This window comes from Pseudomonas sp. OE 28.3, from assembly GCF_014268205.2.
GTDB classification, from domain to species: Bacteria; Pseudomonadota; Gammaproteobacteria; order Pseudomonadales; family Pseudomonadaceae; genus Aquipseudomonas; species Aquipseudomonas edaphica.
Genome location: NZ_CP077082.1, coordinates 572594 through 629063 on the forward strand (window position 1 = coordinate 572594; position 56470 = coordinate 629063).

General features: G+C 60.6%; 49 protein-coding genes and 1 tRNA gene (2 of these 50 cut by a window edge). 32 read left to right on the plus strand and 18 right to left on the minus strand.

The genetic code is table 11. The features are described from left to right. Nucleotides 1–416, minus strand: partial view of an alpha/beta fold hydrolase gene (locus tag HU759_RS02510; protein ID WP_186617976.1) — the 5' end (the start) only. The gene continues 493 nt to the left of window position 1, outside the view; 416 of the gene's 909 nt are visible here — the first part of the coding sequence; its start codon is at nt 414–416; its stop codon lies off the left edge, out of view. 169 nt (nt 417–585) lie between these two features. Between HU759_RS02510 and HU759_RS02515 the strand changes: the two genes are divergently transcribed. Together HU759_RS02515 and HU759_RS02520 are read left to right on the plus strand one after the other, a co-directional pair. Beyond that, complete coding sequence (locus HU759_RS02515; RefSeq protein ID WP_186617975.1) at nt 586–1551, plus strand: arsenic resistance protein; 966 nt, start codon at nt 586–588, stop codon at nt 1549–1551. Nucleotides 1552–1639: 88 nt separating this feature from the next. Then, a complete protein-coding gene (locus tag HU759_RS02520) occupies nt 1640–3247 on the plus strand; it encodes a glycosyltransferase family 39 protein (RefSeq protein WP_186617974.1) in 1608 nt (535 codons plus the stop codon). 8 nt (nt 3248–3255) lie between these two features. Here the strand turns inward: HU759_RS02520 and HU759_RS02525 are convergent, their stop codons facing one another. From HU759_RS02525 to HU759_RS02545, 5 genes are all read right to left on the minus strand, one after another. Beyond that, nucleotides 3256–3930 carry a hypothetical protein gene (locus HU759_RS02525; protein ID WP_176991709.1) on the minus strand — a complete coding sequence of 225 codons (675 nt, stop codon included), beginning with the start codon at nt 3928–3930 and terminating at the stop codon, nt 3256–3258. A gap of 166 nt (nt 3931–4096) precedes the next feature. Next, nucleotides 4097–4172 (minus strand) — tRNA-Phe (locus HU759_RS02530). Nucleotides 4173–4275: 103 nt separating this feature from the next. Then, nucleotides 4276–4548, minus strand: coding sequence for an oxidative damage protection protein (locus tag HU759_RS02535; protein ID WP_017138649.1), 273 nt, complete (start codon nt 4546–4548; stop codon nt 4276–4278). Then, nucleotides 4545–5612 (minus strand): A/G-specific adenine glycosylase, encoded by a 1068-nt coding sequence (mutY, locus tag HU759_RS02540; RefSeq protein ID WP_138449385.1) that lies wholly within the window; start codon nt 5610–5612, stop codon nt 4545–4547. Before mutY ends, HU759_RS02535 begins: the two co-directional genes overlap by 4 nt. Continuing rightward, a complete protein-coding gene (locus tag HU759_RS02545) occupies nt 5609–7825 on the minus strand; it encodes an AsmA family protein (protein ID WP_170039573.1) in 2217 nt (738 codons plus the stop codon). Before HU759_RS02545 ends, mutY begins: the two co-directional genes overlap by 4 nt. Before the next feature lie 326 nt (nt 7826–8151). Here HU759_RS02545 and HU759_RS02550 point away from each other — a divergent pair, with 326 nt between their 5' ends. The 7 genes from HU759_RS02550 to HU759_RS02580 all read left to right on the plus strand — a co-directional run bounded on the left by HU759_RS02550 (nt 8152) and on the right by HU759_RS02580 (nt 14005). Continuing rightward, nucleotides 8152–9813, plus strand: coding sequence for an OFA family MFS transporter (locus tag HU759_RS02550; RefSeq protein WP_099549501.1), 1662 nt, complete (start codon nt 8152–8154; stop codon nt 9811–9813). Between the two features lie 324 nt (nt 9814–10137). Continuing rightward, nucleotides 10138–10731, plus strand: a complete 594-nt coding sequence (hisB, locus tag HU759_RS02555; protein WP_017138645.1) for an imidazoleglycerol-phosphate dehydratase HisB — start codon at nt 10138–10140, stop codon at nt 10729–10731. Next, nucleotides 10731–11369 (plus strand): imidazole glycerol phosphate synthase subunit HisH, encoded by a 639-nt coding sequence (gene hisH / locus HU759_RS02560; protein ID WP_017138644.1) that lies wholly within the window; start codon nt 10731–10733, stop codon nt 11367–11369. Before hisB ends, hisH begins: the two co-directional genes overlap by 1 nt. After that, nucleotides 11369–11626 (plus strand): DUF2164 domain-containing protein, encoded by a 258-nt coding sequence (locus tag HU759_RS02565; RefSeq protein ID WP_005783916.1) that lies wholly within the window; start codon nt 11369–11371, stop codon nt 11624–11626. Before hisH ends, HU759_RS02565 begins: the two co-directional genes overlap by 1 nt. Nucleotides 11627–11665: 39 nt before the next feature. Next, entirely contained in the window at nt 11666–12403 is a 738-nt protein-coding gene (gene hisA / locus HU759_RS02570; protein ID WP_170039033.1) for a 1-(5-phosphoribosyl)-5-[(5-phosphoribosylamino)methylideneamino]imidazole-4-carboxamide isomerase, read from the plus strand. A gap of 9 nt (nt 12404–12412) precedes the next feature. Further along, the gene (gene hisF, locus HU759_RS02575; protein ID WP_017138643.1) at nt 12413–13183 is read left to right on the plus strand and encodes an imidazole glycerol phosphate synthase subunit HisF; all 771 of its coding nucleotides are present in this window, start codon (nt 12413–12415) and stop codon (nt 13181–13183) included. A gap of 66 nt (nt 13184–13249) precedes the next feature. Then, nucleotides 13250–14005 (plus strand): ABC transporter substrate-binding protein, encoded by a 756-nt coding sequence (locus tag HU759_RS02580; protein WP_186617973.1) that lies wholly within the window; start codon nt 13250–13252, stop codon nt 14003–14005. On the opposite strand, the gene HU759_RS02585 is transcribed toward HU759_RS02580, so the two are convergent. From HU759_RS02585 to HU759_RS02600, 4 genes are all read right to left on the minus strand, one after another. Continuing rightward, complete coding sequence (locus tag HU759_RS02585) at nt 13958–15232, minus strand: Vps62-related protein (RefSeq protein WP_186617972.1); 1275 nt, start codon at nt 15230–15232, stop codon at nt 13958–13960. The genes HU759_RS02580 and HU759_RS02585 overlap by 48 nt on opposite strands. Nucleotides 15233–15295: 63 nt before the next feature. Further along, the gene (locus HU759_RS02590; RefSeq protein ID WP_186617971.1) at nt 15296–16081 is read right to left on the minus strand and encodes a divergent polysaccharide deacetylase family protein; all 786 of its coding nucleotides are present in this window, start codon (nt 16079–16081) and stop codon (nt 15296–15298) included. Nucleotide 16082: 1 nt separating this feature from the next. Continuing rightward, entirely contained in the window at nt 16083–17396 is a 1314-nt protein-coding gene (locus HU759_RS02595; protein WP_170039035.1) for a S41 family peptidase, read from the minus strand. Nucleotides 17397–17426: 30 nt separating this feature from the next. Then, complete coding sequence (locus tag HU759_RS02600) at nt 17427–18722, minus strand: murein hydrolase activator EnvC (protein WP_017138638.1); 1296 nt, start codon at nt 18720–18722, stop codon at nt 17427–17429. Between the two features lie 242 nt (nt 18723–18964). Here HU759_RS02600 and HU759_RS02605 point away from each other — a divergent pair, with 242 nt between their 5' ends. After that, a complete protein-coding gene (locus tag HU759_RS02605; protein ID WP_186617969.1) occupies nt 18965–19477 on the plus strand; it encodes a PBECR2 nuclease fold domain-containing protein in 513 nt (170 codons plus the stop codon). A gap of 216 nt (nt 19478–19693) precedes the next feature. Here the strand turns inward: HU759_RS02605 and gpmI are convergent, their stop codons facing one another. Then, entirely contained in the window at nt 19694–21220 is a 1527-nt protein-coding gene (gpmI, locus tag HU759_RS02610; protein ID WP_186617967.1) for a 2,3-bisphosphoglycerate-independent phosphoglycerate mutase, read from the minus strand. A 151-nt stretch (nt 21221–21371) separates the two neighbouring features. On the opposite strand from gpmI, the gene HU759_RS02615 reads away from it, so the two are divergent. The 3 genes from HU759_RS02615 to secB are packed head-to-tail and all read left to right on the plus strand — an operon-like array spanning nt 21372 to nt 22563. Next, entirely contained in the window at nt 21372–21785 is a 414-nt protein-coding gene (locus HU759_RS02615) for a rhodanese-like domain-containing protein (protein WP_017138635.1), read from the plus strand. Nucleotide 21786: 1 nt separating this feature from the next. Next, complete coding sequence (grxC, locus tag HU759_RS02620) at nt 21787–22041, plus strand: glutaredoxin 3 (protein ID WP_017138634.1); 255 nt, start codon at nt 21787–21789, stop codon at nt 22039–22041. Nucleotides 22042–22083: 42 nt separating this feature from the next. Then, nucleotides 22084–22563 carry a protein-export chaperone SecB gene (gene secB / locus HU759_RS02625; RefSeq protein WP_012721755.1) on the plus strand — a complete coding sequence of 160 codons (480 nt, stop codon included), beginning with the start codon at nt 22084–22086 and terminating at the stop codon, nt 22561–22563. Between the two features lie 149 nt (nt 22564–22712). Here the strand turns inward: secB and HU759_RS02630 are convergent, their stop codons facing one another. After that, nucleotides 22713–23168, minus strand: coding sequence for a tRNA (cytidine(34)-2'-O)-methyltransferase (locus HU759_RS02630; RefSeq protein WP_065930799.1), 456 nt, complete (start codon nt 23166–23168; stop codon nt 22713–22715). Between HU759_RS02630 and HU759_RS02635 the strand changes: the two genes are divergently transcribed. Next, entirely contained in the window at nt 23167–23607 is a 441-nt protein-coding gene (locus HU759_RS02635; RefSeq protein WP_017138633.1) for a hypothetical protein, read from the plus strand. The two genes, HU759_RS02630 and HU759_RS02635, sit on opposite strands and share 2 nt — an antisense overlap. Nucleotides 23608–24146: 539 nt before the next feature. Here the strand turns inward: HU759_RS02635 and ntrC are convergent. The 3 genes from ntrC to HU759_RS02650 form a co-directional block, all read right to left on the minus strand. Continuing rightward, nucleotides 24147–25583, minus strand: a complete 1437-nt coding sequence (gene ntrC, locus HU759_RS02640; protein WP_017138632.1) for a nitrogen regulation protein NR(I) — start codon at nt 25581–25583, stop codon at nt 24147–24149. After that, the gene (gene glnL / locus HU759_RS02645; RefSeq protein WP_017138631.1) at nt 25580–26665 is read right to left on the minus strand and encodes a nitrogen regulation protein NR(II); all 1086 of its coding nucleotides are present in this window, start codon (nt 26663–26665) and stop codon (nt 25580–25582) included. Before glnL ends, ntrC begins: the two co-directional genes overlap by 4 nt. Nucleotides 26666–27053: 388 nt before the next feature. Then, nucleotides 27054–27590: a chorismate mutase gene (locus HU759_RS02650; protein WP_186617965.1), complete on the minus strand. Its 537-nt coding sequence runs from the start codon at nt 27588–27590 to the stop codon at nt 27054–27056. A 450-nt stretch (nt 27591–28040) separates the two neighbouring features. On the opposite strand from HU759_RS02650, the gene HU759_RS02655 reads away from it, so the two are divergent. Beyond that, nucleotides 28041–28280: a DUF6124 family protein gene (locus HU759_RS02655; RefSeq protein WP_186617963.1), complete on the plus strand. Its 240-nt coding sequence runs from the start codon at nt 28041–28043 to the stop codon at nt 28278–28280. A gap of 70 nt (nt 28281–28350) precedes the next feature. Here the strand turns inward: HU759_RS02655 and glnA are convergent, their stop codons facing one another. Further along, nucleotides 28351–29757, minus strand: coding sequence for a glutamate--ammonia ligase (glnA, locus tag HU759_RS02660; protein ID WP_017138628.1), 1407 nt, complete (start codon nt 29755–29757; stop codon nt 28351–28353). Between the two features lie 334 nt (nt 29758–30091). Here glnA and thiI point away from each other — a divergent pair, with 334 nt between their 5' ends. Continuing rightward, complete coding sequence (gene thiI / locus HU759_RS02665) at nt 30092–31546, plus strand: tRNA uracil 4-sulfurtransferase ThiI (protein ID WP_065930794.1); 1455 nt, start codon at nt 30092–30094, stop codon at nt 31544–31546. 139 nt (nt 31547–31685) lie between these two features. Then, nucleotides 31686–33506 carry a translational GTPase TypA gene (typA, locus tag HU759_RS02670; RefSeq protein WP_003217997.1) on the plus strand — a complete coding sequence of 607 codons (1821 nt, stop codon included), beginning with the start codon at nt 31686–31688 and terminating at the stop codon, nt 33504–33506. Between the two features lie 185 nt (nt 33507–33691). On the opposite strand, the gene HU759_RS02675 is transcribed toward typA, so the two are convergent. Next, nucleotides 33692–34126 (minus strand): YkgJ family cysteine cluster protein, encoded by a 435-nt coding sequence (locus HU759_RS02675; protein WP_053253906.1) that lies wholly within the window; start codon nt 34124–34126, stop codon nt 33692–33694. 236 nt (nt 34127–34362) lie between these two features. On the opposite strand from HU759_RS02675, the gene HU759_RS02680 reads away from it, so the two are divergent. From HU759_RS02680 to HU759_RS02705, 6 genes are all read left to right on the plus strand, one after another. Continuing rightward, nucleotides 34363–36813, plus strand: coding sequence for a glycogen/starch/alpha-glucan phosphorylase (locus HU759_RS02680; protein WP_017138624.1), 2451 nt, complete (start codon nt 34363–34365; stop codon nt 36811–36813). 205 nt (nt 36814–37018) lie between these two features. Then, complete coding sequence (locus HU759_RS02685) at nt 37019–40525, plus strand: DUF2339 domain-containing protein (protein WP_186617961.1); 3507 nt, start codon at nt 37019–37021, stop codon at nt 40523–40525. Next, nucleotides 40525–41868 carry a DUF3999 domain-containing protein gene (locus HU759_RS02690; RefSeq protein ID WP_186617984.1) on the plus strand — a complete coding sequence of 448 codons (1344 nt, stop codon included), beginning with the start codon at nt 40525–40527 and terminating at the stop codon, nt 41866–41868. The genes HU759_RS02685 and HU759_RS02690 overlap by 1 nt, the downstream gene beginning before the upstream one ends. A gap of 96 nt (nt 41869–41964) precedes the next feature. Then, entirely contained in the window at nt 41965–42975 is a 1011-nt protein-coding gene (locus HU759_RS02695; RefSeq protein WP_003237460.1) for a class 1 fructose-bisphosphatase, read from the plus strand. 260 nt (nt 42976–43235) lie between these two features. After that, entirely contained in the window at nt 43236–43490 is a 255-nt protein-coding gene (locus tag HU759_RS02700) for a hypothetical protein (RefSeq protein ID WP_017138621.1), read from the plus strand. Nucleotides 43491–43520: 30 nt separating this feature from the next. Then, nucleotides 43521–44090 (plus strand): lipocalin family protein, encoded by a 570-nt coding sequence (locus HU759_RS02705; protein WP_017138620.1) that lies wholly within the window; start codon nt 43521–43523, stop codon nt 44088–44090. A gap of 143 nt (nt 44091–44233) precedes the next feature. On the opposite strand, the gene HU759_RS02710 is transcribed toward HU759_RS02705, so the two are convergent. Further along, on the minus strand, nt 44234–45598 hold the full coding sequence (locus HU759_RS02710) for a formimidoylglutamate deiminase (RefSeq protein WP_186617960.1): 1365 nt from the start codon (nt 45596–45598) through the stop codon (nt 44234–44236). A gap of 78 nt (nt 45599–45676) precedes the next feature. On the opposite strand from HU759_RS02710, the gene hutC reads away from it, so the two are divergent. From hutC to hutH (HU759_RS02755), 9 genes are all read left to right on the plus strand, one after another. Further along, nucleotides 45677–46456: a histidine utilization repressor gene (hutC, locus tag HU759_RS02715; protein ID WP_169986618.1), complete on the plus strand. Its 780-nt coding sequence runs from the start codon at nt 45677–45679 to the stop codon at nt 46454–46456. Continuing rightward, nucleotides 46453–47013 (plus strand): HutD family protein, encoded by a 561-nt coding sequence (locus HU759_RS02720; RefSeq protein ID WP_176991717.1) that lies wholly within the window; start codon nt 46453–46455, stop codon nt 47011–47013. The genes hutC and HU759_RS02720 overlap by 4 nt, the downstream gene beginning before the upstream one ends. Nucleotides 47014–47336: 323 nt before the next feature. Next, a complete protein-coding gene (gene hutU, locus HU759_RS02725) occupies nt 47337–49040 on the plus strand; it encodes a urocanate hydratase (protein WP_176991718.1) in 1704 nt (567 codons plus the stop codon). 170 nt (nt 49041–49210) lie between these two features. Continuing rightward, the gene (locus HU759_RS02730) at nt 49211–50656 is read left to right on the plus strand and encodes a cytosine permease (RefSeq protein WP_099549490.1); all 1446 of its coding nucleotides are present in this window, start codon (nt 49211–49213) and stop codon (nt 50654–50656) included. A gap of 69 nt (nt 50657–50725) precedes the next feature. After that, nucleotides 50726–51691, plus strand: coding sequence for an ABC transporter substrate-binding protein (locus HU759_RS02735; RefSeq protein ID WP_186617959.1), 966 nt, complete (start codon nt 50726–50728; stop codon nt 51689–51691). Nucleotides 51692–51763: 72 nt separating this feature from the next. Then, nucleotides 51764–52615 (plus strand): proline/glycine betaine ABC transporter permease, encoded by an 852-nt coding sequence (locus HU759_RS02740; protein WP_017138613.1) that lies wholly within the window; start codon nt 51764–51766, stop codon nt 52613–52615. After that, nucleotides 52612–53436, plus strand: coding sequence for a glycine betaine/L-proline ABC transporter ATP-binding protein (locus tag HU759_RS02745; protein WP_017138612.1), 825 nt, complete (start codon nt 52612–52614; stop codon nt 53434–53436). The genes HU759_RS02740 and HU759_RS02745 overlap by 4 nt, the downstream gene beginning before the upstream one ends. A 136-nt stretch (nt 53437–53572) precedes the next feature. Beyond that, on the plus strand, nt 53573–55096 hold the full coding sequence (gene hutH, locus HU759_RS02750; protein WP_186617958.1) for a histidine ammonia-lyase: 1524 nt from the start codon (nt 53573–53575) through the stop codon (nt 55094–55096). Between the two features lie 31 nt (nt 55097–55127). Further along, nucleotides 55128–56470: the 5' portion of a histidine ammonia-lyase gene (hutH, locus tag HU759_RS02755; protein ID WP_017138610.1), read on the plus strand. 196 nt of this gene lie beyond the right edge of the window; the window shows 1343 of its 1539 coding nt (coding positions 1–1343); its start codon is at nt 55128–55130; its stop codon lies beyond the right edge, outside the window.

Genomic DNA, 56470 nt, shown 5'->3' on the forward strand with positions numbered 1-56470 from the left:
GTGACGATGCGCCGAATCACTGCGCCGCAAGCACCGAGCCCTGCCGCGCACCCTCCAAAACTGTGGCCGACCACATCAATCGGCTGCCCCGGAAACTCCCGCTGTGCGCGCTGCAGCATCGCCTCGAAATCCAGCACGCCCCAATCTGACCACGACGCCTTGAAGCCTCGCAACGCGCCGCTGCGGGATTCGCCGATGCCACGGTAGTCGTAGGTGATCACGTCGAAGCCGTTGGCAAACAGGTAGTCGGCGAAGCGTGAATAGTGGCGGCAGCGGACCGAGGTGGCGGCGTTGATGATGACGACCGGGCGTTCGAAGTCGGTGCGCGGGTGGCGCCAGGTGAAGCCGCCGATTGGGTAGCCGTCGGCAGCGGGCTCGCAGAATGTTTGTGGGGCAGGGCGGGTGGGCAGGTTCATGAGTCGGCTCGATACTTGCGCTTTTTGGTACGGGCTTGATCCGCGCGCTTTTATAAGAAGCCGAAACTAACAAATTTAGCGCGTGATGGGCGCAGGAAATGTCGCGATGCTCGACCTCGGCGCTCCCGGTGCTTAGGCTTGCGATCAATTGATCAACCAGAGTCAGCCCATGACCCGTGACACCCTCGAACACAACCAAATCCCGATCTACTTCGTCGCCGTGCTCCTGGCGGTCGCATTTGGCGTGTTCGCCCCTTTGTCAGCCCAAGGTCTTGGCGTGCTGGTCACGCCTGCCATCGCAGTGCTGATGTACGCCATGTTCCTGCAAATCCCGTTTCTGGACTTGCGCCAGGGTTTAGGCAATAAGCGCTTCATCGGCGCATTGCTGCTGGCCAATTTCATTCTGGTGCCCTTGCTGGTGTGGGTGTTGACCCGAGGCCTGGTGGAGCGCCCGGCGTTGTTGGTGGGCGCGTTGCTGGTGTTGCTTACGCCGTGTATCGACTATGTGGTGGTGTTTACCCATATCGGTAAGGGTGACTCGCGGCTGATGCTGGCGGCGACGCCGGTGTTGTTGTTGCTGCAATTGGTGCTGCTGCCGGTGTACCTGAGCTTCATGCTGGGCGCCCAGTCCGCCGTGGTGGTGGCGGTGGGGCCGTTTGTCGAGGCGTTCCTGTTGCTGATTGTGCTGCCGATGATCCTGGCGGTGCTGACCACCTGCCTGGCGCGGCGCTCAAGCGCTATCAATGTTTGGAACAACGCCTGGGCCTGGCTGCCGGTGCCGGCGATGGCGTTGGTGCTGTTTGTGGTGATCGGCTCGCAGATCACTTCGGTGGTGCGCGATATTGCGTTGTTGTTGCCGGTGATCCCGGTGTACCTCGGCTTCCTGTTGCTGGCGCCGCTGATAGGCGCGCTGGCTGCGCGGTTGTTTGCGTTGCCTGCTGTTACCGCGCGGGCGGTGACCTTCAGTGCTTCGACGCGCAACTCATTGGTGGTGCTGCCACTGGCGTTGGCCCTGCCTGAAGACGTGCGCGGGCTGGCCGCAACGGCGGTGATCCTCCAAACCCTGCTTGAGCTGGTGGGCGAGCTACTCTACATCCGGCTGATTCCCGCGCTGGTGTGGCGCGCCGGTCGATAAGTCCATAAATACTCGGATTTGTTCAGGCGTTATTCAGGGGTGGAGTCGGCACCATGGAGTCGGCGTACCCCACCTGAAAGGACATTCGATGGATCACCGCAGCCGTTATCGCCTGGAGTCTCTGGGCCTGTTTCTGATCGCTTTATTGCTGTTTACCTTGGGTATCTGGGACGAGCAACCCCAAGGCTTTGACGGGCGCTGGGCGTTGTTCATGCAGGAAATGTTTCGCCATGGCGCGAGTCTTTTTCCTACCACCTACGGCCAGCCGTACCCGGACTATCCCGGCACTGCGACTTTCTTCAGCTTTGTGTTTGCCCGCCTGTTCGGCGCGCCGAACCACCTGGCCAACGTACTGCCGACGGCCCTTGCTGCGGCGGGTGTGATCGCCCTGATCTATCGCCTGCTGGTACCGTTCAGTCGGCCTTGGGCATTGCTGACGGTGCTGCTGACGCTGCTTACCACCCAATTGCTCGATAAGTCGCGCTCGGTCTGCCTGGACCTGATGGTCGCGCTCTTATGCGTAGGCAGCTTCTACCTGCTGCACACGGGCGAGCGTCTCGGGTCACGGCTTCGACAGTTGGCGGTGTTCCCGTTGTTTGTGCTGGCCTTCGCGATTCGTGGGCCTTTGGGGCTTATCGAAGTCTGCGGCGTGGTGTGCGTTTACTGGGCGTTGGGCAAGCCGGGCGAGCGGGTCAAGCAGGTGTTGATCCATGGTTTTGTCGGGCTGCTGTTGCTCGGGGCCTGCTGGTGGGCGCTGATGAAGCTGGCGCGTTTCAGCGGTGGCGAGGCCTTTGCCGACGATGTGTTCAGGATGCAGGTCAGTGGGCGCCTCGACGAGTCCGGCGAGCCGTTCTACTTCTACTTCAAGCTGAGTTTGTATCGCTATTTCCCGGTGGTGCCGTTGGCGTTGGCGGCGATGATCGCGCTGCGGCATCGCTGGTCTGAGCGCTGGGTCAACGAAGACGTGCAAATGGTGGTGCGGCTGGCGGCCTGTGGCCTGATGATCCTGCTCGGGCTGTCGGTGCCGCACTTCAAGCGCGCTTACTACATTCTGCCGATGGTGCCGATGTTTGCCGCTGTCGCTGCCTATGGGCTGCTCCAGGCGCAAAACTGGTTCGTCGGCGTGCGCCGCTGCTACGAATGGCTTGTCGTGGCGCTACCGGCGTTGTGCGTGGTGGTGTTGTTTATCTGCCGGCACACCTGGCAGAAGCACGGTTACTGGCCCGACGTGTCGCTGCCGCCGTTGATTGGCGTGTGGGTGGTGCTGCAAGTGGCGGCGCTGATTGCCTGGCGTCGCCCGTTGCGCCTGGTGTGGCTCAGTGTGATCGCCTTGGCGGCGCAATGGTTGCTGCTGGTGGTGGTGATCGACCCGGCCAAGGACCTGCAATACGACACCCGCAAGTTTGTCAGCCAGGTAGAGGCATTACGTGCGGCGCAGCCGGGGCCATTGGTGTTTGTCGACCTTGGCCGCGACACCTGGGCTATCCGCTACATGATGAACCTGACGTACGATGAGCAACCGCTGTTCGTCGCCGGTAACGAGCCTGAGAAGCTCGCCACCCTGCCGCGTCCATCCTGGGTGCTGGTGCCGCGCAAAGAAGCGGCGCTGCTCAAGGGCACGCCGATGCAGCAGCAGGCGCCGAACTTCGAAGGGCGGCTTAACGACAACCCGCTGATGGTGTTTCTACTGAAGTAGCCAGGCGCCTACTTGCACTGGTAGCCCTCGGGCATCGTCACGGTGTAGTTGCGCTGCACGCGGTCCTGGAAGTTGAGGTTCTGCAGGCCCTGTTCGACCAGGAACGCTTCGATCTTGGTGGCCTGGCAGTCTTCGTTGTAGGACATCACCCGCAACACGTACACCGCGCGCCGGCTTGCTTCGTCACGCGCGGTGGCGGTGAAGGTAGTGAGCGTGGTGTAGCCGGTGCGCTCCGAGGTGCCCACCGGGCCGTAGGTGGTGTTCGGCTTGCTGGTGCAGGTCAGCTGGTCGGCTTTCTTTTTGTTCTTCTTGCACTCGGTGGTGGTGCTGGTGGGCACCTGGCCGTAATCGGTGGCGGTATAGCGGTAAGTGACCTGCTTGCTGTCGACGTCCAGGATGATGGTCATTTTGATTGGCCCATGGTTCTTGGGCAGGCTGGCATCGGTGTACACCTCGCGAAAGCCCTGGTCCTTCATGGCGCTGACCATGTCCCGCAGGTAATAGCGGGCATTGAGCGTGTTTTGCGCGCTGCCGCCCACGGACGTGGTCACCAGCACCAGTGCCTGTCGATCAAAGTGATAGTCCGGATCGGGGGTTGCGTTGATCGAGACATCCATTTGTGTGGCGCAGCCACTGAGCAACGCCGTCAGCAGCAACAGCGCGCAGATCAAGTACCGGTTCATCAAATAACTACCTTGCAACAGAAAATTCAGTAACAGCTAAACGATCGAGCAGCGGGATAAATAACCCTCGGGTGTGAATCGGGCGGGGCATTGGCCCGCGGCCACTAAATCGCAGGCAATAAAAAACCCCAAGGAATCATCTTCGCTTGGGGTTTTTCGGTATTAGTGGTGCCCAGAGACGGAATCGAACCGCCGACACGGGGATTTTCAATCCCCTGCTCTACCGACTGAGCTATCTGGGCAACGGGGCGCATTAAACGGGTTTTTCAGGGGGTCGTCAAGCAAGTTTTCAAAAAATATTTAATTATTACCGTCGCTTACGTGCCGACCCCGGTTTTTGATCAATTATTGAGCAGGCGGCACGTAACCGTCGGCCTTGGCGTAATCCTCGCCGGAAAAGAACTTGTCCATTTCGCCCGCCAGGTATTTGCGATCTTCGCCGTTCATCATGTTCAGGCGTTTTTCGTTGATCAGCAGGGTCTGGTGTTTCAGCCAGTCACCCCAGGCTTGGGCAGAGATATGCTCGAAAATGTCCTGGCCCTTGGCACCTGGGTACGGAGGGCGTTCCAGGCCTGGCAGTTCTTCTTTGTACTTGCGGCACATTACGGTGCGGGTCATGACGAAACTCCTGCGTTCAATACGTCGGCCGCGCGCTTCAGCAGTTTTTTCACCGGGGCGGCAAGGCCCAGGCGCGGCGGGGTGGCGAGGTTATACCAGAGCCAGTCGGCCTCGGCCACGTGATGGGCGGATTCCTCGACCTGCACCAGCCAGGGCTCGATGGCCAGCTGGAAGTGGCTGAAGGTGTGGATCAGCCCTGGCAGCGCCTGTTGCTCGCCCAGTGCCAGCGCGTGCTGGTTGGCGAGGTGTTCCAGGTCTTGCAGGTCATCGAGTTCCGGCAAGCTCCACAAGCCGCCCCACAGGCCCGTGGACGGGCGACGGTAAAGCAGGATCGCGCCCTCGGCGTTGGCCAGCAGTGGCATCAGCGTGCGCTTTTGCGGGATGGTCTTGCGTGGCTTGGGGATCGGGTAGCGTGTTTCCAGGCCGAGCATGTGGGCTTCGCAGCCTTTTTCCAGCGGGCACAGCAGGCAGCTTGGCTTGCTGCGCGTGCAGAGGGTGGCGCCCATGTCCATCATTGCCTGGGTGTAGGCGTTGACGCGGTCGTGGGGCGTAAAGCGCTCAGCGGTGGCCCAGAGCTGTTTCGCGACCTTGGGTTCGCCGGGGTAGCCCTCTTGCGCAGTAAAGCGCGCCAGCACGCGTTTGACGTTGCCGTCCAGGATCGGCGCGCGCAGGCCCATGCTCAAACTGGCGATGGCGCCGGCAGTGGACAGGCCAATGCCAGGCAGCTCAGTGAGTTTTTCCACATCCTTGGGAAATTCGCCGCCGTATTCAGCAACGACAATCTTGGCGGTCTTCTGCAGGTTACGTGCACGGGTGTAGTAACCCAGGCCGGTCCACAGGTGCAGCACTTCATCTTCCGGCGCGGCGGCCAGGGCTTCGACCGTCGGCAAGGAAGCCATGAACCGGTCGAAGTAATTGAGCACGGTGCTCACCTGGGTCTGTTGCAACATGATCTCCGAGACCCACACCCGGTAAGGCGTGATGCCCTGTTGCCAGGGCAGGTCATGGCGACCGTGGCGGTCGTACCAATCCAGCACCGCCTGTGAAAACTGCTCGTTTCTCATCGTTTGAACAGGCCTTTAAGGGCGTCTTTAAGCTGCGGATTAACCTTGTCGAGCTTCTCTTCGATTTTGTCGCTGAGCTTGTTGCCGGCGGCTTTGATGGCGACCTGGGTCAAGCCGTCCTTGTCCAGGCGGCAGGCCTTGGCGCCCAGCTCCAGCGGGCCACGGCAGCGCAGCGGCACTTCGATGTTCTGGAAGTTGGCGCCGACCTGGCAGGCCGGGTCCGGCACGTCGCGCTGGTCGCCTTCGACGATGATGCCGACGCGGTAGTCCATGCCCAGCACACGCAGGTCGACGTCACCGTTGCCGTTAACCGCCAGGCCCGGGATGCGCACTTTGAGGTCCGGGTTGCTCGCCACGCCGTTACGGAAGTTAAGCGTGCCGCGCAGTTCCTGGAACGGCGTGTCCTTGCCCTGTGGCGTGGTGCTCAGGGTTTTGCGATTGAGCAAGGCGATGCCGGTGCACAGTTGTTGTTCAATGTTGGCGTTGAGCAGCGCGCCGTTAGTGATCACAAAGCTGGCGGTACCGTTGAGGCTGTCGATCAGCGCCTTTTGGCTGTTGCCACGGCCGCTGAGGTTGCTGTCGAGGGTGACCTGGCCTTTGACCGGCGGGTTTTGCCCCTGGGCTTGCAGGATGCGTTCAACCGGCACTTGTTTGATGTGGGTTTGCAGCGCCAGCAGCGGGATGTCCTGGCGCACATCGAGTGTGCCGTTGGCCTGGAAGGTGCCGTTGTAGAGGCCGCCGCTCAAGGTGTCGAGCTTGAGCTGGCCATCGGCGCCGGAGGCTTTGAGCGCTGCATTCTGGATCGGCAGCTTGCTCAGGGTCAGTTGCCCAAAAGCCAGGTCGGCGTTGACGTCCAGGGTGCGCAGGCGGGTCAGTGGCAGCAGTTTGTCGGTGCTCCACGCGCCTTTGGTCGGGGCTTCCGGCAGTGGTGTGGTGCCACCGGCGGCCATGGCGCCAGCTTCGCTGTTCTGCACTTCGGCCTGGCGGGCAGCGGTTGCACCTTTGGCCGATTCGGACTTGGCCGGCAGGTAGTTGTCGGCGTTGAAGGTGTCGCCCTTGAGCTGCACGCGCAAGGCTTGCTTGGCGAAGTCATCCACGGCGATGCGACCGGTAAAGGTGCTGCCGTCGAGTTTCAGGTTCAGGTCTTCCAGCGCCACGCTGGTCGGGGTGCCCTTGAGGCGGCTGACCAGCTCGACCTTGCTCAGGCTGCCGTCAGCCATGGGCGGCAGCGGGTGGCCGATGCTGTCGAGGAACTTGGCCAGGTCAAACTGGGCAATCGACAACGCGCCGCTGACTTGCGGGGATTTGTTCAGGTCATTGACCTTCAGTTCGCCCAAGGCGCGCAGTTGGTTGGCGGAGAGCTTGAGGTTGGTCCACTCGGCGATGTTGGCCGCCAGGTCCACCAGCAATTGGCCCTGGGTGGAGAAGGTCACGGTCTTGCCTAGCAGCGGCTCGCCGGTGGCTTCGCCGCTGAGTTTCATGTCTTCGAACTGGTAGCGCTGCAGGGCACGCTGGATGCGCAGGTTGCCGTTCAGTTCGGTTTTGACGCGCATCAGCGGCTGGTTGCTGCCCAGGAATGCAGTGAGTTTGAGTGGAATACTCGCGCCTTCGTGCACGGCGCCGGCGCTCAACTGGATGCTTTCGGCACTGAACTGTTTGCCGGTCTGTTCATCGTTGTATTCAACGCGGGCGTTGTTGATGGTAAGGCTGTCGATGTCCAGGCGGATCGGCTTGGGTGGCTTCTCCGGTTCGGGTTCGGCAGGGGCTTGCGCTGGGGCAGGGGCGCTGGCGATTTCGGCCGCGTCGGGCACATTCTTGCCGATGTCTTCCCAGTTGCCGTGGCCTTGCTTGTCACGGTTAAGGCGCAGGTTGAGGCCTTCGACACGCACATCGCTCATCTGCACTTCGCGGCGCAGCAGTGGCAGCACGCGCACCGACAGGCCGAGCATTTGCAAGTCGGCGAACGGTTGGGTCGGGGTGGTCAGGGTTGCCACGCTGGCTTCGTGCAACTCAAGGCCCAGCCAGGGGAACAGGCTCCAGCCAATATCGCCATTGAGCGTCAGCTCGATGTGGGCCTTGTCGCGGGCAATCTGGCGAATCTCGTCTTTGTAGTCGTTGGGATCGAAGAGGTGGGTCAGGGCAAAGCCCAGGGCCACAATGATCAGCAACAGCCCGAGGAGTACCAGACCCAGGATTTTGCCGAACGCTTTCATGGGCGAGTCCTTGTATGTCGATTTCAAAATTTAGCCGCAGAGTATAACGCCCGAAGGCCTGCGTCAGTTCACGCATCGTTACATTGTATCCAGGGACGGCAAAATAGGATTTTGCCGTCAGGCAGATCAGGTTGAGTGAAAAAGGTGATGTCAGTTTGGTTTTTCTGTCATCCACTGGTGCTAATCTTCGCGGGTTCGTCTGTCGTCTGCGACACAGCGTCGCGCTTAAAAGGAGCTTTACTCAACAACAACGGCCAACGCTCTGCGTGCAAGGTCGAGGGAGAGAGCGCCTGACGGACACATACTAATAACTGGGGGAAACACCAATGAGCACTAGCACTGCGGCCGGTAGTACTGCCGCGCAGCCCGCGTTCCTGTCCAAGGAGCGCATTATCGCCAAGCCCGGCTTCAACCGCTGGCTGGTTCCGCCGGCCGCCCTGGCCATCCACCTCTGCATCGGCATGGCCTACGGGTTCTCGGTGTTTTGGCTGCCGCTGTCCAAGGCTCTGGGTATCACCGCGCCGGTCGCCTGCGCGCCGGACATGAGCTTTATCGCGCAAGTCTTCTCGTCCCAGTGCGACTGGCCCATCTCCATGCTGGGCTGGATCTACACGCTGTTTTTCATCTTCCTGGGTTGCTCGGCAGCCATCTGGGGCGGCTGGCTGGAACATGCCGGGCCACGTAAGGCGGGCGTTGTATCGGCGTTGTGCTGGTGCGGCGGCCTGTTGATTTCGGCGCTGGGGATTTATACCCACCAGATCTGGCTGATGTGGATCGGCTCCGGCGTGATCGGCGGTATCGGCCTGGGCCTGGGTTATATCTCGCCTGTATCGACGCTTATCAAGTGGTTCCCGGACAAGCGCGGCATGGCCACTGGCATGGCGATCATGGGCTTCGGCGGTGGCGCAATGGTGGGGGCACCGTTGGCCGCAGCGCTGATGGGCCATTTTGCCTCGCCAACCAGCGTGGGCGTGTGGCAGAGCTTTGTAGTCATGGCCGTGATTTATTTCGTGTTCATGATCGGTGGTGCACTGTCCTACCGCGTTCCGCCGACCGGCTGGAAGCCTGAGGGCTGGACCGCGCCGGCGAAAAAAGCCAGCAACGCGATGATCACTCACCGTCACGTGCACGTGAACGTGGCGTGGAAAACCCCGCAATTCCGTCTGGTATGGCTGGTGCTGTGCCTGAACGTGTCCGCCGGTATCGGCATCCTCGGCATGGCTTCGCCGCTGCTGCAGGAAGTGTTCGGTGGCAAGTTACTGGGTGTGGATGTGCCGTTCGGCCAGCTGGACGCAGGTCAACTGGCCTCCATTGCGGCTATCGCTGCAGGTTTCACCGGTCTGTTGAGCCTGTTCAACATCGGTGGCCGGTTCTTCTGGGCGTCGTTCTCCGACTACCTGGGCCGTAAAAACACCTACTTCGTGTTCTTCGCCCTGGGCTTTGCCCTGTACGCGCTGATCCCGAACCTGGGGCACCTGGGCAACGTGGCGCTGTTTGTGGCGGCGTTCTGCATCATCCTGTCGATGTACGGCGGCGGTTTTGCGACTGTGCCTGCGTACCTGGCCGACCTGTTCGGCACCCAAATGGTCGGCGCGATCCACGGTCGCCTGTTGACCGCATGGGCGGCGGCCGGCGTGCTGGGCCCGGTGTTGGTGAACTACCTTCGCGAATACCAACTGAGCATCGGCGTTCCGCGCGCTGCGGCTTACGACATCACCTTGTACATCCTTGCAGGCCTGCTGGTGCTGGGTTTCCTCTGCAACCTGCTGGTGCGCCCGGTGGCCGACAAGTACTTCATGACCGACGCTGAACTGGCTGCCGAGCAGGCGCTGGGCCATGACAAAGGCGCCGATGCCAGCACTTCGCTGGAGTGGAAAGCGGCCCCTGGTACCGTGCCGATGGCTGTTGCCGCCTGGCTGGTGGTAGGTATTCCGTTGGCGTGGGGTGTGTGGGTGACCCTGCAGAAGACGGCGGTGTTGTTCCACTGATGCCGCTGTAGTCGGGCGAGCGCGGCTCCCACAGGAACCGCGCTTGTGTGGGAGCTGGCTTGCCTGCGATAGCATCACCGCGGTGTGGCCGACATACCGAGGTGTCTGCATCGCAGGCAAGCCAGCTCCCACACAAGCCAGCTCCCACACAGGATCTCTACTCGTTTCAAGACAGCGGCGGGGCGCACCATCCTGGAGCGCCTGCTTGTATGCACATGTCTATCCCCGACACTCCATCAGTCTTATCCCCTTCGATGTTTCTGTTTAGCGCCCGCGCCCCTATAATGGCTGCCTTTTTCGCCCAATGATTTTGCGGAGCTGGTGATGGCCGAACGTAAGGTATCCGTCGAGCGCGACACTCTGGAAACCCAGATCAAAGCCTCGATCAACCTGGATGGCACCGGAAAGGCCCGATTTGATATCGGTGTACCTTTTCTTGAGCACATGCTGGACCAGATCGCCCGTCATGGGCTGATCGACCTGGATATCGTCAGCAAGGGCGACCTGCATATCGACGACCACCACACGGTGGAAGACGTAGGCATCACCCTCGGCCAGGCGTTTGCCAAGGCCATCGGCGACAAAAAAGGTATCCGTCGCTACGGCCACGCCTATGTCCCGCTGGATGAAGCGCTGTCGCGTGTGGTCATCGACTTCTCCGGCCGCCCAGGCCTGCAGATGCATGTGCCGTATACCCGCGCCACCGTGGGCGGCTTCGATGTCGACCTGTTCCAGGAATTCTTCCAGGGCTTCGTCAACCACGCACTCGTCAGCCTGCACATTGACAACCTGCGCGGCACCAACACCCACCACCAGATCGAAACCGTGTTCAAGGCATTCGGCCGCGCACTGCGCATGGCCGTAGAGCTGGATGACCGCATGGCCGGGCAAATGCCGTCGACCAAGGGCGTTCTGTAATGCAGACGGTCGCGGTTATCGATTACGGCATGGGTAACCTGCACTCGGTGGCCAAGGCGCTCGAGCACGTGGGCGCCGGCAAGGTGCTGATCACCAGCGACGCCAATGTGATTCGCGAAGCCGACCGCGTGGTGTTCCCCGGCGTCGGCGCGATTCGCGATTGCATGGCCGAGATCCGCCGCCTGGGCTTTGACAGCCTGGTGCGCGAAGTCAGCCAGGACCGCCCGTTCCTCGGCATCTGCGTGGGCATGCAAGCCTTGCTCGACAGCAGTGAAGAGAACGGCGGCGTCGACTGCATCGGCCTGTTCCCCGGCCAGGTGAAGTTCTTCGGCAAAGACCTGCACGAAGACGGCGCGCACTTGAAGGTGCCGCATATGGGCTGGAATGAAGTCAGCCAGACCGTCGATCACCCGCTGTGGCACGACATTCCGGACCTGGCGCGTTTCTACTTTGTGCACAGCTACTACATCAATGCTGGCAACCCGCGCCAAGTGGTGGGTGGCGGGCATTATGGCGTCGACTTCGCCGCAGCGCTGGCCGACGGTTCGCGCTTTGCCGTGCAGTTCCATCCGGAGAAGAGCCATACCCATGGCCTGCAATTGCTGCAGAACTTCGCCGCGTGGGATGGTCGCTGGTAATGGCCAAGAAGCCGAAGCCGCCGATCTTGAACCTCACGCCCGAACAGGAGCGTGAGGCGACCGACAAGATCAAGCGTTTCATGGAGGACCGCTTCGAGCTCAAGTTGGGCTCGTTCGAGGTCGCCGAGATTCTTGAGCTGTTCACCACCGAAGTGGCGCCGCACTATTACAACAGGGCGATTTTCGACACGCAGACGCTCCTTAAAGAAAGGTTCGAAAGCATCGAAAGCGACCTGTGGTCGCTTGAGAAACCCTGATTTCCCAAGCATTGCTGAATATCGAATAAGGTTTGCCAGATGCTGATTATCCCCGCTATCGATCTTAAGGACGGCGCTTGTGTACGCCTGCGCCAAGGCCGCATGGAAGACTCCACCGTGTTCTCCGATGACCCGGTGAGCATGGCCGCCAAATGGGTAGAAGGGGGCTGCCGTCGTCTGCATCTGGTGGACTTGAACGGCGCCTTCGAAGGCCAGCCCGTCAATGGCGAAGTGGTTACCGCCATCGCCAAGCGCTACCCGAACCTGCCGATCCAGATCGGCGGCGGCATTCGCTCCCTGGAAACCATCGAGCACTACGTCAGGGCTGGCGTGAGCTACGTGATCATCGGCACCAAGGCCGTGAAAGACCCGGCCTTTGTCGCCGAAGCCTGCCGCGCGTTTCCGGGCAAAGTCATCGTGGGCCTGGACGCCAAAGACGGTTTCGTCGCCACCGACGGCTGGGCGGAAATCAGCACCGTGCAGGTCATCGACCTGGCCAAGCAGTTCGAAGCCGACGGCGTGTCCGCCATTGTTTATACCGACATCGCCAAAGACGGCATGATGCAGGGCTGCAACGTGCCGTTCACCGCTGCGCTGGCCGCTGCAACCAGGATCCCGGTGATCGCCTCCGGTGGTATTCACAACCTGGGTGACATCAAGTCGCTGCTGGACGCCAAGGCGCCCGGCATCATCGGCGCCATCACTGGTCGCGCGATCTACGAAGGTACTTTGGACGTCGCCGAAGCCCAGGCTTACTGCGACGCCTACAACGGCTGAGGACTGACCATGGCGCTGGCCAAACGCATCATCCCTTGCCTGGACGTCGACAACGGTCGCGTGGTCAAGGGCGTCAAGTTCGAGAACATCCGCGATGCCGGCGACCCGGTGGAAATCGCCCGTCGTTACGATGAGCAAGGTGCCGACGAGATTACCTTTCTCGACATCACCGCCAGCGTCGACGGCCGCGACACCACATTGCATACCGTCGAGCGCATGGCCAGCCAGGTGTTTATCCCGCTGACCGTGGGCGGTGGCGTGCGTACCGTGCAAGACATCCGCAACCTGCTCAACGCCGGTGCGGACAAGGTCTCGATCAACACCGCTGCCGTGTTCAACCCGGAGTTCGTCGGCGAAGCCGCGCAGCACTTCGGCTCGCAATGCATCGTGGTCGCCATCGACGCCAAGAAGGTCTCCGGCCCGGGCGAAACCCCGCGCTGGGAGATCTTCACCCACGGCGGTCGCAAGCCGACCGGCCTGGACGCGGTGGAATGGGCGATGAAGATGGAAGCCCTGGGCGCCGGTGAAATCCTGCTGACCAGCATGGACCAGGACGGCATGAAAAACGGCTTCGACCTGGGCGTGACCCGCGCCATCAGCGATGCGCTGGGCATTCCGGTGATCGCCTCCGGCGGCGTCGGCAACCTGCAGCACCTGGCCGACGGCGTGATCGAAGGCCACGCCAGTGCGGTGCTGGCGGCGAGCATTTTCCACTTTGGCGAATACACCGTGCCGGAGGCAAAAGCCTATATGGCCGCACGCGGTATCGTCGTTCGCTAAACGCTGCTGGACACCCTGGCAGGCGCGGGGCACTCTCTGCGCTTGCCATGGATTCCGGTAGCCTTCATGTTCAAGACCCTTCTGCTTGCTCTCGCCAGTACGTCCATTCTGTTGACGGGCTCGGCTCACGCCGAGGAACCGTCCGACGCCTCCCTGGTGTTGCTGACGGAAAACTTCCCGCCCTACAACATGGCGAAAAACGGCAAGAACTTCGCCAAGGAAGAAAACATCGAGGGCATCGCCGTCGATATCGTGCGCGAGACGTTCAAGCGAGCCGGCATTTCCTACAACCTGACTTTGCGTTTTCCTTGGGAGCGCATCTACAAACTCGCCCTGGAAAAGCCCGGCTACGGTGTCTTTGTGATGGCGCGCCTGCCAGACCGCGAAGCCCTGTTCAAATGGGTCGGCCCCATCGGCCCGGATGATTGGGTGATGCTGGCCAAGGCCGACAGCAAGATTGAGCTGACAGACCTTGAACAGGCTCGTCGATACAAGATCGGCGCCTACAAGGGTGACGCCATTGCGCAGACCCTGGAAAAGCAGGGCCTTAAGCCCATCGTTGCGCTGCGTGATCAGGACAATGCGCAAAAGCTGGTGGATGGCCAGATCGACCTGTGGGCCACCGGCGATCCGGCGGGCCGTTATCTGGCTCGCCAGGTGGGGGTGACCCAACTGAAAACCGTGCTGCGCTTCAACAGTGCCCAGTTGTACCTGGCGCTGAACAAAGACGTGCCGGATGAGGTGGTGGCCAAGCTTCAGGCGGCACTCGAGCAGTTACGGGGTGAGGGTGGTGTCGATCAGATCATGGCCCGTTACCTCTAGTTCGGGCTCTGCTTGAGGTGACTCATCAGGCAGCACCTCTGCGTTTGGAGACTCGCTCATGTACACGTGGTCACCATTGGTATAGCTGGCGGTGCTTGAAACCTGACTGCCGTCCTGTCGCAGCAGGCGGTATTCGCTTTGGACAAGGTACGCCGCAACGGCTTTTTTCGGCGGAACATAAGTGATGATTTCCAGCGACGAAGCCTGGTCCCAGCCTTTCGCCGAGCGCTGCGTGTGTGTGAAGTCGCGATCCAGGTGCGCCGAAAAACTCAATTCGAAGACGTGTTCGCCCACCGGCCACTCTTTGCCCAGACCGATACTGGTGTTGGCCGCCAGTGCCTTGGCAGTCCCGCTTACTTCACCTTTCGCGGCCGTCCACATGAATGGCTGACTGGTAGCTTCGGTGTTGTGCCCAAAGCCGACACACAGGTGGCGGTCCGTGCGCTCCAGGCGGTAGGTGGGCGATGCCTGAAACTGTTCGATCACGGCCAACTCCGGGTCTTTGACACAGAACCATGGCAGCTCACACACCTGAGGCGCGTGGACGGATTCATCATTGCCCGGGCTTTCGTACCCGCTGAGCGCGGGCGGTGGCGGCAGGTCGTGCAGTTGCGCTGTCAATGTCAGGCGCAGTGAATAGGCCTCAAGGCTTGGCTTGGCATAGTCGCCATGGCCTATGAAGGTGCCGGGGGCGAGGTATATTTCGCCGGCGGGAGCATTGGGAGGTGTCACCGACCAGAGGCTTAAGTCGTTGGTGGCGCCGCTGCCTTTATCGTCCCAGATCAATTCGCCCGTTTGAGCGGCCATCACCAGGTCTTTTCGCACGCACCGCACGGCATGGCGTGAAGGTTTGTCGTAGTCCACGCCGTACACCAGCCCCATCGCCACATAGCCCTCTGGCGGCAGCGGGCGCCAGATGGATGCATTGCTCAGCGCTCCGGAGCCTTCATCCTGCCACACCAATTGATAATCGACGGGCGCACGCAGGGCCGTGCCGTCGACGTTGTTCGCGTCGCTGACGACGGCGACAACGTTGCCGTGGTTGATATTGCGATAGTGGTCGACCGCAATATCACCCAAGGTAAAAAACGGTCTCAGTGCATCGGAGGCGGTGCTCGGCCGCCAGAGGCCGACGGCTTTGTGCGCGCCCGACCCCTTGTCGTTCCACAGCGGCAGAAACTCGCTGGTAAAGCTGATGAGCAGGTCATTGAATTGCAGAGGCTTCATGGAGGGCTCTCCAGTTGATGGGAGCATCAACTATCGAGCAGTGCACTCGGTACCGAGCGGTAACTATCTACGCGCCGGAAGATACGTCCCGTTTTTACCGTGTGCAGCCATGGCTAGGTTGCTGCGCACGCTGATCATCAACTTGATATCAATCCAGTCGATGCCCTGGGCCTTGAGCTTGGGCAACTCACGCTCCAGTACCGCCAGCGTTTGCGGGTAAGGGTGGCCGATCATCACCACCGAGCCCTGCTTGTGCGCCAGCTTGATCGCGGTTTGCAGTTGTGTGGCAATCGCCGCTTCGGTGCGTTCGTCATCCAGGAAAACATCCCGCGACACATGCGCCAGCCCGATCTTCTGCGCCTCGGCGGCGGCGACGGTCTGTGCGCTGGTGCGGCTGTCGACAAAGAACTTGTTGCGCCGTTGCAGCTCGGCCATCAGCCACGCCATCGCCGCTGGCTGGGCGGTCATGCGGCTGCCCATATGATTGTTGATGCCGGCGGTATAGGGCACAACCTTGAAGGCGGCGTCCAGGCGTTTGCCGAGTTCTTCGATGGACAGGTCGGGGTGCCAGGCGAACGGGCCGGTGGCCGGGTCCATAGGCATATGCAGGATCACGATCTTGCCGGCCTTGTGCGCCTCACGGGCAAATTCGGCGGCGTGGGGCGTGTCGGGCATGATCGCCGTGGTCACCGGCCCAGGCAGGGCCAGCACACGACGGTCCCGGGGCAGGTTTTGTCCCAGGTCGTCGATGATAAGGGTCAGGTAGGCTTTGCGAGGCGCGTCGGCCGGAGTCGCATGGGCGATTCCGGCTAGGCTGCACAGCACAGCGATAATCAGGGCAAAACGCATATCAACGGCTGCGCGTAATGCTCAGGCCTTTAAGCAGGCTCAGCGCCTGGGCCAGTTGATAGTCGTCGTCCTGCGGCATCGGCTTGGCTTTGCTGCCGCTGCCGGTCGGCTGGTCGGCGCCGCCGTTGCCATTGCCCAAGTGACCTTGAAGGTCGGCCTCTTTGTAGTACTCGCTGTCGACCTCGTTGGTGATCTTGGCCCTGCGCACCTCGATGTCCGGCACGATGCCCTGGGCCTGGATCGAGCGACCGTTCGGCGTGTAGTACAGCGCCGTAGTGATCTTCAGGGCGCGGTCGTTGTTCAGCGGCAATACGGTTTGCACCGAGCCTTTGCCGAAGCTGGTGGTGCCCATCAGCACGCCGCGTTTCTGGTCTTGCAGGGCACCGGCGACGATTTCCGACGCCGAAGCGCTGCCGCCGTTGATCAGCACGGCCAGTGGCACGCCTTCGCTCAGGTCGTTGCCGGTGGCCGAGAAGCGCAACTCGGAGTTGGCGATACGGCCTTTGGTGTAAACAATCAGGCCTTTGGTGATGAAGTGGTCGACCACTTCAACCGCCGACTGCAGCACGCCGCCTGGGTTGTTACGCAGGTCGAGCACGATGCCGTTGAGTTTCTTGCCGTTGTCTTTGCGCAGTTTGGCCAAGGCCTTGGCCACTTCGTCGCCGGTCTTGACCTGGAACTGGGTGATACGGATGTAACCGTAGCCCGACTCCAGCAGCTGGCTCTTAACGCTCTTGACCGTGATGGTCGCGCGGGCCAGGGTCACGTCAAACGGGTTGCCGCCGTCGCGTACCAGGGTCAGGGTGATTTTCTGGCCGAGCTTGCCGCGCATCTTGTCGACGGCTTCGGTCATGGTCTGGCCACGGGTTGGTTGGCCGTTGATCTTCACGATCAAGTCGCCGGCCTGAATGCCCGCCTTGGACGCAGGCGTGTCATCGATCGGCGAGACCACTTTGATCTGGCCATCTTCGGAACCGACTTCGATGCCCAGGCCGCCGAACTCACCGCTGGTACTCTCCTGCAGCTCGGCAAAATCTTCCGGCCCCAGGTAGGCGGAGTGCGGGTCGAGGTTGCTGAGCATGCCCTTGATGGCATTTTCCAGCAGGGTCTTGTCGTCTACGGGTTCGACATAGGCTGCCTTGATCCGGTCCATGACCTCGGCAAAGGTACGCAGCTCGTCCAGCGGCAGCGGCGCCTTGGTGGTCGCTGCGGTGGCGGCGGGTGCCGGTGCAGCCTGGTCGGCAAAAGCCAGCGGCGCGCCGATCACCAGGGCGATCGTCAGGGCCAGCGAAGTGAGGCGGGACAAATGCAGCATGTCGAACGAACTCCTAATGTAGGTGCAGCCCTATCCTTGGGAACGGCACCATTGTGCAGGGTCGCTCGGGCGGCCCTGCTGACGAATAGCGAAGTACAGCGCCGGGGTGTCCTGGCCACCACTGTTACCGACAGTGGAGATGGATTCACCGGCTTTTACAACATCACCTGCCGACTTGAGTAATGTCTGATTGTGGCCGTAAAGGCTCAAATAGCCATTGCCGTGGTCAAGAATCACCAACAAACCGGCCCCGCGCAGCCAATCGGCAAACACCACACGGCCACCGTGAACGGCGTGGACCTGGCTGCCGGCGGCGGCGCTGATCATCACCCCATCCCACTTGGCGCGGGTGTCATCGCCACGGGTTTCACCAAAGCGTGCCAGCAGTCGACCATCAACGGGCCATGGAAGTTTGCCGCGGGCTGAAGCAAAAGGGCCGCCGAAGTTCTCGCCGGAGCTGGAAACCAGCGGCCCGGGCGCTGCACGCGCCGGTTTACGCGGCGCTGGCGCATCAGTGGTAGCGGCCAGCTCGGCTTCACGCTGGCGCTTTTTTTCTGCTTCCTGCTGGGCAATCAGCGCTTTTTGCCGCGCTTCTTCAGCCTCACGTGCCTGGCGAGCCAGGGTTTCCTCGATGGTTTTGAGCACTTTGCCCAAGTCGGCCTGGTCTTGTTCGCGGGCCTGCAGCTTGGCGTCGCGGGCCTTCACGTCATTGTTGAGCTTGGCCAGGGCTTGCTGGCGCTCCTTGCGCACCTTGTCCAACTGGTCGCGCTGAGTGTCGAGGGCGGTTTTCTGATCCATCAGTTGCGACTGCTGGTCGGCGATTTCCTGCTCGACATTGGCCAACTGGCGCAGGGTTTCATTAAAACCCTTTAATTGTGCCAGGCGCGCCTTGCTCAGGTAGTCGTAGTAAGTGAGGGTGCGCGCGAATTTCTCCGGGTTCTGCTGGTTGAGCAGCAGCTTGAGGTATTCCTGGCGGCCACTCTGGTAGGCGGCGCGGGCCTGGATCGCGATCAGGCGTTGCTGTTCAACGCGTGCGCTCTGGAGTTTTTTTTTCTCAGCGTCGAGTCGCTCCAGTTCCGACTCGCTCTTCTTTAATTCTTTTTGTAGCTCCTGGACCTGCTTCTCGAGCTTGCCCATCTCGGTTTCCGTGCCGCGCAGGTCTTTCTGCACCCCGGATTTTTCTTCCTGGAGCTTGCCGAGCAGCTTTTTCAGCTCGGTAATGTCCTGACGCGTAGCGTCCAACTGTTGTTGGGTTTGTGCGCGCTCATCGGCAAACGCCGGTTGGAGCAGGCAGACAAGAGCGAGGGAAATCAAGGCGCGAAGCATAGAGGCGGGCGACACCAGGGAAATGGACGGCCTAGTATGCCCGCCAAGCGCCGCAAAAAAAACGCCTCAACGCCATCTGCTTTGAGGCGTTCGTCATAAAAAGCCTTTCAGGGCGATTTAATTGGGCGGTTTGAAGGTTAAACACTATCGAGGAAACGCTTTGAAACGCTCCACCTGCACTGGTTTTTGCTGCTGAGAATAGACTCACGAGCCCTCTAATCAGTCAGTTGGCGCGATCGGCAATGTCCGGTGTTCATGAGTCAAAAGGCCAGCAAACCTGGCTCGATTACGGATTGCCCGACCTGCGTAGCCTTGATCGGGCTCTACGATCTTGCGCACTCGAGGAGGTGTTGGCGGGCAAAGACATTGCCGATGCTGTCGATATCGTAGCTTCAAATCTGGGGATTACCGATTCGACATGCCCTCAGGTTTGTATAGATTCCCCTCTGGGCAGGGTGTTGATCCAGCGCACGACGCTGAGGCACATTGTTGAAAAGCGGCAGGATGCCAGAGAACGATACGTAAAATTCGCGCTGGATACGCTGACAGGGCCTCTGGAAATCTGGCGTGTCGCCTATAGCGACGGCTCGGCTCGGCTGGCGTTCATCGGTGCTTATGAAACCAAGCGACAAATGCTGGTGGTGGTGAATATCCAGGCAGGCAATGTGTTGTGGAATTTCATGCAGACCGATGCCAAGGCGCTGAATAAGCATCGCCATGGGGAGCTGCTTTACAAACGCTACCAACTTTTATAACAGGCAAAGAAAAGGGCAGTTCTCTCGAACTGCCCTAAGTTAGAGCGCTTGATATTCATATACACACCCTCAAGCAGGGGTGTGGAGGTCTCACCCTACGCTGATGTCCAGTCATCAACGGGGTTCCTACGCCAGTTATCGCCGCTGGAGGCAACTGGTTTCGCGCTCACCTTCATTATTGACGGGCTACTCGCTTTGAGCAACCCCCGAGCTGTTTCAGACCAGAATCGAAGTACCGGTCATCTCTTTCGGCTTCTCCAACCCCATCAGCTTCAGCATGGTCGGCGCCACGTCCGCCAGCACGCCGCCTTCACGCACTTTCAGGTCGCGCTTGCCGACATAGATGAACGGCACCGGCTCGGTGGTGTGGGCGGTATGGGCTTGCCCGGTGGATTCGTCGGACATCTGCTCGCAGTTGCCGTGGTCGGCGGTGATCAGTGCCTCGCCGCCGACTTTCTCCAGGGCGTCGACGATACGGCCGACGCACTGGTCCAGGCATTCCACGGCTTTTACAGCTGCTTGCAGGTTGCCGCTGTGGCCGACCATGTCGCCGTTGGCGTAGTTGACCACGATCACGTCGTAACGCTGGTTGTCGATGGCATCGACGATTTTGTCGGTGACTTCAGGCGCGCTCATTTCCGGCTGCAGGTCGTAGGTGGCGACTTTGGGCGACGGGATCAGGATGCGCTCTTCGCCCGGGAACGGTTCTTCACGGCCGCCGGAGAAGAAGAAGGTCACGTGGGCGTATTTCTCGGTTTCGGCGATGCGCAGCTGGGTCTTGCCGTTTTTCGCCAGGTAATCGCCCAGCACGTTTTCCAGGCTGCCCGGCGCGAATGCCGAAGGGGCCGGGATGTTGGCGGCGTATTGGGTGAGCATGACGAACTCGACCTTCGGCTGGCGGGCGCGCTCGAAGTCTTTGAAACCGGCGTCAACGAATACATGGCTCAGTTCGCGGGCACGGTCGGCGCGGAAGTTCATGAACACTACGGCGTCGCCGTCTTCCACTTTCACCGGCTCGCCGATGGTGGTGGCTTTGACGAACTCATCGCTCTCGCCACGCGCATAGGCGGCTTCCAGGCCTTCCTGGGCGGTGGCGGCGTTGAATTCGGCCTGGCCGTCGACGATCAGGTTATAAGCCTGGGAGACGCGGTCCCAACGGTTGTCGCGGTCCATGGCGAAGTAACGGCCGACCAGGCTGGCGATACGGCCCTTGCCAAGCGCGGCGAAGGTGGCGTCGAGCAGTTCGATGGACGACTGCGCGCTTTTAGGCGGGGTGTCGCGGCCGTCGAGGAAGGCGTGCAGGTAAATCTTGTCGGCGCCGCGCTTGAAGGCCAGCTCGGCCATGGCGACCAAGTGATCCTGGTGGCTGTGAACGCCGCCGTCGGACAACAGGCCCATGAAGTGCACGGCCTTGCCGGCTGCGACTGCTTTATCCACCGCCGCGCAGATCGTCGGGTTCTCGAAGAACTCGCCGTCGCGGATCGATTTGGTCACGCGTGTGAAGTCTTGGTATACCACTCGTCCGGCGCCGAGGTTCATGTGGCCGACTTCCGAGTTGCCCATCTGGCCGTCCGGCAAGCCCACATCCATACCGGAGCCGGAGATCAGGCCGTTGGGTACGGTGGCCGTCAGGCGGTCGAGTACCGGCTTGTTGGCCGAGTACACGGCGTTGTCGTGGTGGCTTTCACTGTGTCCGAAGCCATCGAGAATTATCAGGACCAAAGGTTTAGGCGTGGTAGTCATAGATCCTCTCGCGGCGGTAATAAAGGAAGGCAATCTAAAAGGGAGTAGCAGTTTAAAGCGAAGTTCCGACCACGTCACCGCTTTACGGGGGTTGGCCGCCCCTGACGGCTGTGTATACTTACCGCCATTTTAACGCCCTGGAACCTCCTTGATGGTTGATCACCTGATTGCATTTGCCACTGCCCACTACCTGCTCGCGGGTGCCTTCGTCATCCTGCTGGCGCTGCTGATCGCTCATGAAATGAGTCGCGGTGGCCGCAGCCTGAGCACGTCGGAGCTGACCGCACTGGTCAACAAGGATGAGGCCGTTGTCGTGGATATCCGCCCGGCCAAGGATTTCGCCGCCGGCCATATCGTCGGCGCGCTGAACATTCCACAGGACAAGCTGATCGCCCGTTTGCCCGAGCTGGAAAAACACAAGGCCAAGACCATTATTCTGGTCGACGCCCAAGGCCAGCACGCCGGCACCCACGCCCGCGAGATGCTCAAAGCCGGTTTCACCGCCGCCAAACTGTCCGGCGGTATTGGCAGCTGGAAGGCCGATAACCTGCCGCTGGTGAAGTGATATGAGCCAGGTTGTCGTTTATTCCAGCGATTGGTGCCCCTACTGCATGCGGGCCAAGGCCCTGCTTGAGAAGAAGGGCATTGCCTTCGAAGAGATCAAGGTCGACGGCAAACCCCAGGTGCGCGCCGAAATGACCAAGAAAGCGGGACGCACGTCCGTGCCGCAGATCTGGATCGGTGACAAGCATGTCGGTGGATGCGATGACCTGTTCGCTCTGGAGCGCGCCGGTAAACTCGATGCGCTGCTGCTCGTCTGACTCCTAAACCCTAAAAGACCCCAAGATCAAGAAGGATCTGCGATGACTGACCAACAGAACACCGAAGCAGCAGAAGCTCAAGGCCCACAGTTTTCGCTGCAGCGGATCTACGTGCGTGACCTGTCGTTCGAAGCGCCGAAAAGCCCGGCCATCTTCCGTCAGGAATGGACCCCAAGCGTTGCGCTGGACCTGAATACCCGTCAAAAGGCTCTGGAAGGCGACTTCCACGAAGTCGTGCTGACCTTGTCCGTGACTGTTAAAAACGGCGAAGAAGTAGCCTTCATCGCTGAAGTGCAACAGGCTGGTATCTTCCTGATCCAGGGCCTGGACGAAGCGTCCATGAGCCACACCCTGGGCGCGTTCTGCCCGAACATCCTGTTCCCGTATGCCCGTGAGACCCTGGACAGCCTGGTCACCCGTGGCTCGTTCCCTGCGCTGATGCTGGCGCCGGTGAACTTCGATGCCCTGTACGCGCAAGAGCTGCAGCGCATGCAACAGGAAGGTTCGTCGACTGTTCAGTAAGTTGACGCGATAAAAAATGTGGGAGCGGGCTTGTGTGGGAGCTGGCTTGCCTGCGATAGCATCACCTCAGTATCACTGATACACCGAGGTGACTGCATCGCAGGCAAGCCAGCTCCCACACAGGTCTGCTCCCACATTTTGTTTATGCGTTACTTGAAGCCGAGCTGGCGCCAGCCTTCATAGACCGCGACGGCCACGGTATTGGACAGGTTCAAGCTGCGGCAACCCTCGCGCATCGGCAGGCGCAGGCGATGCCCCTCGGGCAGGGCATCGAGCACCTCGGCCGGCAGGCCACGGCTTTCCGGGCCGAACAGGAAGGCGTCGCCTTCGGCAAAGCTGGCATCATGAAACGGCCGCGAGCCCTTGGTGGTGAACGCGAACAGCCGTGGGTGGCCCAGGCTTTCCAGGCAGCTGGCCAAATCGGCGTGGCGCTTGAGCGTGGCGTACTCGTGGTAGTCCAGCCCGGCGCGGCGCAGGCGTTTGTCGTCCATGTCAAAGCCCAGCGGCTCGATCAAATGCAGGTGGCAGCCACTGTTGGCGCACAGCCTGATAACGTTGCCGGTATTCGGCGGAATTTCTGGTTGAAAAAGGATGACGTGAAACATGCACGGCTCCGAAGGCAAAGATGCGTTGCATTCTACCCCTGAAGACGACCCAAGGCCGAAGCTATTGCCACGGGTGATGGGCTCACTGGCGATTGTTGGCTTGATGATCGGGCTGATGATCGGTCGCCTGACCACGCCGGATCCGGTTGAGTTGCAGCAGGTAGAAACAGCGGCAGACGGCGTGGTGGTGTGGTTCAACAGTGAACCCAAGCTGCACGGCGAACATATCGACGGCACCGTGGCGCTGCTGTTCGGCGCGCAAGGCAAGGCTGCCAGCGGGCAACTCAAGGTCAACGACAAGGACGTGAATTGGCGCGTTCGCAAGACCGATGGCGGCCTGCTGCTGAACCTGGTGGCGGCTCGGCCGTTGCGCGGGGAATGGAAAGGGGAGAAGGCCGAGGGTCGCTGGCGGCTGCAGATCCATCTGCGCGAGGAATAAAAGAGGGAGTTCCCGGCCTGCCTGTACCAGGGCTCCCAAAACGGGGTGAAGCCATGTAAGGCTTCGGTGTTAAAGAGGGAATCCCCGGCCTGCCTGTACCGAGGTTCCCGAAACGGGTGTGGGGCGCGACGCGATCCGCATCAAGCACCCCGGGTGTAAAGAGGGGATTCTCGGCCTGCCTGTACCAAGGTCCCCGAAACTGGGTGATGTAAGGGTTATTGCAGGGCGCGTGCCAGAAGTTGCAATGTGTGCCAAAAAATTTCGCCAGAAAGCGCAAAGCCCTGGAATACGGGGCTTTGGTGTTTTTGCGGTTTGATGTTTTCTTGATTCGGCGGGTGTTTCAGGCTGGCTGGATGTGCGCGATGCTAGTTCATGGTGCATTGAAGCGGTGCACTCCACCTGATCGTTCCCACGCTCCGCGTGGGAATGCATCGTGTGACGCTCCGCGTCACCAGTGCACAGATCTGAACTTGCGGTGAGCCTCGGACGCGGAGCGTCCGGGGAGGCGTTCCCACGCCGAGCGTGGGAACGATCAGCAGTTAGGCTTCATCACCCTCATCATCATCCCCGCCATCGACCTTCATCCCCAACTCCTTGATCTTGCGCGTCAAGGTGTTACGGCCCCAGCCGAGCAACACGGCGGCATCGCGGCGGCGGCCGGCGGTATGCTTCAAGGCGGTTTCGATCATGATGCGCTCGAAGGCCGGTACGGCGCTGTCCAGCAGGTTCGACTGGCCGCGTGCCAGGGCCTGGTCGGCCCATTGGCGCAGCGCCTGCTCCCAGTTGGTCACCGGGGCCGAATCCTGCGGCAGGCTCAACAGCTCCGGCGGTAGGTCGCTGATGTGTACTTCGCGCCCGGACGCCATCACCGTGATCCAGCGGCAGGTGTTCTCCAACTGACGCACGTTGCCCGGCCACGGCAGGTTCTTGAGGTATTCCTCGGTCTCGCTTTTGAGCAGCTTCGGCTCCACCGCCAATTCTTGCGCGGCGCGGCTGAGGAAGTGGCGGGCCAGGGTCGGGATGTCTTCGCGGCGATCCGACATCCGAGGGATGTGGATACGAATCACGTTCAGCCGGTGAAACAAGTCCTCACGGAATTTGCCCGCGTGCACCAGGGTTTCGAGGTTCTGGTGCGTCGCCGCAATGATGCGCACATCGACCTTGACCGGCGTGTGCCCGCCAACGCGGTAGAACTCGCCATCTGCCAATACACGCAGCAAGCGCGTCTGAGTGTCAGCCGGCATATCGCCGATTTCATCCAGAAACAGCGTGCCGCCGTCAGCCTGTTCAAAGCGCCCGCGGCGCAGGTTGGCCGCGCCGGTGAACGCGCCTTTTTCATGGCCAAACAGCTCGGACTCCATTAAGTCCTTCGGAATCGCCGCCATGTTCAGCGCGATAAACGGCGAAGCCGCCCGTGGGCTGTGACGGTGCAGCGCATGAGCGACAAGCTCTTTACCGGTGCCCGACTCGCCGTTGATCAACACGGTGATGTTGGAGTGGCTCAAACGCCCGATGGCGCGAAACACTTCCTGCATCGCCGGTGCTTCACCGATGATTTCCGGGGTGCGGGTCAGGGCTGGCGGGGCTTCCTGGCTTTGTTGTTCCTGGGCGTGCTGGTTGGCGCGCTTGACCAGCGCCACGGCCTCGTCCACATCGAACGGTTTAGGCAGGTATTCAAAGGCGCCGCCCTGATAAGACGCGACAGCGCTGTCCAGATCCGAGTGCGCGGTCATGATGATCACCGGCAAACGCGGGTGCTGCTCGCGGATCCGCGCCAGCAAGTCCAGGCCACTGGCGCCGGGCATGCGGATGTCGGAGATGATCACGTCCGGCTGCTGGCGAGCCAGGCGGCTCATCACCCCGTCGGCGCTGTCGAAGCTCTGGGTGGTCATGCCTTCCTGTTGCAAGGCTTTCTCGAGGACCCAGCGGATAGAACGGTCGTCATCGACGATCCAGACAGTTTCACTACGGCTCATGTCGTGGGGGCTCCTTGTTCCAATGGCAGGAAGATCGAGAACGTGGTGTGGCCGGGATGGCTTTCACATTCGATCAGGCCCTGGTGCTGGCTGATGATGTTCTGGGTAATGGCCAGGCCCAGCCCGGTACCGTCCGGGCGGCCGCTGACCATGGGAAAGAAGATGGTTTCCTGCAGTTCCGCAGGAATGCCGGGGCCGTTGTCGATGATCTCGACCTTGGTGACCAGGCGGTGGCGCACATGGCCGATGGTGAACTGGCGCAGGGCGCGGGTGCGCAGGCTGATGCGGCCCAGGCGCAGTTCGTTCTGGCTGCTGATGGCCTGCATGGCGTTGCGCACGATATTGAGCACCGCCTGGATCATCTGCTCGCGGTCGATCAATACGTCGGGAATGCTTGGGTCGTAGTCGCGCACCAGAGTGATGCAGCCTTGGCTTTCGGCCTCGACCAGCTGGCACACGCGCTCCAGCACTTCGTGCACGTTGGTCATCGCCAGGGACGGCAACTTGTTGGAGCCGAGCATGCGGTCCACCAGGTTACGCAGGCGGTCGGCCTCCTCGATGATGACGTTGGTGTAGTCCTTGAGGTGTTCCTCCGGCAGCTCACGGGCCAGTAATTGCGCCGCGCCACGAATGCCGCCGAGCGGGTTCTTGATCTCGTGGGCCAGGCCGCGCACCAGCATCTTGCTGGTTTCCTGTTTGGACAGCTGCGCTTCTTCTTTAGTAATGCGCAGCAGACGGTCGCGCGGGTGCACTTCGAGCAGCAGCAGGGTCGCGCCGTTGCTCAAAATCGGGGTCACGGCGTAGTCGACCGTCAGGGTCTGGCCGGTGAGGGCGGTGAGCATCGCTTCGCGCTTGGTGAACGGGTGCGCCTGCTCCACGGCCTGGCGCAACGAACTCAAGGCCTCGGCCGACTCGGTGAACAATTCGCTGATGAACTGCCCATGGCTGCGCTGACCACTGATGGCCAGGAGCATCTCCGCCGCCGGGTTCATGTACTCAAGACGCAAGTCGTCATTGAGCAGGATGGTCGCGGTGGTCAGGTTGTCGAGTAACAAACGGTGCAGTGCATCGCTGATGGTCATCGGGACCTCTTTTGGAGCAAGGCGCGGGCTTGAGGCACACGCTGATACAAGGAAAATGCAAAAACCAAACCAAGGCTCCGAAAAGAAGCGTTAAACCCCTGAAATAAGGGTTTTAGGCGCGAAACTGTGGCGTTCTGCCAGCTTGATCGAGAAGAATCGAACCAAAATGGGCTGGATGGGTGGGAAGTGTGCAGGCTGTCGCACCAATATAGTGCGGTTTTGTGAGGGTTGTTCAGGAAGTGATGGCTGGCGAAAAAATGTCTGGAGGAGCGGGGTCAATGTGGGAGCTGGCTTGCCTGCGATAGCAATGTTGAATGTGCCGCCGCTATCGCAGCGATGCGGCGTCCCGACAAGCCAGCTCCCACAGTTTTGATTGGGTTTGCAGGCTTTAATCTTTGAAGATGCACAGCTCAGCGGTGGCGCGGATCATTGCCAGTTGGCGCAGCGGATCATTCAGCGGCTCATGCACGGCGGTGGCCAGCCACTGCGGGCACTGTGGATCGGTGCGCTGCGGGGTGAAGTCGGACAGTTGCTGCAGCAGGGTTTTTTGCAGTTGGTCCAGTCGTGGGCGAATCTGCTTGATCAAATCCGGGCGCGGGTCGTCCGGGGCTTTGCCCTGGAACTGCCAGTCGGACAGGTGGGTGTACTGCACCAGTTTATTGGCCTCGATCTGCGCCGAGAAAAACTGCTCCGCGGCGGAAGGGTCGAGTTTGTAGTTGGGCGCTTGGGCGGCGACGCTGGCGATCACCTCTTGTTCGCGCTTTTTGTCCTCTACGGGCTTGTGGCTGTCCCATTTGCTCAGGGCTACCTGATCGGCAATCTCCAGGCGCTCGGCGATGCTGTTGAGCAAAGGCTCCAGAGTGGGCGGCGCTGCGCTGGCTGTGGCGCAGGCGAATAACAGGGCGAATGCAAATCTATGTTTCAACGTAGATCTCCTTGTGGGAGCGGGCTTGCTCGCGAAGGCGGTGTGTCAGTCACCCGATGCATTAACTGATACGCCGCCTTCGCGAGCAAGCCCGCTCCCACATTTTGATTGGGTTTGCAGATTTTGGGCAGTGTCAGCCAGAGGCTACCTTAACTTGCGTGCTTGCCTACAGGTGCGCCAGAATCCGCCGGCTTGTACGGCTGGCTTGTCGTCTCTAAGGTTGCTCGGTCGCTGCTCATCAGCGATCAGGTTTAGTAGCCTGGATTCGAATTGTAGGCCGTGCATTCTCCATCAATCAGATTTCCCAAATCTGTGCTTGATGGTGGCTGTGCGCAGGGCGTCCTCGGATGCGCCGGGCTTCTACATTCACCGGTCTACTAACCTGCGCACAGCCGCCACCCTTTCGTTTAGTAGCGAAGCGAAGGCGGCCTCATTAGAGGAATGTAGAAAATGTTCAAACCAACGCCAAATCCGCCTCCATCCGTCTTCACCATCGACCCTGGCAGCGACGACGAATCCCTGCTGATCAACAGTTTCGAAGCCTTTACCTCGGTCAGCACCTTGTTGCTTGATTTGTCCGAGGCGCTGGAAGGCAAACACCGCGATACCGTCCTGGCCATTCACCAGCTCAGTGCCCTCGGCACCTTGATGGTGGGCAAACTGCTCGACCGCCACGCCCCTGCTCGCTAAACGCCAGGCAAAAAAAAGACCTCCCGAAGGAGGTCTTTTTCGTTACGCCGCGTTAAGCAGCGCTACCGGATCAGCAGCTGTAGTACAGCTCGTATTCCAGTGGGTGTACGAAGGTGCGTACTTTGATTTCTTCTTCGCTTTTCAGCTCGATGTAGGCATCGATGAAGTCGTCGCTGAATACGCCGCCTTTGGTCAGGAACGCACGGCCCTTGTCCAGCTCTTCCAGGGCTTCTTTCAGGCTGCCGCACACTTGTGGGATCTCTTTGGCCTCTTCAGGCGGCAGGTCGTACAAGTTTTTGTCGGCGGCGTCGCCTGGGTGGATCTTGTTCTGGATACCGTCCAGGCCAGCCATTACCAGCGCAGCGAAGGCCAGGTATGGGTTAGCTGCCGGGTCCGGGAAGCGCGCTTCGATACGGCGAGCGCGAGGGCTGGACACGTAAGGAATACGGATCGAAGCGGAACGGTTACGCGCCGAGTAGGCCAGCATTACCGGTGCTTCGAAACCTGGCACCAGACGCTTGTAGGAGTTGGTCGACGGGTTGGTGAAGCCGTTCAGGGCCTTACCGTGCTTGATGATACCGCCGATGAAGTACAGGGCAGTGTCGGACAGGCCGGCATAACCTTCGCCAGCGAAGGTGTTCTTGCCATCTTTGGCGATGGACAGGTGAACGTGCATACCCGAACCGTTATCGCCGTACAGTGGCTTAGGCATGAAGGTAGCGGTACGGCCGTAGGCATCAGCCACGTTGTGTACGCAGTACTTCAGGGTCTGAACTTCGTCAGCCTTGGCTACCAGGGTGTTGAACTTCACGCCGATTTCGTTCTGGCCGGCAGTCGCCACTTCGTGGTGGTGAACTTCGATGACCAGGCCCATCTCTTCCATGGCGTTGCACATGGAGGTACGGATTTCGTGGTCGTGGTCGAACGGCGGAACCGGGAAGTAACCACCTTTGATACCTGGACGGTGGCCTTTGTTGCCGCCTTCGATGTCCTGGTCGGACATCCACGAACCTTGTTCGGAGAAGATCTTGAACATGGAACCGGAGATGTCGGACTTGAACTTGACCGAATCAAAGATGAAGAACTCTGGCTCCGGGCCTACGAATACGGTGTCGCCGATACCGGTCGACTTCAGGTATTCCTCAGCGCGCTTGGCGATCGCACGTGGGTCGCGGTCGTAGCCTTGCATGGTCGAAGGCTCGATCACGTCGCAGACGATGATCAGGGTTGGGTCTTCGGTGAACGGGTCGAGTACGGCAGTGCTGTCGTCCGGCATCAGGATCATGTCGGAAGCTTCGATGCCTTTCCAGCCGGCAATGGAGGAACCGTCGAACATTTTGCCTTCTTCGAAGAACGCATCATCCAGCGCGTCGCGAGCCGGCATGGTCACGTGGTGCTGAGTACCTTTAGTGTCCGTGAAGCGCAGATCAATCCATTTAACGTCATGATCTTTGATGAGTTGAACCGACTTCGACATGGTGTCCTCCGGGTGGCTTCGGGCTGGGGTAGTGGAGTTAGCCCTTAGAATGTGGGTGATGCCGGCGCGAATACTCGACCAAGGCAACCTGCTTCACAAGAGAGCAAATTGCATGCCAGTGCGCCAACATGGCCTTTTTGCCTCAAAATGGCCCCTATAACGGTGCAATCCGCTGAAGCGGAATAAATAACGCACTGCAATGTAGCGTTAATTTGCGCAAATGACCCGTTTTGGTGCGTTGCGTCTGTGATGCATATTAACTGGTTAAACCTTGAGCGATTTCCGCTATAATCCGCGCCCCCCTTTTTCAGCAGGCCCGGCGCGCGCTGTTTCCATGAAATTAATCGTAAAAGTCTTCCCCGAGATCACCATCAAAAGCCGACCCGTACGGACGCGTTTCATCCGACAGTTGGCCAAGAACATCCGTGCCGTGCTCCGAGACCTGGACCCGGCTGTGGTGGTGAACGGTGTGTGGGACAACCTCGAGCTGGAAACCCGCATAACCGACGCCAAAGCCTTGAAGGACATGACCGAGCGCCTGAGTTGCATGCCGGGCATCGCGCATTTCCTGCAGGTCGATGAGTACCCGTTGGGCGACTTCGATGACATCACCGAAAAGTGCAAACAGCACTACGGCGAGTCGCTTGAAGGCAAGATCTTTTCGGTGCGCTGCAAGCGCGCCGGCAAGCACACCTTCAGCTCCATGGATGTAGAGAAATACGTCGGCAGCAAGCTGCGTCGCGAGTGCGGCGCCGCCGGAATTTCCCTCAAAGCGCCGCAAATTGAAGTGCGCATGGAAATTCGCGACCAACGGTTGTTTGTGATCCACAGCCAGCACAACAGTATCGGCGGCTACCCGCTGGGCGCACTGGAACAGACCCTGGTACTCATGTCCGGCGGTTTCGATTCCACGGTGGCGGCCTACCAGATCATGCGTCGCGGCCTGATGAGCCACTTCTGCTTCTTTAACCTGGGCGGGCGTGCACACGAATTGGGCGTGATGGAAGTCGCGCACTTTATCTGGAAGAAGTACGGCAGCTCCCAGCGCGTGCTATTTGTAAGCGTGCCGTTTGAGGAAGTGCTGGGCGAAATTCTCGGCAAAGTCGATAACAGTCATATGGGCGTAGTATTGAAGCGTATGATGTTGCGCGCTGCGTCGCGAATCGCCGATCAATTGCAGATCGACGCGTTGGTGACCGGTGAAGCGATCTCCCAGGTGTCCAGCCAGACGCTGCCGAACCTGTCGCTGATTGATTGCGTCACCGAGAAGCTGGTCTTGCGCCCGCTGATCGCCAGCCACAAGCAGGACATCATCGACCTGGCAGAAGAAATCGGCACGGCCGACTTTGCCAAACACATGCCTGAATATTGCGGGGTCATTTCGGTGAACCCCAAGACCCACGCCAAGCGCAACCGCGTGGAGTATGAAGAACAACAGTTTGATATGGCGATTCTTGAGCGTGCGCTTGAGAACGCCAAACTGGTCCCGATCGATCGTGTCATCGATGAATTGGGCCAGGATGTGCAAATCGAAGAAGTCAGCGAAGCGCTGGCCGGCCAGATCGTCGTCGATATCCGTCACCCGGATGCCGCCGAGGATGAGCCGCTGGAAATCGCTGGCATCGACGTGCAAGCGCTGCCGTTCTACGCATTGAACGCGCGCTTCAAGGAACTGGATAACAGCCGTCAGTACCTGCTGTATTGCGACAAAGGCGTGATGAGTCGCCTGCATGCCCACCATTTGCTCAGTGAGGGGTATGCCAATGTGCGCGTTTATCGACCGAGCTAAGAGCCCGGGGCTGTTTGCCTGTGGCCTGCGTCACCGGCCCCCCGACTCTGCCGTCAAGCTGTAACGGCAAGGCCTGACTCTACTGTTAATCGCTGCCACGACCTGTCAGCACACCGAATCCTCTGATCGAGATACACAAGTGATCGAAAATCTACGTAACATCGCCATCATTGCTCACGTTGACCATGGTAAAACCACCCTGGTAGACAAACTCCTGCGTCAATCCGGCACCCTGGAGCGCAACGAGCTCAACGACGAGCGCGTGATGGACTCCAACGACCAGGAAAAAGAGCGCGGTATTACCATCCTGGCTAAAAACACCGCTATCAACTGGAACGGCTACCACATCAACATCGTGGACACCCCGGGCCACGCCGACTTCGGCGGCGAAGTAGAACGCGTAATGTCGATGGTTGACTCCGTTCTGCTGCTGGTTGACGCTCAAGACGGCCCTATGCCGCAAACTCGTTTCGTGACCAAGAAGGCTTTCGAAGCCGGCCTGCGTCCGATCGTGTGCATCAACAAGGTTGACCGTCCAGGCGCGCGTCCGGACTGGGTTCTGGACCAGATCTTCGACCTGTTCGACAACCTGGGTGCTACCGAAGAACAGCTTGACTTCAAAGTGGTCTACGCCTCGGCCCTGAACGGCATTGCCGGTCTGGAACACACCGACATGGCTGAAGACATGACCCCGCTGTACCAGTCGATCGTCGACAACGTACCGGCACCAAAAGTTGACCGTGAAGGCCCGTTCCAGATGCAAATCTCGGCACTGGACTACAACAGCTTCCTGGGTGTTATCGGTGTTGGCCGTATCGCGCGTGGTAGCGTCAAGCCGAACACTCCAGTTGTCGCCATCGGCGCCGACGGCAAGAAGCGTAACGGTCGTATCCTGAAGCTGATGGGTCACCACGGCCTGCACCGCATCGACGTTGAAGAAGCTTTCGCCGGCGACATCGTGTGCGTGAGCGGTATGGACTCGCTGTTCATCTCCGACACCCTGTGCCAGCCAGACAACGTTGAGGCGATGAAGCCTCTGACCGTTGACGAGCCAACCGTTTCCATGACCTTCCAGGTAAACGACTCGCCTTTCTGCGGTAAAGAAGGCAAGTTCGTGACTTCCCGTAACATCAAGGAACGTCTGGACAAAGAGCTGCTGTACAACGTTGCACTGCGCGTTGAAGAAGGCGACTCGGCTGACAAGTTCAAGGTTTCCGGCCGTGGTGAGCTGCACCTCTCGGTACTGATCGAAACCATGCGTCGCGAAGGCTTCGAAATGGGCGTTGGTCGTCCAGAAGTGATCATCCGTCAGGTTGACGGCGTGAAGCAGGAACCGTTCGAAAACGTGACCATCGACACCCCTGAAGAATCCCAGGGCAAGGTCATGGAAGAGATGGGCCTGCGTAAGGGCGACCTGACCAACATGGTGCCGGATGGCAAAGGCCGTGTACGTCTGGAATACAACATCCCTGCGCGTGGTCTGATCGGTTTCCGTAACCAGTTCCTGACCCTGACCAACGGTGCTGGCATCCTGACCTCGATCTTCGATCGCTACGACACCATGAAGTCCGGCGACATGTCCGGCCGTCAGAACGGTGTTCTGGTATCGGTAGAAACCGGCAAGGCGCTGACCTACTCCCTGGAAACTCTGCAGGCGCGTGGCAAGCTGTTCGTTGAACACGGTCAAGAGATCTACAACGGTCAGATCGTTGGTCTGAACAGCCGTGACAACGACATGGGCGTTAACCCAACCAAAGGCAAGAAGCTCGACAACATGCGTGCTTCGGGTAAAGACGAAACCATCGCTCTGGTTCCACCTGTTCGCTTCACCCTGGAACAGGCTCTGGAATTCATCCAGGACGACGAGCTGTGCGAAGTTACGCCTAAGTCGATCCGCCTGCGTAAGAAGATCCTGGACGAAGGCGAGCGTACCCGCGCTGCCAAGAAAGCCAAGAACTGAGTTAACTCAGGCTGAATGAAAAACGCCCCCGGTCGAAAGGCCGGGGGCGTTTTTTTATGCCTGATCGTTCCCACGCTCTGCGTGGGAATGCCGCTTGGGACGCTCCGCGTCCCGCTTTTAAGGGCGGACGCAGAGCGTCCAGGGCTGCATTCCCACGCGGAGCGTGGGAACGATCATCATGATCATCAGAACTTGTCGAGAGTCCGGAAATTGGTCTCGCGCACCACTTCCTTCGGCTTATACGCACAATACCCCGGCCGCGGCCCGATTTTCGGGTGGTTGCGGCAGGTATCCGGGCGCTTGTCATAAATAGTGCAGAAGCGCGTCTTACGATCCAGGTACAGGCAGTCGTTATTGCTCATGCGCTGCAGGGTGAAAATTTCGGATTTGGAATTGTAGCGCTCGACGATGCCTTCCTTCTGCAAACGCTTGGCGATGTTCTTCGGCGGGTCGCCGCGTTCGAACTCATCGACGATGCCAATGCGGATCAGGTCCTTGATCTTCACCTCGACCGGCAGCGTGCAGCAGCTGGACACGCAGCCACCGCACATGTGGGCGGAATATTTCTGCCAGGTCTCGAGACGGTCGAGTTCAGCGGCGGCGATCAGTTGAGGCTTCATCAAGGTTCCAAGGTGGGGCTGTATCCGGGCGCGCGATCATACCGGGATTGGTGGTTTTTTGAACAATATTTTGCAGATTTCATCTCCAACGGTGCAGGGGAGAAAAGCAGGCACGGCCCCTGCATCAATTTCCAGCAATGGTGAATGAGTTAAAAAACTGCCGAACCAGCACGTCTACCGTCTGTCAGACCGACTAGGCTCTAGCAACTCCTTCAATCTCGCCCGAGGTCGCACCGATGTCTCAGGAACCGCTTGCACGAGAAGCAGAGGTAGCCGCATTCCGCGATGCTGTCTTGACCAAACTTACCTACGCGGTGGGCAAGGACCCGGATCACGCCTTCGACCACGACTGGTTTGAAGCCATCGCCCTGGCCGCCCGCGACCAGATGGTCGACCACTGGATGAACCACACGCGGCGCATCTACCGCAAAGGCCAGAAGCGGGTGTATTACCTCTCGCTGGAGTTCCTGATCGGCCGTTTGCTCTACGACAGCCTGAGCAACCTCGGCGTGTTGGAGATTGCCCGCGAAGCCCTGTCCGAACTGGGTGTGGACCTGGAGCGCATCCGCCTGCTGGAGCCCGACGCGGCGCTCGGCAACGGTGGCCTGGGCCGCCTGGCCGCGTGCTTTATGGAAAGCATGTCGACCCTGGGCATTGCCGGCCACGGCTATGGCATCCGCTATGAACACGGCCTGTTTCGCCAGGCGATTGTCGACGGCTGGCAGCAGGAACAGACCGAACGCTGGCTGGATTTCGGCAACCCGTGGGAGTTCGAACGGGCCGAGGTGATTTACCCGATCGGCTTTGGTGGCAGCGTCGAAACCCTGGCGGATGCCTCCGGCAAGATGATCCAGGTGTGGACGCCCAACGAAACAGTTCGCGCGGTGGCGTACGACACGCCGGTAGTCGGCTGGCGCGGCGCCAGCGTCAACACCTTGCGCCTGTGGCGTGCCCGAGCAGTAGAAGACCTGCACCTGGAGCGCTTCAACGCCGGTGACCACTTGGGCGCCGTCGCCGAAGTGGCTCGCGCCGAAAGCATCTCCCGAGTGCTTTACCCGGCCGACAGCACCGAAGCGGGGCAGGAATTGCGTCTGCGCCAGGAATACTTCTTTGTTTCGGCCTCGCTGCAAGACCTGCTGCGCCGCCACAAGAACATGCACGGCTCGGTACTCAGCCTGGGCGAACACGCCGCGATCCAGCTCAACGACACCCACCCGTCCATCGCCGTGGCTGAGTTGATGCGCCAACTGGTCGACCTGCATGACATTCCGTGGGAAGCCGCGTGGGATGTCACCGTCGAAACCCTTTCCTACACCAACCACACCTTGTTGCCCGAGGCGTTGGAAACCTGGCCTGTCGGTTTGATGGAACGCATGCTGCCTCGGCATATGCAGATCATCTACCTGATCAACGCCCAGCACATCGACTCGCTGCGCGCCAAGGGCATCCACGACTTTGACGTATTGCGTGCGGTGTCGTTGATCGAAGAAGACAACGGCCGCCGCGTGCGCATGGGTAACCTGGCGTTCCTTGGCTCCCATAGCGTTAACGGTGTGTCCGGTTTGCACACCCAACTGATGCGCAGCACCGTGTTCTCCGAACTGCACAAGCTGTACCCGGAGCGCATCAACAACAAAACCAACGGCATCACCTTCCGCCGCTGGCTGTACCAGGCCAACCCCAAGCTCACCGAGATGCTGGTGGAGGCTCTGGGGCCGGACATCCTCGACACCATGGAAACCCGCCTGACGGAGCTGGAGACCTTCGCCGAGAAGCAGGTGTTCCGCAAAGCCTTCGCCGAACAGCGCCTGCACAGCAAGAGGGCACTGGCCGAGATCATCCACGAGCGCCTGGGCATTTCGGTGAACCCGGCGGCGATGTTCGACGTGCAGGTCAAGCGGATCCACGAATACAAACGCCAACTGCTCAACCTGCTGCACACCGTGGCCTTGTACCAGGCAATCCGCGCCGAGCCAGGCACCGATTGGGTGCCGCGCGTGAAAATCTTCGCGGGCAAGGCGGCGGCCAGCTATCACCAGGCCAAGTTGATCATCAAGCTGACCAACGACATCGCCCGCACCGTGAACAACGACCCGACCGTGCGCGGCTTGCTCAAGGTGGTGTTCCTGCCCAACTACAACGTCAGCCTGGCGGAAAGCATCATCCCGGCGGCGGACTTGTCCGAGCAGATTTCCACGGCCGGTTTTGAAGCCTCTGGCACCAGCAACATGAAGTTCGGCCTCAATGGCGCGCTGACCATCGGCACCATGGACGGCGCCAACGTGGAGATGCACGAGCGCGTGGGCGCCGAGCATATGTTTATCTTCGGCCTCAGCGCCGAACAAGTGGAAGCCCGCAAGCACGCCGGTGAATTCCACGCCGGGCCGGATGTGGCAGCCTCCCATCGTCTCAACGATGTGTTGCAAGCGATCCGCGGCGGGGTGTTCTCGCCGGATGATCCAGGCCGCTATGTGGGCTTGATCGACGGGTTGATCGACTACGACCGTTTCCTGGTGTGCGCCGACTTTGACGCCTACTGGGACGCCCAGGCGCGGGTCGAAGCGCATTGGCACGATTCCAAGGCCTGGTGGCGTTCGGCTGTGCTCAATACGGCGCGCATGGGCTGGTTCAGCTCGGACCGCACCATCCGCGAATACGCCACCGAGATCTGGAAAGCCCTCGACTAAACACCGCAGGCCTCCAAGTGGTAGCAGGCCTCTGTGGCGAGGGAGCTTGCTCCCGTTCGGTTGCGTAGCAGCCGCCGGCTATTGCGGGCGCTTCGCACCCGAACGGGAGCAAGCTCCCTCGCCACAAAAGCAGCTCCCACATTAGCTTTGCGTCGATATACTAGGCCTCGGTTTGCCCGCCTCGGGCTGCTTAGGGATATCGACCATGCAATGGATTTTCATGCTGATTGGCCTGGTGCTCGGCTGGACACTCGATGAGTCGTTCACCGATGCCGGCTTCGGTGCGCTATTGGGCTTGGGCATTGGTCAGGCGATTCGCCTGTCGAGGCTGTCCGCCCAGGCAGACCAGCAAGCGCTTCAGTTAGAGACCACGCAGAAGGCATTGATAGCCCTGGGTGAGCGCCTGCGGCAACTGGAAGTGCCCGCGCCTACAAACAGCGTGATTGTCGAAGCCCCCATCCCTGAACCTGCACCTGCCGTTGCCAAGCCCGAACTTGTTTGGGAGCTGCCCGCCGAACTGGCGCCCGTCGCCGTGATGGCCGAGGCGAGACAGCCACTGCCGGAGGACGTCTGGACCCCAGCACCAAAACCGAAAGAACCTGCCATCCCCCGTGGCCCCAACCTGATCGAGCGCGCCATCGGCGGCGCCCGTAATTGGCTGTTCGGCGGCAACACCGTGCTGCGCGTTGGCGTGGTGCTGCTGTTCCTTGGCCTGGCCTTCTTGCTGCGTTATGCCACCGAAGGCGTGGTGGTGCCGATTGAACTGCGTTACGCCGGGGTTGCCGCTGCCGCCATCGGCCTGCTGGGCCTGGGTTGGTGGTTACGGCTGCGCAACAGCAATTACGGGCTGATGCTGCAGGGTACCGGGATTGCCGTGTTGTACCTGACGGTGTTTGCTGCGATGCGCCTGCACCCGTTGATCGACCCAGGCGCGGCACTCGGCCTGCTGGTGGCGGTCACGGTGTTCTCGGCCATCCTGGCGATCACCCAGGATGCCCTCGGCCTGGCCTGCGCAGCGGCGCTGGGTGGGTTTGCCGCGCCGATTCTGACCTCAACCGGCGCCGGTAATCATGTGGCGCTGTTCAGTTACTTTGCATTGCTCAACGCCGGCATTCTGGCCATCGCGTGGTTCAAGGCCTGGCGTCTGCTCAACCTGATCGGGTTTGTCGGCACCTTCGGCATAGGCTTCGCCTGGGGCATGCGCTCCTACACACCGGAACTGCTGTGGAGCACCGAGCCGTTCCTGATCCTGTTTTTCCTGATGTACCTGGCCATCGGCCTGTTGTTCGCCCGCCGCAAGCTGCAAGAAGTGGGCGATGCGCCTGAAGGCCGTGAGGCACTGCTGCGCTGGTCGGCGGCCAAGGGTGATTATGTTGATGGCAGCATGCTGTTCGGCCCGCCGTTGGTAGGCTTTGGCTTGCAGTTCGCCGTGGTGCAGCACCTGGAGTTTGCCGCCGCCTTCAGTGCACTCGGTTTAGGCCTTATCTACATGGGCTTGGCGCGGCTGCTGAGTGGCGGGCGCGCCTTGCTGCTGGCCGAAACTTGCCTGGCGCTGGGCGTGATCTTTGCCAGCCTGGCGATTCCGCTGGGCCTCGACGCGCGCTGGACGGCGGCGGCCTGGGCAGTGGAGGGCGCCGGGATCTTCTGGCTTGGCTTGCGTCAGCAGCGGCCGTTGGCTCGTGCGTTTGGCCTGTTGTTACAGTTGGGGTCAGCGCTGGCGTTCCTCAGCGAACTGCGCGTTGGCGAGTTGACCTTGCTCAACGGTGCACCACTGGGCGCGCTGTTGCTGGGCGCGGCCCTGTTGTTCAGCTTCGATCAGTTGCGCAAGGCATCGACCGAGCAAGCGGCGCAATGGGAGCGCACCGGCCTGCCCGTGCTGGCGAGCCTGGGATTGACCTTTTTGTACCTGCTTGCACCCTTGTTGTTGCTGACCCAAGGCACCGCCATCAGTTGGGCAATCGCCGGGCTGCTGACGCTGTTTGTCGGCCTGCGCATTGGCTCGCGCACCTTCCTGTTCACTGCCTTTGCTGTGCAATTGCTCGGTGGGGTGTTGTTCCTCCTGCGCTTGCAGGGCGGTGATGGGGCCGCGGTATTCAGTGCCGGTTGGACCGGCTTGTTGACCGCCTCGCTGATCGGCCTGGCGTTGGTCGGCGGCATGCTGATGGCGGCGCGCGATGACATGGTGCGCAGCGATGTGCGGCTACTGCGCGGCTTGTCGGTGGTGCTGCTCGCGGGTCTGGTGCTGATCAACCTTGCGGTGCTGTTTGTGCTGCCATGGGAAAGCGCCAGCGGCGTGTGGGCGGCCAGTGGCTTGCTGATCATCTGGTTGAGCCTGTACCTGCAACAACGCGTGAGTTTCGTGTTTGGTTTGCTGCTGCAACTGATCGGTGGTGCTTCGTTCTTGTTGGCGGTGCCGCAGTTGCTCGGGCCGTTGAACAGCGAGGGCTTGCGGCCCTTGGCGCACAGCGCTTTCTGGACGCCGATGGTGCTGGGCCTGGCGGCAATGGTGGGCGCTTGGCGCTTGCAACGTGAGCCGCAGGCGCCGGTGTTTGCCGTGTTGAAATTGCAACGCCTGTCCGACCTGCTGCTGGTGTGGGGCGCGGCCTGGTGGGCATTGGCGTTGATCGGCGAAGTGCTGCGGTTTATCCCGCAAGCGCTGCAAGGCGCATTTTTGCTTGGCATCGCTGCGGTGAGCGTGGCGATCTGGGCGCTGTTGGCCGCACGTTTACGCTGGGCATCTCTGGGCATGCTGTGCGCCTTGCTGATGCCGGCGGCGGGCGTGGTGTTGCTGGTGTCTGCCCATGATTACTATCACCCGGCAGCGCATTACGGCTGGCTGGCGTGGTTGGCGGTGTTTGTGGTGCATTTTATCGCGCTGCGCCGTTTGGCGGCGGTGGTGCCGGGCAAGGTATTGAGCATCGCTCATGTGTTCGGCTGCTGGATGTTGATCGGTGTGTTGGCGCTGGAGCTGCGTTACGGCCTGTTGCTGCTGTCGAGTGAGTACAACGCCTGGCGTTGGCTGGGTTGGGCGATTCTGCCAAGCCTGTACCTGGTGCTGGCGGCGGCACCGCGCAGTTGGCCGTGGCCGGTGTCGGCAAACCCGCGTGAATACCGTGTGCTGGCCGCGTTGCCGCTGGCGGTATTGATGCTCGGCTGGTTCTGGTTGGCGAACATCTTCAGCGACGGCACGGCGAAACCATTGCCGTACGTGCCATTGCTCAACCCGTTGGACGTGGGCCTGCTGTTCGCATTGCTGGGTACTTACCTGTGGTCGCGCAGCGTGGCGCCGCAGCGCGGGCTGCGTGCTGAACGGATCGCCCAAGGTGTCGCAGGTGCTTCGCTGTTTGCCTTCTTCACGGCCTTGGTGATGCGCACCGCCCACCATTGGGCGGGCGTGCCGTTCCAACTGGATGCCTTGCTGGCGTCCATGTGGGTGCAGGCTGGCCTGTCGCTGGTCTGGACCCTGATCGCCCTGGGCCTGATGATCGGCGGCCACCTGCGCCATCGTCGCGAAGTGTGGCTGATCGGCGCGGCGTTGATTGCGGTGGTGGTCGCCAAGCTGTTCTTTGTCGAGCTGAGCAACCGTGGCGGGCTGGCGCGGATCGTATCGTTTATTGGTGTGGGCGGGCTGTTGCTGGTGGTGGGTTACTTCGCACCGCTGCCGCCCAAACGCGCCGAGCCGGTGTTGGAAACTGAAGGAGCATCCTCTTGATCGGTAAGTTGAGCGTGATCGCGTTGGGCATGTGTTCGACGTTGTCGGCGTGGGCGCAAGAAACGCCCGCCGACTTCACCACACAGGTGCCGTTGGCGGTAAGTGGCAACGGGCCTTGGTATCGCCTGGAGTTGCCGCTGTCGGTGCAATTGAGCGCGCGCCAGGCAGATCTTGGTGATGTGCGCGTGTTCAACGCCGCCGGCGAGCCCCAGGCTTACGCGTTGTCGCGCCAATCAGCGCAACGCACCGAAAGCCGCACGGTGGCCGACGTGAAGTGGTTCCCGTTGTACGCCGCCGACACCCGCCAAAGTGTGCCGGACGTGGTGATGAAATCCACCGCCGAAGGCACGCTGCTGGAAGTGCGCCCGTCCAAGGCCGGCAAACAGGTGCTGCGTGGCTGGGTACTGGACGCCAGCGCGATCAAGGCGCCGTTGCAGCAACTGAGCCTGGACTGGAGTCGCGAACAGGATGGCTTCCAGCGTTTCAGCATTGAAGCCAGCGATGACCTGCAGCACTGGGAACCCTGGGGCGATGGCCAGGTGGCGCGCCTATCGTTTGCCGATGAGCGGGTCGAGCAACATGACGTGAGCCTGCCGGGGCAATCGGCGCGTTACCTGCGCCTGCTGTGGCAAGGCCAGGCCGCGCCGACGCTGACCTCGGCCAAGCTTGTGAGCTCCACCAGCAGCAGCCTGCCAATGCCCTTGGTGTGGTCGCAGCCGTTGTCGGGTACGCGGCTCAAGGCGGGTGAATACAGCTGGCAGTTGCCGACGGGGCTGCATGTGGAGCGCTTGCGCGTCGAGCTCAAGCAGCCCAACACGCTGGCGCCCGTGACGTTGGCGGGGCGGCGGCAAGCCAATCAAGCCTGGCAGCCTTTGAGCAATGGCTTGTTGTATCGCCTGGCCCAGAACGGCCAGGACGTGGTGCAGGATGAATTGCAATTGCCAGGCGTGGCCGTGGGCGAACTCAAGTTGCAGGTGGACGAGCGCGGCGGCGGCCTGGGCGTGGAAGCGCCGGCATTGCGTTTTGCTGTGCGCGCCACGCAGTTGGTGTTCCTGGCGCGGGGCGAGCCGCCGTTTACCCTGGCGTTGGGCAACCCGTCGGTAAAGGCCGCTAACTTGCCGCTGTCGACGCTGATTCCCGACTACAGCGCCGAGCGTATCAAGACCTTGGGGCAGGCCACGGTCACAGGCGACGTGACGGTCAAATCGCCTGTGATTGCCGTTTCACCCGAAGCGGGCACCGACTGGAAGAAACTCGGCCTGTGGGCCGTGCTCCTGCTGGGTGTAGCGGCGCTAGGGGCGATGGCCTACAGTTTGTTGCGTGCACCGGCGGCCAAGCCGTGAACTCTATTGGGGTTAAATCCTCTGATTAGAGGAAATAACCCTCGACTCGCGTTAAACTGCGCGGGTTTTTAAGCCCCCCATTTTCCGGAGCCTTCCATGTCCCGCGTTACCCTGAGTCGCTATTTGATCGAGCAGACCCGCAGCAACAACACGCCTGCCGATCTGCGCTTCCTTATCGAAGTGGTGGCGCGTGCTTGCAAGGAAATCAGCCACGCCGTGTCCAAAGGCGCACTGGGTGGTGTTCTGGGCAGCATGGGCACTGAAAACGTCCAAGGCGAAGTGCAGAAGAAGCTCGACGTGATTTCCAACGAAATCCTGCTCGAAGCCAACGAATGGGGTGGCCACCTGGCCGGCATGGCGTCCGAAGAAATGGACAATGCCTACCAGATCCCGGGCAAATACCCGAAAGGCGCGTACCTGCTGGTGTTCGACCCACTCGACGGCTCGTCCAACATCGACATCAACGCACCGGTCGGCACTATCTTCTCGGTACTGCGCTGCCCTAACGAATACCTGAGCCAGAACGAAGCCCTGAACGAAAAGGCCTTCCTGCAGCCAGGCACCGAACAGGTTGCTGCCGGTTACGCCATCTACGGCCCGCAGACCATGCTGGTGCTGACCCTGGGTGACGGCGTCAAAGGCTTTACCCTGGACCGCGAAATGGGCAGCTTCGTACTGACCCACGAAGACATCACCATTCCTGCTTCCACCCAGGAATTTGCGATCAACATGTCCAACCAGCGTCACTGGGAAGAGCCTGTGACCCGCTACGTGGGCGAGTTGATGGCCGGCGAAGAAGGCCCGTTGAAGAAGAACTTCAACATGCGCTGGGTCGCTGCGATGGTTGCCGACGTACACCGCATCCTGACCCGTGGTGGCCTGTTCATGTACCCACGTGACAGCCGCGAACCTTCCAAACCGGGCAAGCTGCGCTTGATGTACGAAGCCAACCCGATGTCGTTCCTGGTTGAGCAAGCAGGCGGCGCGTCCACTGACGGCCACCAGCGCATCCTCGACATCCAGCCGGAAGGCCTGCACCAGCGTGTGGCAGTGTTCCTGGGCTCGAAGGAAGAAGTTGAGCGTGTGACGGCTTATCACAAGAAGTAAACCTCTGTGGCGAGGGAGCTTGCTCCCGTTGGGCTGCGAAGCGGCCCCAAAAAGCTTGCGGGCGCTGCGCACCCGAACGGGAGCAAGCTCCCTCGCCACAGAAGCATTCAAGACTTGAAGTTTTGAATGAGAAGAAGCCCCGAAACGTTTCAGCGTTTTCGGGTTTTTTTTGTTTTTGCCCATCGGGAACCAGACACCTCTTTTCCCTTCTAAGCTTCTGGCAGATACCCCAGCTGCTTTGTCTCTCCAGGAGCTTTTCCATGTCTTTACGCCGTCTCTCCCTGCTGGCTTTTTGCGTGCTGTTAGCCGCGTGCAGCAAGGTCAATCAAGAAAACTACGCGAAGCTGTCGGCTGGCATGGCCAAGGCCGAGGTGGAGTCGTTGCTGGGTAAGCCGACCGATTGTTCCGGTGCGCTGGGCATGTCCAGTTGCACGTGGGGCGATAAAAACAGCTTTATCAGCGTGCAGTACGCCGGTGACAAAGTTCTGATGTTTTCCGGGCAAGGCCTGAAGTAAACCGGGGCGCGAGCCTGCGGGAGAAGAAGAATGATGCGTTTTGTTTTGTTTCTTTGCGCCAGTCTGTTTTTGGCGGGCTGCGCCAGCCATTCTGGCGATGATCTGCAACCCAAGACCGCGAGCAACGTCAACCTCAAGCGTTACCAGGGCACCTGGTATGAGTTGGCCCGATTGCCGATGTACTTCCAGCGTAACTGCGCGCAGTCCGAGGCTCGCTACACCCTGCTGCCGGATGGCGATATGTCGGTGTTTAACCGCTGCCTGACCACAGAGTGGAAGTGGGAAGAAGCCAAGGGCACGGCCACGCCGCAAGTGCCGGGCAAGACCGACAAGCTCTGGGTGGAATTCAATAACTGGTTCACCGCGTTGCTGCCAGGCGTCGCCAAGGGCGATTACTGGGTGCTGTACGTGAGTGATGATTACAAGACCGCCATCGTCGGTAGCCCGAGCCGGCGTTATATGTGGATCTTGTCGCGCACACCGACGGTGAGCGCCGACACCCGCGAAGACCTGCTGAGCAGGGCGCGCCAGCAAGGGTATGACACGACGCGACTGATCTTCCGCACGTCGGACAAGCAGATGGCGAAGACCTCGCAGTAACCTGAGGTCACCCTCAATCCAATGTGGGAGCTGGCTTGTGTGGGAGCTGGCTTGCCTGCGATGCAGACACCTCGGTGTATCAGTTACACCCAGGTGATGCTATCGCAGGCAAGCCAGCTCCCACATTTGTTTTGCATTGTTTTTTAGCCGAGTAGATTCCTCAGAACTTGGGTGAACGCCCGGCTGCTTTCTTCTTCGCCGGCATGATGCCCATCGCGCACCACCCATTTGCCGTTGACCAGCACATCGCGCACTTGGCGATCACCACCGGCGAACAGCCAGCGATTGAGGATGCCATCCTCGGTCGCCGTCGCCAGGTACGGGTCATTGCCATCCAGCACAATCCAATCTGCCCGCTTGCCGACTTCCAATCGACCAATCGGCTGCCCCAACGCTTGGGCGCCGCCGTCCAGCGCAGCATCGAACAATGTGCGGCCAACCATCGGTTGATCACTGCGATACAGGCGGTTGCGCCGCTGGTCCCGCAGGCGCTGGCCATATTCGAGCCAACGCAACTCCTCCACCACGCTCAGTGACACATGGCTGTCGGAACCGATACCCATACGCCCGCCTTGAGCGAGGAAATCCACCGCCGGGAAAATCCCGTCGCCCAGGTTGGCTTCGGTGGTCAGGCACAAGCCGGCGATTGCCCGGCTCTTGGCCATGCGCGTGACTTCATCGGCGTCAGCATGGGTGGCGTGTACCAGGCACCAACGTTCATCCACTTCAACATTGTCATACAGCCATTGCAGCGGGCGTTTGCCGCTCCAGGCCAGGCAATCATCGACTTCTTTTTGCTGCTCGGCGATGTGGATGTGTACCGGGCAAGCCTTGTCGCTGGCGGCCAGCACCTCATTGATCTGTTCGGGTGTGACGGCACGCAATGAGTGGAAACACAGGCCCAGTTGCTGCGCTGGCTGCGCCGCCAGAATGGGCTTCAGGCGTGCTTGCAGGTCCAGGTAATCTTCGGTGCTGTTGATAAAGCGCCGCTGGCCTTCATTCGGCGCCTGGCCACCAAAGCCGGAATGGGTGTAGAGCACTGGCAGCAATGTCAGGCCAATCCCACTGTTGGCGGCCGCCTGGCTGATCTGCCGCGACAGCTCCGTGCGATCGGTATACGCCTGGCCGCTGACGTCGTGGTGCACATAATGAAACTCGGCCACCGAGGTGTAACCGGCCTTGAGCATCTCGATATAAAGCTGGCGGGCGATGACCTGCAGTTGTTCCGGGGTGATCTTGCCGACCATGCGGTACATCAAGTCGCGCCAGGTCCAGAAGCTGTCATTCGGGTTGCCGGCCATTTCGGCCAACCCGGCCATGGCGCGCTGGAACGCATGGGAGTGCAGGTTGGGCATGCCCGCCAAAACCGGGCCTCTGAGCCGTTCGGCGTTGTCTGCGCTGGCATTGGGCTCAACCTGGGTCAGCACGCCATCGGCGCTGACTTCAAAGCGTACATCGTTGGCCCATCCATTAGGCAGCAGCGCGCGTTCGGCAAAGAAAGCGGACATGATCAAGGCACCCCGGTCGTGTGTTTATTTGTATATACATATACAGACGTTTGCCTGCTCGGTAAACTCCGGCAATCTATGCATCTTTTCCCCCTGCAAGGATTCCCTGTGCCGACTCCGCCCGCCAAGTCTTCGCTGGCTGCCCACATGGACGAAAGTCCGGCGCCCTTGTATGCCCGCGTCAAACAGATGATCAGCCAGCAGATTCTCAACGGCAACTGGCCGCCCCATTACCGCGTGCCGTCCGAGAGCGAACTGGTCAGCCAGTTAGGCTTCAGCCGCATGACCATCAACCGCGCCCTGCGTGAGCTCACCGCCGAAGGGTTGCTGGTGCGCATGCAGGGCGTTGGCACTTTCGTCGCCGAGCCCAAGAGCCAGTCGGCGCTGTTTGAAGTGCACAACATTGCCGATGAGATCGCCTCCCGCGGTCATCGGCATACCTGCCAGGTTATTCACCTGGGCGAAGAGGCCGCCGGCTCCGAACGTGCTGTGGCCCTGGAAATGCGCGAAGGCGGCCGCGTGTTTCACTCGTTGATCGTGCACTTTGAAAACGACATTCCCGTACAAATCGAAGACCGCTTCGTCAACGCTCTGGTCGCGCCGGAATACTTGCAACAGGATTTCACCCAGCAAACGCCGTACGCCTACCTCAACCAGGTCGCACCACTGACCGAGGGCGAGCATGTGGTTGAAGCCATCCTCGCCGACGCTGCCGAGTGCAAGCTGTTGCAGATCGAGCCGAGCGAGCCCTGCCTGTTGATTCGCCGCCGCACCTGGTCCGGCCGCCAGCCGGTCACCGCCGCGCGTTTGATCCACCCCGGTTCCCGTCATAGCCTGGAAGGACGTTTCAGTAAATGAGTGCAGTGAAAGTCTGGCGCGCCACCGATTACATCCGCATGCCGTGGAAAAACGGCGGCGGCAGCACCGAAGAAATCACCCGTGACGCAGGCACTGGCCTGGATGGCTTTGGCTGGCGCCTGTCGATTGCCGATATTGCCGAGTCGGGCGGGTTTTCTACCTTCGCCGGCTACCAGCGTGTGATCACCGTGATCAAAGGTGCGGGTATGGTCCTGACCGTAGACGGCGAGGAACAGCGCGGGCTGTTACCGTTGCAGCCGTTTGCGTTCAAGGGTGAAAGTGAAGTGTCCTGCCGCTTGATCACCGGGCCGATCCGCGATTTCAACCTGATTTATTCGCCTGAGCGTTACCACGCACGGTTGCAATGGATTGACGGCGTGCAGCGGTTTTTCAGCACGGCGCACACGGTGTTGGTGTTCAGTGTGGCGGATGAAGTGAAGGTGCTGGGTGAAAAGCTCGGCCATCACGATTGCCTGCAAATCGACGGTAACAATGACCTGCTGGATATTTCTGTCACCGGCCGCTGCTGCGTAATCGAACTGACCGCACGCGGTTAAAAAACTGTGGGAGCAGGCAAGCCAGCTCCCACATTTGCTTTTCATTGCTCATAAGAGCTGTTTCCAGCCGCGCACCAATTTGTTACCGAACGCCCCAGCTTGGCGCAATGCCAGGCCGTCCTGAACAATGTCCCCGTCCGCAAACTCCCTCTGTAAGAAAATTCACCAAGCCTCAGAGCCTCAATTTCCAAGGCTTTCACGCACCTCCCAAAAAAATCTCACCCGCTCTCTCACCAAGTTGGCCGCTTGATTGCATATGCTTGTACATACAAGTAAAGATGTGTGCGTAAGACTCTCCTTCGCACCATCAATGTTCGCGCATCATGCCGAGGAGTCCAGCTGTGACCGATTTTTCGAAAGCCAAGCCTACTAAATTCCGTGACGTCGAAATCCGTGCCGCCCGCGGTAACAAGCTCACCGCCAAAAGCTGGCTGACTGAAGCACCGTTGCGCATGCTGATGAACAACCTCGACCCGCAAGTGGCCGAGAACCCGAAAGAATTGGTGGTGTACGGCGGTATCGGCCGTGCGGCGCGCAACTGGGAGTGCTACGACCAGATCGTCGAGAGCCTCACCAACCTGAATGACGACGAGACCCTGCTGGTGCAATCCGGCAAGCCGGTCGGCGTGTTCAAGACCCACAGCAACGCTCCGCGCGTGCTGATCGCCAACTCCAACCTGGTGCCGCACTGGGCCAGTTGGGAACACTTCAACGAACTGGATGCCAAGGGCCTGGCCATGTACGGCCAGATGACCGCCGGCAGCTGGATCTACATCGGCAGCCAGGGCATCGTGCAGGGCACCTACGAAACCTTCGTCGAAGCCGGCCGCCAGCACTACAACAGCGACCTCACCGGCCGTTGGGTCCTCACCGCCGGCCTTGGCGGCATGGGCGGCGCTCAGCCGTTGGCTGCGACCCTGGCTGGCGCTTGCTCGCTGAACATCGAGTGCCAGCAGGTCAGCATCGATTTCCGTCTGGCCAGCCGTTATGTCGACGAGCAAGCCACCGACCTCGACGACGCCCTGGCCCGCATCGCCAAATACACTAAGGAAGGCAAGGCCATCTCCATCGCCCTTTTGGGTAACGCGGCCGAAATCCTGCCGGAACTGATCAAGCGCGGCGTGCGCCCGGACATGGTCACCGACCAGACCAGCGCCCACGACCCACTCAATGGTTACCTGCCTGCCGGCTGGACCTGGGACGAATACCGCGCCCGCGCCAAAACCGAGCCGGCTGCCGTGATCAAGGCCGCCAAGCAGTCGATGGCCGTGCACGTCAAAGCCATGCTGGAATTCCAGAAACAAGGCATCCCGACTTTCGACTACGGCAACAATATCCGCCAGATGGCCCAGGAAGAAGGCGTAGAAAACGCCTTCGACTTCCCAGGCTTCGTACCGGCCTACATCCGCCCGCTGTTCTGCCGTGGCATCGGCCCGTTCCGCTGGGCTGCGCTGTCGGGTGACCCGCAAGACATCTACAAGACCGACGCCAAAGTCAAAGAGCTGATCCCGGACGACGCGCACCTGCACAACTGGCTGGACATGGCGCGCGAACGCATCAGCTTCCAGGGCCTGCCAGCACGTATCTGCTGGGTTGGCCTGGGCCAACGCGCCAAGCTCGGCCTGGCATTCAACGAAATGGTGCGCAGCGGTGAGCTGTCGGCACCCGTAGTGATCGGCCGTGACCACCTCGACTCCGGCTCGGTCGCAAGCCCCAACCGCGAAACCGAAGCCATGCAGGACGGCTCCGACGCCGTGTCCGACTGGCCACTGCTCAACGCCTTGCTCAACACCGCGAGCGGCGCGACCTGGGTTTCGCTGCACCACGGCGGCGGCGTGGGCATGGGCTTCTCCCAGCACTCGGGCATGGTGATCGTCTGCGACGGCACCGATGAAGCGGCTGAGCGGATCGCCCGCGTACTGCACAACGACCCGGCCACCGGGGTGATGCGTCACGCCGATGCCGGTTACCAGATCGCCATCGATTGCGCCAAGGAGCAGGGCCTGAACCTGCCGATGATCAAATAACGGCTGGCCTGGTTCCTGTGGGAGCTGGCTTGTGTGGGAGCTGGCTTGCCTGCGATGCGGGCGACTCGGTCTCTCGGCAGAACCGAGGGGATGCCATCGCAGGCAAGCCAGCTCCCACAGTAGAACCCGCAATCTGCACACCCAGAACAATCCATCAGAGGTTGACCAACATGGCTGCAAATGACACCACACCGTTGATCGAAAGGCGTTCGATCGACTACATCCCGGAAGCGGAAAGACACGGTCGTCTATTGAGCCAGTTCACCCTGTGGATGGGTGCCAACCTGCAAATCACCGCTATTGTCACCGGGGCCTTGGCCGTGGTGCTCGGCGGTGATGTGTTCTGGTCGTTGATCGGTCTGTTGATCGGCCAACTCATCGGCGGCGGCGTCATGGCGTTGCATGCGGCGCAAGGGCCAAAGCTTGGCCTGCCACAGATGATCTCCAGCCGGGTGCAGTTCGGCGTTTACGGTGCAGCCATCCCGATTGTGCTGGTCTGTTTGATGTACCTCGGTTTCACCGCGACCGGGACTGTGCTGTCGGGGCAGGCACTGGGCCAGTTGTTCGGGGTCAGCGACAGCGTCGGTATCCTGATTTTTGCCAGCGTCATCGTACTGGTCACCGTGCTGGGCTACCGGGTGATCCACTTTATTGGGCGTGTCGCCAGCGTCATTGGCGTGATTGCCTTTGTCTATCTGTTCAGTCGTTTGATGAGCCAGACCGACGTTGGCGCGCTTTTGCAGATCCGCCACTTCAGCTGGAGCAGCTTCCTGCTTGCGGTATCGCTCGCGGCCTCCTGGCAGATCGCCTTCGGCCCTTACGTGGCGGACTATTCACGTTACCTGCCAAGCAAGACATCTTCGCTGAAAACCTTTCTCGCCGCCGGTGCAGGTTCGGTCATTGGCGCTCAGGTGGCGATGGTCCTTGGCGTGTTTGCCGCGGCCATGTCCAACGGGCAATTTGCCGGTCACGAAGTCGCCTACATCGTTGGGTTGAGTGGTACAGGCGCCACCGCTGCGCTGCTGTACTTCAGCATCGCGTTCGGCAAGGTCACCATCTCTACCCTGAACTCCTACGGCAGCTTCATGTGCATTGCGACCATCGTCAGCGGCTTCCGTGGTCGCCTTGAGGTCACCCGCCTGCAGCGTCTGGTGTTCGTGCTGGTGATTGTCGGCACTGCAACCCTGATCGCGTTGCTCGGCCAGCACTCGTTCCTCGGTGCGTTCAAGTCTTTCATCCTGTTTCTGCTGGCGTTCTTTACGCCGTGGAGTGCAATCAACCTGGTGGATTACTACTGCATCACCCGCGAGCGCTATGACGTCCCGGCTTTGGCCGACCCGAATGGCCGCTACGGTCGCTGGAACCTGCTCGGTATCAGCGTCTATGTGTTCGGCGTGCTGGTGCAGTTGCCGTTCATCTCTACCAAGTTCTACACCGGCCCCTTGGTTGCCGCGCTGGGTGATGTGGATATCTCCTGGATCATCGGCCTGGTACTGCCAGCGGCCTTGTATTACGTATGTGCGAAAAAATGGCACGGCACGGTGCCCGATCAACTGATCCTGCCAATAGAGCAGGGCGCTGCACCAACGACAAACGGGCTGGCTGCACAGGCCTGATGGGACGTGGACAGGGCAGGACGCCTACTGACTGCCGTAATCCATTTCAAGATTGGGAGCGTCACAACAATGAAGATGAATAAAACCTTGCTGGCCACCGTGTTATCTGCAGGCTTGCTGGCCTCTGCCGGCGCCAAGGCGGCGGGTTGGTGCGAGTCCGGCAAACCGGTGAAATTCGCCGGGCTGAACTGGGAAAGCGGCATGTTGCTCACCGACATCCTGCAAACCGTGCTGGAGAAAGGCTACGGCTGCAAAACCGATAGCTTGCCGGGTAACTCCATCACCATGGAAAACGCCCTGAGCAGCAACGACATCCAGGTTTTCGCCGAAGAGTGGGTAGGCCGCAGCGAGGTCTGGAACAAGGCCGAGAAGGCCGGCAAAGTTGTCGGTGTTGGTGCGCCGGTGGTCGGCGCCGTGGAAGGCTGGTATGTGCCGCGTTATGTGATCGAAGGCGACGCCAAGCGCAAGCTGGAACCCAAGGCACCAGACCTGAAAAATATCGCCGACCTGGCCAAATACGCCTCGGTATTCAAGGACCAGGAAGAGCCCTCCAAGGGCCGCTTCTACAACTGCCCGGCCGGCTGGACCTGTGAGCTGGATAACAGCGAAATGCTGAAAAGCTATGGCCTGGAAAGCACCTACACCAACTTCCGCCCTGGCACCGGCCCGGCGCTGGATGCCGCCGTGCTGTCGAGCTACAAGCGTGGCGAGCCGATCCTGTTCTACTACTGGTCGCCAACCCCGCTGATGGGCCAGGTCGATCTGGTCAAGCTGCAGGAAAAGCCCGGTGTGGATAAAAGCGTGAGCATCAAGGTCGGCCTGTCCAAAACCTTCCACGAGCAAGCGCCGGAACTCGTGGCGGTGCTGGAGAAGGTCAACCTGCCCATCGACCTGCTTAACCAGAACCTCGGTCGCATGGCCAAAGAGCGGATTGAGTCGCCAAAACTGGCGAAAATTTTCCTCAAGGAACATCCTGAAGTCTGGCACGCATGGGTGAGCGACGACGCAGCCAAGAAAATCGACGCGGCCTTGTAGGTCAAGCGTGTCCGGCTACCCTCAAGGGCCAGCCGGGCACCCGGCCACAACCCACTGGATCGAGAGCACGCTATGTTTCCTGAGAGTTTTACGTTTTCCATCGCCGACTGGGTCAACGGTTGGGTGGACTCACTGGTCACCAACTACGGCGATGTGTTCCGGCACATCTCCGACACGCTGTTATGGGCCATCGTCAACCTGGAAGGCTTGCTGCGTGCAGCGCCCTGGTGGCTGATGCTCGCCATTGTCGGCGGCATCGCCTGGCATGCCACCCGCAAGGTGGTGACCACGGCGGTGATCGTCGGTCTGCTGTTCCTGGTGGGTGCGGTTGGCCTGTGGGACAAGCTCATGCAAACCCTGGCACTGATGATGGTCGCCACGGTGATCTCGGTGCTGATCGGCATTCCGTTGGGCATTTTGTCTGCACGCAGCAATCGCCTGCGGTCGGTATTGATGCCGCTGCTCGACATCATGCAAACCATGCCCAGCTTTGTGTACCTGATCCCGGTGCTGATGCTGTTTGGCCTGGGCAAGGTGCCGGCGATTTTCGCCACGGTGATCTACGCCGCGCCACCGTTGATTCGCCTCACCGACTTGGGCATTCGCCAGGTCGACGGCGAAGTCATGGAAGCCATCAACGCCTTCGGTGCCAACCGCTGGCAGCAACTGTTTGGCGTGCAACTGCCGCTGGCATTGCCGAGCATCATGGCCGGTATCAACCAGACCACCATGATGGCGTTGTCGATGGTGGTGATCGCCTCGATGATCGGCGCCCGAGGCCTGGGTGAAGACGTGCTCGTCGGCATCCAGACCCTCAACGTCGGCCGTGGCCTCGAAGCAGGGCTGGCGATTGTGATTCTTGCAGTGGTCATCGACCGCATTACCCAGGCCTATGGTCGTCCACGGCATGAGGCGAGCAAATGACTACTGTCAGCAAAATTGAAGTTAAAAACGTCTTCAAGATTTTCGGCAACCGCTCCAAGGAAGCCCTGGCGATGGTTGGTCAGGGCAAGACCAAGGACCAGGTACTGGCCGAGACCGGTTGCGTGGTCGGCGTGAACGACCTGTCACTGAGCATCGGCACGGGCGAGATCTTTGTGATCATGGGCCTTTCGGGTTCGGGCAAGTCCACGTTGGTGCGTCACTTCAACCGCCTGATCGATCCAACCAGCGGCGCGATCCTGGTGGACGGCGAAGACATCCTGCAACTGGACATGGAAGCCCTGCGCCAATTCCGTCGCCACAAGATCAGCATGGTGTTCCAGAGCTTCGGCCTGCTGCCCCACAAGAGCGTGCTCGACAACGTCGCCTACGGCCTCAAGGTGCGCGGCGAAACCAAGCAGGTGTGCGCCGAACGTGCGCTGCACTGGATCGAAACCGTGGGCCTCAAAGGCTACGAAAACAAATACCCGCACCAGCTTTCCGGTGGCATGCGCCAACGTGTAGGCCTGGCCCGCGCCTTGGCAGCCGATACCGACATCATCCTGATGGACGAAGCCTTCAGCGCCCTCGACCCGCTGATCCGCGCCGAGATGCAGGACCAGTTGCTGGAGCTGCAAAAGACCCTGCACAAGACCATCGTGTTCATCACCCACGACCTCGACGAGGCGGTGCGCATTGGCAACCGCATTGCGATTCTCAAGGACGGCAAGCTGATCCAGGTCGGCACGCCGCGCGAGATTCTGCATTCGCCGGCGGATGAGTATGTGGACCGGTTTGTTCAGCGCCGGGCGGCGGTGGTCTGATCCGGATCTTGTGGCGAACCGGCTGGCGCCATCGCAGGCAAGCCAGCTCCCACAGGGGAATGCATTTCAAATGTGGGAGCTGGCTTGCCTGCGATAGGGCCAGTGAAGCTGCACAAGCATTGAAGAAGGTATGAAGATGTCCCAGGCAACAAAAATCATCATCGCCGACGCCCCCATGCGTTGGCAGGACGTGGTCGCCGTCGCCCGCCACGGCGCCGTGCTCGAACTCTCGGGCCACGCCTGGGCGCGTATCGACAATGCCCAGGCCATCGTGCAACGCATCGTCACCAGCGGCGAACGCGCCTATGGTGTGAATACCGGCCTGGGCGCGCTGTGCAATGTGTCGCTCAAGGGTGAACAACTCAGCCAGTTGTCGCGCAACACACTGCTGAGCCACGCCTGTGGCGTCGGCCCGCTGCTGAGCGACGAACAGACCCGCGCGATTATCTGCGCAGCCATCATCAACTACAGCCACGGCAAATCCGGCCTGCACCCGCAGGTGGTGCATTCGTTGCTGGCGTTGCTCAACCATGGCATCACGCCGCAAGTGCCGTCCCAGGGCTCGGTGGGCTACCTGACCCACATGGCCCACATTGGCGTGGCCTTGCTCGGGGTTGGCGATGTGAGCTATCGCGGCCAGATCGTGACGGCGCAAGCCGCCTTAAAAGCCGAAGGTTTACAGCCTGTGGTGCTCGGCGCCAAAGACGGCCTGTGCCTGGTCAATGGCACGCCGTGCATGACCGGCCTGAGCTGCCTGGCCCTGGCCGACGCGCATCACCTGCTGCAATGGGCCGACGTGATCGGCGCCATGAGTTTCGAAGCCCAGCGTGGTCAGATCGACGCCTTCGACGAAGCCATCATCGCCCTCAAGCCACACCCAGGCATGCAGCAAGTCGGCATCAACCTGCGTGCCTTGCTTGACGGCAGTGAAGTGATCGCCAGCAGCAAAGGCATCCGCACCCAGGACGCGCTGAGCATCCGCTCGATCCCGCAGATTCACGGTGCGGCGCGTGATCAGGTTGAACACGCCACGCGCCAGATCGAGACCGAACTCAACAGCGCCACCGACAACCCGCTGGTGCTCGGCACGCCGGATAACTACCGCGTGGTGTCCCAGGCCAACCCGCATGGGCAGTCTGTGGCGCTGGCGGCCGACATGCTCGCCATCGCCATGGCCGAAATCGGCTCGGTGGCCGAGCGTCGCCTCGACCGCCTGATCAACCCGCACGTCAGTGGTTTGCCGGCGTTCCTGGTCAGCAACCCTGGGGTCAACTCCGGGATGATGATCGTGCAGTACGTCGCCGCCTCGCTGTGCGGGCAAAACCGTCAACTGGCGCAACCGGCGGTGCTCGACAATTTCGTTACCTCGGGCCTGCAGGAAGACCACCTGAGCATGGGCACCAATGCCGCGCTCAAGCTGCATCAGCTGTTGGCCAACGTCACGCAGATTCTCGCCATCGAGTACCTGCTGGCAGCCCAAGCGTTCGAGTTTTTGAAGGACCAGCGTTTCGGCGCGGGTACTGACAGCGCCTGGCGTCTGCTACGCGAAAAGGTCGCACCTTACGAACAAGACCGTTGGTTGGCGCCAGATATTGCCGCCACCGCCGCGCTGCTCAAAGACACCGCTTTGCTGCGCTCAGCAATTCCCCATTTGCACTAAACACTTATTCAAAAGAACAATTCAAAGGAGCATGAATGTGACTGCGCTAAATTTGATTCCAGGCCAACTGAGCCTTGCCCAACTGCGAGCCATCTACCAGCAGCCGGTAACCCTCACTCTGGATGACAGCGCCACGGCGCAGATCGAAGCCAGTGTGGCCTGCGTGGAGCAGATTCTCGCCGAGAACCGCACCGCCTACGGCATCAACACCGGTTTTGGCCTGCTGGCCTCGACCCGCATTGCCAGTGAAGACCTGGAAAACCTCCAGCGTTCCCTGGTGCTGTCCCACGCCGCCGGCGTCGGTGAGCCGATCAGCGATGCGCTGGTGCGGCTGGTCATGGTGCTTAAGGTCAACAGCCTGAGCCGTGGGTTCTCCGGCATTCGTCGCCAGGTGATCGACGCGCTGATCGCACTGATCAACGCCGAGGTGTACCCGCACATTCCGCTTAAAGGTTCGGTCGGTGCTTCCGGCGACTTGGCGCCATTGGCGCATATGTCGCTGGTGCTGCTGGGCGAAGGCAAGGCGCGCTACAAGGGCGAATGGCTGGAAGCCACCGAAGCGCTGAAAGTTGCCGGCCTGACGCCGCTGACGCTGGCGGCCAAAGAAGGCCTGGCGCTGCTGAACGGCACCCAGGTATCCACCGCTTATGCCTTGCGCGGCCTGTTCGAAGGCGAAGACCTGTTCGCCGGCGCGTTGGCGTGCGGTGCACTCACCGTGGAAGCGGTATTGGGCTCGCGCTCGCCGTTTGATGCACGTATCCATGCCGCCCGTGGCCAGCGCGGTCAGATCGACGCGGCCGCGGCTTATCGCGACCTGCTCGGCGAGAGCAGCCAGGTGTCCCAGTCGCACCAGAACTGCGACAAAGTGCAAGACCCGTATTCCCTGCGTTGCCAGCCGCAAGTCATGGGCGCCTGCCTGACCCAGTTCCGCCAGGCTGCCGACGTGCTGGTGGTAGAGGCCAACGCCGTGTCGGATAACCCGCTGGTATTTGCTGCCGAGGGCGACGTGATTTCCGGCGGTAACTTCCACGCTGAGCCGGTGGCCATGGCTGCCGACAACATGGCGCTGGCTATCGCCGAAATCGGCTCGCTGAGCGAGCGTCGTATCTCGTTGATGATGGACAAGCACATGTCGCAACTGCCGCCGTTTTTGGTCGGCAATGGCGGGGTGAACTCCGGTTTCATGATCGCCCAGGTCACCGCTGCGGCGCTCGCCAGTGAGAACAAGGCGCTGGCGCATCCCCATAGCGTGGATAGCCTGCCGACGTCGGCCAACCAGGAAGACCACGTGTCCATGGCTCCGGCTGCGGGCAAGCGTTTGTGGGAAATGGCTGAAAATACCCGTGGTGTACTCGCGGTTGAGTGGCTGGCGGC

What these genes read in the sequence shown, in the direction of transcription:
- HU759_RS02710 (WP_186617960.1), bottom strand. Translation starts at nt 45,598, where the DNA reads ATGTCCGCTTTCTTTGCCGAACGCGCGCTGCTGCCTAATGGATGGGCC.
- HU759_RS02545 (WP_170039573.1), bottom strand. Translation starts at nt 7,825, where the DNA reads ATGAAAGCGTTCGGCAAAATCCTGGGTCTGGTACTCCTCGGGCTGTTG.
- hisA (WP_170039033.1), top strand. Translation starts at nt 11,666, where the DNA reads ATGCTGATTATCCCCGCTATCGATCTTAAGGACGGCGCTTGTGTACGC.
- hutH (WP_186617958.1), top strand. Translation starts at nt 53,573, where the DNA reads ATGTCCCAGGCAACAAAAATCATCATCGCCGACGCCCCCATGCGTTGG.
- HU759_RS02680 (WP_017138624.1), top strand. Translation starts at nt 34,363, where the DNA reads ATGTCTCAGGAACCGCTTGCACGAGAAGCAGAGGTAGCCGCATTCCGC.
- HU759_RS02515 (WP_186617975.1), top strand. Translation starts at nt 586, where the DNA reads ATGACCCGTGACACCCTCGAACACAACCAAATCCCGATCTACTTCGTC.
- HU759_RS02630 (WP_065930799.1), bottom strand. Translation starts at nt 23,168, where the DNA reads ATGTTTCACGTCATCCTTTTTCAACCAGAAATTCCGCCGAATACCGGC.
- glnL (WP_017138631.1), bottom strand. Translation starts at nt 26,665, where the DNA reads ATGACCATCAGCGATGCACTGCACCGTTTGTTACTCGACAACCTGACC.
- HU759_RS02695 (WP_003237460.1), top strand. Translation starts at nt 41,965, where the DNA reads ATGTCCCGCGTTACCCTGAGTCGCTATTTGATCGAGCAGACCCGCAGC.
- HU759_RS02720 (WP_176991717.1), top strand. Translation starts at nt 46,453, where the DNA reads ATGAGTGCAGTGAAAGTCTGGCGCGCCACCGATTACATCCGCATGCCG.
- HU759_RS02580 (WP_186617973.1), top strand. Translation starts at nt 13,250, where the DNA reads ATGTTCAAGACCCTTCTGCTTGCTCTCGCCAGTACGTCCATTCTGTTG.
- HU759_RS02605 (WP_186617969.1), top strand. Translation starts at nt 18,965, where the DNA reads ATGTCCGGTGTTCATGAGTCAAAAGGCCAGCAAACCTGGCTCGATTAC.
- hisH (WP_017138644.1), top strand. Translation starts at nt 10,731, where the DNA reads ATGCAGACGGTCGCGGTTATCGATTACGGCATGGGTAACCTGCACTCG.
- HU759_RS02700 (WP_017138621.1), top strand. Translation starts at nt 43,236, where the DNA reads ATGTCTTTACGCCGTCTCTCCCTGCTGGCTTTTTGCGTGCTGTTAGCC.
- glnA (WP_017138628.1), bottom strand. Translation starts at nt 29,757, where the DNA reads ATGTCGAAGTCGGTTCAACTCATCAAAGATCATGACGTTAAATGGATT.
- HU759_RS02635 (WP_017138633.1), top strand. Translation starts at nt 23,167, where the DNA reads ATGCACGGCTCCGAAGGCAAAGATGCGTTGCATTCTACCCCTGAAGAC.
- hisB (WP_017138645.1), top strand. Translation starts at nt 10,138, where the DNA reads ATGGCCGAACGTAAGGTATCCGTCGAGCGCGACACTCTGGAAACCCAG.
- HU759_RS02525 (WP_176991709.1), bottom strand. Translation starts at nt 3,930, where the DNA reads ATGAACCGGTACTTGATCTGCGCGCTGTTGCTGCTGACGGCGTTGCTC.
- HU759_RS02520 (WP_186617974.1), top strand. Translation starts at nt 1,640, where the DNA reads ATGGATCACCGCAGCCGTTATCGCCTGGAGTCTCTGGGCCTGTTTCTG.
- ntrC (WP_017138632.1), bottom strand. Translation starts at nt 25,583, where the DNA reads ATGAGCCGTAGTGAAACTGTCTGGATCGTCGATGACGACCGTTCTATC.
- hutC (WP_169986618.1), top strand. Translation starts at nt 45,677, where the DNA reads ATGCATCTTTTCCCCCTGCAAGGATTCCCTGTGCCGACTCCGCCCGCC.
- hisF (WP_017138643.1), top strand. Translation starts at nt 12,413, where the DNA reads ATGGCGCTGGCCAAACGCATCATCCCTTGCCTGGACGTCGACAACGGT.
- secB (WP_012721755.1), top strand. Translation starts at nt 22,084, where the DNA reads ATGACTGACCAACAGAACACCGAAGCAGCAGAAGCTCAAGGCCCACAG.
- thiI (WP_065930794.1), top strand. Translation starts at nt 30,092, where the DNA reads ATGAAATTAATCGTAAAAGTCTTCCCCGAGATCACCATCAAAAGCCGA.
- HU759_RS02675 (WP_053253906.1), bottom strand. Translation starts at nt 34,126, where the DNA reads ATGAAGCCTCAACTGATCGCCGCCGCTGAACTCGACCGTCTCGAGACC.
- HU759_RS02600 (WP_017138638.1), bottom strand. Translation starts at nt 18,722, where the DNA reads ATGCTTCGCGCCTTGATTTCCCTCGCTCTTGTCTGCCTGCTCCAACCG.
- HU759_RS02655 (WP_186617963.1), top strand. Translation starts at nt 28,041, where the DNA reads ATGTTCAAACCAACGCCAAATCCGCCTCCATCCGTCTTCACCATCGAC.
- mutY (WP_138449385.1), bottom strand. Translation starts at nt 5,612, where the DNA reads ATGAGAAACGAGCAGTTTTCACAGGCGGTGCTGGATTGGTACGACCGC.
- hutU (WP_176991718.1), top strand. Translation starts at nt 47,337, where the DNA reads ATGCCGAGGAGTCCAGCTGTGACCGATTTTTCGAAAGCCAAGCCTACT.
- grxC (WP_017138634.1), top strand. Translation starts at nt 21,787, where the DNA reads ATGAGCCAGGTTGTCGTTTATTCCAGCGATTGGTGCCCCTACTGCATG.
- HU759_RS02585 (WP_186617972.1), bottom strand. Translation starts at nt 15,232, where the DNA reads ATGAAGCCTCTGCAATTCAATGACCTGCTCATCAGCTTTACCAGCGAG.
- HU759_RS02685 (WP_186617961.1), top strand. Translation starts at nt 37,019, where the DNA reads ATGCAATGGATTTTCATGCTGATTGGCCTGGTGCTCGGCTGGACACTC.
- HU759_RS02565 (WP_005783916.1), top strand. Translation starts at nt 11,369, where the DNA reads ATGGCCAAGAAGCCGAAGCCGCCGATCTTGAACCTCACGCCCGAACAG.
- HU759_RS02595 (WP_170039035.1), bottom strand. Translation starts at nt 17,396, where the DNA reads ATGCTGCATTTGTCCCGCCTCACTTCGCTGGCCCTGACGATCGCCCTG.
- HU759_RS02535 (WP_017138649.1), bottom strand. Translation starts at nt 4,548, where the DNA reads ATGACCCGCACCGTAATGTGCCGCAAGTACAAAGAAGAACTGCCAGGC.
- HU759_RS02735 (WP_186617959.1), top strand. Translation starts at nt 50,726, where the DNA reads ATGAAGATGAATAAAACCTTGCTGGCCACCGTGTTATCTGCAGGCTTG.
- HU759_RS02615 (WP_017138635.1), top strand. Translation starts at nt 21,372, where the DNA reads ATGGTTGATCACCTGATTGCATTTGCCACTGCCCACTACCTGCTCGCG.
- HU759_RS02705 (WP_017138620.1), top strand. Translation starts at nt 43,521, where the DNA reads ATGATGCGTTTTGTTTTGTTTCTTTGCGCCAGTCTGTTTTTGGCGGGC.
- HU759_RS02550 (WP_099549501.1), top strand. Translation starts at nt 8,152, where the DNA reads ATGAGCACTAGCACTGCGGCCGGTAGTACTGCCGCGCAGCCCGCGTTC.
- HU759_RS02745 (WP_017138612.1), top strand. Translation starts at nt 52,612, where the DNA reads ATGACTACTGTCAGCAAAATTGAAGTTAAAAACGTCTTCAAGATTTTC.
- HU759_RS02740 (WP_017138613.1), top strand. Translation starts at nt 51,764, where the DNA reads ATGTTTCCTGAGAGTTTTACGTTTTCCATCGCCGACTGGGTCAACGGT.
- gpmI (WP_186617967.1), bottom strand. Translation starts at nt 21,220, where the DNA reads ATGACTACCACGCCTAAACCTTTGGTCCTGATAATTCTCGATGGCTTC.
- HU759_RS02590 (WP_186617971.1), bottom strand. Translation starts at nt 16,081, where the DNA reads ATGCGTTTTGCCCTGATTATCGCTGTGCTGTGCAGCCTAGCCGGAATC.
- HU759_RS02730 (WP_099549490.1), top strand. Translation starts at nt 49,211, where the DNA reads ATGGCTGCAAATGACACCACACCGTTGATCGAAAGGCGTTCGATCGAC.